At 41.2% G+C, this 55195-nt stretch carries 47 protein-coding genes and 1 pseudogene; 19 read left to right on the top strand and 29 right to left on the bottom strand.

The features are described from left to right. Nucleotides 1-70 precede the first annotated feature (70 nt). From metH to CWC30_RS01845, 3 genes are read right to left on the bottom strand one after another with little or no spacing between them, the layout of a single operon-like run. Nucleotides 71-2701 carry a methionine synthase gene (metH, locus tag CWC30_RS01855; protein WP_138626270.1) on the bottom strand — a complete coding sequence of 877 codons (2631 nt, stop codon included), beginning with the start codon at nucleotides 2699-2701 and terminating at the stop codon, nucleotides 71-73. Between the two features lie 10 nt (nucleotides 2702-2711). Beyond that, nucleotides 2712-3782, bottom strand: coding sequence for a homocysteine S-methyltransferase family protein (locus CWC30_RS01850; protein WP_138626269.1), 1071 nt, complete (start codon nucleotides 3780-3782; stop codon nucleotides 2712-2714). After that, nucleotides 3772-4719, bottom strand: a complete 948-nt coding sequence (locus CWC30_RS01845) for a homoserine O-succinyltransferase (protein WP_028835473.1) — start codon at nucleotides 4717-4719, stop codon at nucleotides 3772-3774. Before CWC30_RS01845 ends, CWC30_RS01850 begins: the two co-directional genes overlap by 11 nt. Before the next feature lie 223 nt (nucleotides 4720-4942). Between CWC30_RS01845 and ettA the strand changes: the two genes are divergently transcribed. From ettA to CWC30_RS01830, 3 genes and pseudogenes are all read left to right on the top strand, one after another. Beyond that, on the top strand, nucleotides 4943-6616 hold the full coding sequence (ettA, locus tag CWC30_RS01840; RefSeq protein WP_138626268.1) for an energy-dependent translational throttle protein EttA: 1674 nt from the start codon (nucleotides 4943-4945) through the stop codon (nucleotides 6614-6616). Nucleotides 6617-6773: 157 nt separating this feature from the next. Further along, a pseudogene (locus tag CWC30_RS18575) lies at nucleotides 6774-6881 on the top strand (PilZ domain-containing protein); the annotation flags it as partial. A 57-nt stretch (nucleotides 6882-6938) separates the two neighbouring features. Continuing rightward, nucleotides 6939-7847 (top strand): histone deacetylase family protein, encoded by a 909-nt coding sequence (locus tag CWC30_RS01830; protein ID WP_138626267.1) that lies wholly within the window; start codon nucleotides 6939-6941, stop codon nucleotides 7845-7847. Here CWC30_RS01830 and CWC30_RS01825 read toward each other — a convergent pair whose 3' ends face one another. Both CWC30_RS01825 and CWC30_RS01820 read right to left on the bottom strand, forming a co-directional pair. After that, nucleotides 7848-8846, bottom strand: coding sequence for an AraC family transcriptional regulator (locus CWC30_RS01825; RefSeq protein ID WP_138626266.1), 999 nt, complete (start codon nucleotides 8844-8846; stop codon nucleotides 7848-7850). Continuing rightward, nucleotides 8830-9738, bottom strand: a complete 909-nt coding sequence (locus CWC30_RS01820; RefSeq protein ID WP_138626265.1) for a GGDEF domain-containing protein — start codon at nucleotides 9736-9738, stop codon at nucleotides 8830-8832. The genes CWC30_RS01825 and CWC30_RS01820 overlap by 17 nt, the downstream gene beginning before the upstream one ends. A gap of 285 nt (nucleotides 9739-10023) precedes the next feature. Between CWC30_RS01820 and CWC30_RS01815 the strand changes: the two genes are divergently transcribed. From CWC30_RS01815 to CWC30_RS01800, 4 genes are all read left to right on the top strand, one after another. Further along, nucleotides 10024-12330: a TonB-dependent receptor plug domain-containing protein gene (locus tag CWC30_RS01815; protein WP_138626264.1), complete on the top strand. Its 2307-nt coding sequence runs from the start codon at nucleotides 10024-10026 to the stop codon at nucleotides 12328-12330. 64 nt (nucleotides 12331-12394) lie between these two features. Next, entirely contained in the window at nucleotides 12395-13369 is a 975-nt protein-coding gene (locus CWC30_RS01810) for a purple acid phosphatase family protein (protein ID WP_138626263.1), read from the top strand. Between the two features lie 11 nt (nucleotides 13370-13380). Beyond that, a complete protein-coding gene (locus tag CWC30_RS01805) occupies nucleotides 13381-15333 on the top strand; it encodes a phytase (protein ID WP_138626262.1) in 1953 nt (650 codons plus the stop codon). 135 nt (nucleotides 15334-15468) lie between these two features. Then, on the top strand, nucleotides 15469-16146 hold the full coding sequence (locus tag CWC30_RS01800) for a hypothetical protein (protein WP_138626261.1): 678 nt from the start codon (nucleotides 15469-15471) through the stop codon (nucleotides 16144-16146). A 95-nt stretch (nucleotides 16147-16241) separates the two neighbouring features. Here CWC30_RS01800 and cyoE read toward each other — a convergent pair whose 3' ends face one another. The 17 genes from cyoE to CWC30_RS01710 form a co-directional block, all read right to left on the bottom strand. Further along, nucleotides 16242-17126 carry a heme o synthase gene (cyoE, locus tag CWC30_RS01795; RefSeq protein WP_008111919.1) on the bottom strand — a complete coding sequence of 295 codons (885 nt, stop codon included), beginning with the start codon at nucleotides 17124-17126 and terminating at the stop codon, nucleotides 16242-16244. 9 nt (nucleotides 17127-17135) lie between these two features. Further along, complete coding sequence (gene cyoD / locus CWC30_RS01790) at nucleotides 17136-17492, bottom strand: cytochrome o ubiquinol oxidase subunit IV (RefSeq protein ID WP_138626260.1); 357 nt, start codon at nucleotides 17490-17492, stop codon at nucleotides 17136-17138. Continuing rightward, nucleotides 17492-18124 (bottom strand): cytochrome o ubiquinol oxidase subunit III, encoded by a 633-nt coding sequence (gene cyoC / locus CWC30_RS01785; RefSeq protein ID WP_008111916.1) that lies wholly within the window; start codon nucleotides 18122-18124, stop codon nucleotides 17492-17494. The genes cyoD and cyoC overlap by 1 nt, the downstream gene beginning before the upstream one ends. Next, nucleotides 18121-20109 carry a cytochrome o ubiquinol oxidase subunit I gene (cyoB, locus tag CWC30_RS01780; RefSeq protein WP_024601893.1) on the bottom strand — a complete coding sequence of 663 codons (1989 nt, stop codon included), beginning with the start codon at nucleotides 20107-20109 and terminating at the stop codon, nucleotides 18121-18123. Before cyoB ends, cyoC begins: the two co-directional genes overlap by 4 nt. 2 nt (nucleotides 20110-20111) lie before the next feature. Beyond that, nucleotides 20112-21065 carry a ubiquinol oxidase subunit II gene (gene cyoA / locus CWC30_RS01775; RefSeq protein WP_138626259.1) on the bottom strand — a complete coding sequence of 318 codons (954 nt, stop codon included), beginning with the start codon at nucleotides 21063-21065 and terminating at the stop codon, nucleotides 20112-20114. A gap of 327 nt (nucleotides 21066-21392) precedes the next feature. Next, nucleotides 21393-21821 (bottom strand): hypothetical protein, encoded by a 429-nt coding sequence (locus CWC30_RS01770; protein ID WP_138626258.1) that lies wholly within the window; start codon nucleotides 21819-21821, stop codon nucleotides 21393-21395. 326 nt (nucleotides 21822-22147) lie between these two features. Beyond that, nucleotides 22148-22360, bottom strand: coding sequence for a (Na+)-NQR maturation NqrM (nqrM, locus tag CWC30_RS01765; RefSeq protein ID WP_010391098.1), 213 nt, complete (start codon nucleotides 22358-22360; stop codon nucleotides 22148-22150). 97 nt (nucleotides 22361-22457) lie between these two features. Next, nucleotides 22458-23483 carry an FAD:protein FMN transferase gene (locus CWC30_RS01760; RefSeq protein ID WP_138626257.1) on the bottom strand — a complete coding sequence of 342 codons (1026 nt, stop codon included), beginning with the start codon at nucleotides 23481-23483 and terminating at the stop codon, nucleotides 22458-22460. A 140-nt stretch (nucleotides 23484-23623) separates the two neighbouring features. After that, nucleotides 23624-24847 carry an NADH:ubiquinone reductase (Na(+)-transporting) subunit F gene (nqrF, locus tag CWC30_RS01755; RefSeq protein ID WP_036979658.1) on the bottom strand — a complete coding sequence of 408 codons (1224 nt, stop codon included), beginning with the start codon at nucleotides 24845-24847 and terminating at the stop codon, nucleotides 23624-23626. Nucleotides 24848-24864: 17 nt separating this feature from the next. Next, nucleotides 24865-25473, bottom strand: a complete 609-nt coding sequence (gene nqrE / locus CWC30_RS01750; protein WP_036979660.1) for an NADH:ubiquinone reductase (Na(+)-transporting) subunit E — start codon at nucleotides 25471-25473, stop codon at nucleotides 24865-24867. Between the two features lie 10 nt (nucleotides 25474-25483). Continuing rightward, the gene (locus CWC30_RS01745) at nucleotides 25484-26116 is read right to left on the bottom strand and encodes an NADH:ubiquinone reductase (Na(+)-transporting) subunit D (RefSeq protein ID WP_036979663.1); all 633 of its coding nucleotides are present in this window, start codon (nucleotides 26114-26116) and stop codon (nucleotides 25484-25486) included. Beyond that, a complete protein-coding gene (locus tag CWC30_RS01740) occupies nucleotides 26116-26865 on the bottom strand; it encodes a Na(+)-translocating NADH-quinone reductase subunit C (protein ID WP_138626256.1) in 750 nt (249 codons plus the stop codon). The genes CWC30_RS01745 and CWC30_RS01740 overlap by 1 nt, the downstream gene beginning before the upstream one ends. Beyond that, on the bottom strand, nucleotides 26858-28063 hold the full coding sequence (locus CWC30_RS01735) for an NADH:ubiquinone reductase (Na(+)-transporting) subunit B (protein WP_036979666.1): 1206 nt from the start codon (nucleotides 28061-28063) through the stop codon (nucleotides 26858-26860). Before CWC30_RS01735 ends, CWC30_RS01740 begins: the two co-directional genes overlap by 8 nt. A gap of 1 nt (nucleotide 28064) precedes the next feature. Beyond that, nucleotides 28065-29408: a Na(+)-translocating NADH-quinone reductase subunit A gene (locus CWC30_RS01730; RefSeq protein WP_036983299.1), complete on the bottom strand. Its 1344-nt coding sequence runs from the start codon at nucleotides 29406-29408 to the stop codon at nucleotides 28065-28067. A gap of 355 nt (nucleotides 29409-29763) precedes the next feature. Further along, a complete protein-coding gene (gene fabV, locus CWC30_RS01725; RefSeq protein ID WP_069440331.1) occupies nucleotides 29764-30957 on the bottom strand; it encodes an enoyl-ACP reductase FabV in 1194 nt (397 codons plus the stop codon). Nucleotides 30958-31065: 108 nt separating this feature from the next. Next, nucleotides 31066-31377, bottom strand: a complete 312-nt coding sequence (locus tag CWC30_RS01715) for a BolA family protein (protein ID WP_096038263.1) — start codon at nucleotides 31375-31377, stop codon at nucleotides 31066-31068. Nucleotides 31378-31445: 68 nt separating this feature from the next. Then, nucleotides 31446-32045: an alpha-ketoglutarate-dependent dioxygenase AlkB family protein gene (locus tag CWC30_RS01710; protein WP_054202026.1), complete on the bottom strand. Its 600-nt coding sequence runs from the start codon at nucleotides 32043-32045 to the stop codon at nucleotides 31446-31448. Between the two features lie 43 nt (nucleotides 32046-32088). On the opposite strand from CWC30_RS01710, the gene CWC30_RS01705 reads away from it, so the two are divergent. From CWC30_RS01705 to CWC30_RS01690, 4 genes are read left to right on the top strand one after another with little or no spacing between them, the layout of a single operon-like run. Continuing rightward, nucleotides 32089-33237 carry a methyltransferase gene (locus CWC30_RS01705; RefSeq protein WP_138626255.1) on the top strand — a complete coding sequence of 383 codons (1149 nt, stop codon included), beginning with the start codon at nucleotides 32089-32091 and terminating at the stop codon, nucleotides 33235-33237. Continuing rightward, nucleotides 33238-33798, top strand: coding sequence for a YajG family lipoprotein (locus CWC30_RS01700; RefSeq protein ID WP_008111881.1), 561 nt, complete (start codon nucleotides 33238-33240; stop codon nucleotides 33796-33798). A 2-nt stretch (nucleotides 33799-33800) separates the two neighbouring features. Further along, on the top strand, nucleotides 33801-34421 hold the full coding sequence (locus CWC30_RS01695; RefSeq protein WP_013464341.1) for a peptidylprolyl isomerase: 621 nt from the start codon (nucleotides 33801-33803) through the stop codon (nucleotides 34419-34421). 53 nt (nucleotides 34422-34474) lie between these two features. Further along, nucleotides 34475-35854, top strand: a complete 1380-nt coding sequence (locus CWC30_RS01690; protein ID WP_138626254.1) for an AmpG family muropeptide MFS transporter — start codon at nucleotides 34475-34477, stop codon at nucleotides 35852-35854. Between the two features lie 68 nt (nucleotides 35855-35922). Here CWC30_RS01690 and CWC30_RS01685 read toward each other — a convergent pair whose 3' ends face one another. Continuing rightward, nucleotides 35923-36162 carry a helix-turn-helix domain-containing protein gene (locus CWC30_RS01685; RefSeq protein ID WP_008111877.1) on the bottom strand — a complete coding sequence of 80 codons (240 nt, stop codon included), beginning with the start codon at nucleotides 36160-36162 and terminating at the stop codon, nucleotides 35923-35925. A gap of 362 nt (nucleotides 36163-36524) precedes the next feature. On the opposite strand from CWC30_RS01685, the gene CWC30_RS01680 reads away from it, so the two are divergent. Then, nucleotides 36525-36713 carry a hypothetical protein gene (locus CWC30_RS01680; protein ID WP_036979680.1) on the top strand — a complete coding sequence of 63 codons (189 nt, stop codon included), beginning with the start codon at nucleotides 36525-36527 and terminating at the stop codon, nucleotides 36711-36713. A gap of 21 nt (nucleotides 36714-36734) precedes the next feature. Here CWC30_RS01680 and erpA read toward each other — a convergent pair whose 3' ends face one another. Continuing rightward, nucleotides 36735-37073 carry an iron-sulfur cluster insertion protein ErpA gene (gene erpA / locus CWC30_RS01675; protein ID WP_002958911.1) on the bottom strand — a complete coding sequence of 113 codons (339 nt, stop codon included), beginning with the start codon at nucleotides 37071-37073 and terminating at the stop codon, nucleotides 36735-36737. 238 nt (nucleotides 37074-37311) lie between these two features. Between erpA and CWC30_RS01670 the strand changes: the two genes are divergently transcribed. The 4 genes from CWC30_RS01670 (at nucleotide 37312) to hemL (ending at nucleotide 41893) form a co-directional block, all read left to right on the top strand. Next, nucleotides 37312-38994, top strand: a complete 1683-nt coding sequence (locus CWC30_RS01670) for a chloride channel protein (RefSeq protein ID WP_138626253.1) — start codon at nucleotides 37312-37314, stop codon at nucleotides 38992-38994. A 16-nt stretch (nucleotides 38995-39010) separates the two neighbouring features. Next, nucleotides 39011-39445, top strand: a complete 435-nt coding sequence (locus CWC30_RS01665) for a CopD family protein (protein ID WP_010391077.1) — start codon at nucleotides 39011-39013, stop codon at nucleotides 39443-39445. Between the two features lie 112 nt (nucleotides 39446-39557). Further along, entirely contained in the window at nucleotides 39558-40574 is a 1017-nt protein-coding gene (locus tag CWC30_RS01660) for an aspartate carbamoyltransferase (protein ID WP_138626252.1), read from the top strand. 38 nt (nucleotides 40575-40612) lie between these two features. After that, nucleotides 40613-41893 carry a glutamate-1-semialdehyde 2,1-aminomutase gene (gene hemL, locus CWC30_RS01655; protein WP_069440337.1) on the top strand — a complete coding sequence of 427 codons (1281 nt, stop codon included), beginning with the start codon at nucleotides 40613-40615 and terminating at the stop codon, nucleotides 41891-41893. Between the two features lie 65 nt (nucleotides 41894-41958). Here the strand turns inward: hemL and mrcB are convergent, their stop codons facing one another. The 3 genes from mrcB to CWC30_RS01640 form a co-directional block, all read right to left on the bottom strand. Beyond that, entirely contained in the window at nucleotides 41959-44292 is a 2334-nt protein-coding gene (gene mrcB / locus CWC30_RS01650) for a penicillin-binding protein 1B (protein WP_138626251.1), read from the bottom strand. A gap of 138 nt (nucleotides 44293-44430) precedes the next feature. Beyond that, complete coding sequence (locus tag CWC30_RS01645) at nucleotides 44431-45660, bottom strand: ammonium transporter AmtB (protein WP_016899363.1); 1230 nt, start codon at nucleotides 45658-45660, stop codon at nucleotides 44431-44433. Nucleotides 45661-45669: 9 nt separating this feature from the next. Beyond that, complete coding sequence (locus tag CWC30_RS01640; RefSeq protein ID WP_010391070.1) at nucleotides 45670-46008, bottom strand: P-II family nitrogen regulator; 339 nt, start codon at nucleotides 46006-46008, stop codon at nucleotides 45670-45672. A gap of 351 nt (nucleotides 46009-46359) precedes the next feature. On the opposite strand from CWC30_RS01640, the gene CWC30_RS01635 reads away from it, so the two are divergent. Continuing rightward, nucleotides 46360-47877, top strand: coding sequence for a S10 family peptidase (locus CWC30_RS01635; protein WP_138626250.1), 1518 nt, complete (start codon nucleotides 46360-46362; stop codon nucleotides 47875-47877). Between the two features lie 230 nt (nucleotides 47878-48107). Here the strand turns inward: CWC30_RS01635 and CWC30_RS01630 are convergent, their stop codons facing one another. Next, nucleotides 48108-49628: a CYTH and CHAD domain-containing protein gene (locus CWC30_RS01630; RefSeq protein WP_138626249.1), complete on the bottom strand. Its 1521-nt coding sequence runs from the start codon at nucleotides 49626-49628 to the stop codon at nucleotides 48108-48110. A 212-nt stretch (nucleotides 49629-49840) separates the two neighbouring features. Between CWC30_RS01630 and CWC30_RS01625 the strand changes: the two genes are divergently transcribed. Further along, nucleotides 49841-50446 (top strand): TIGR04211 family SH3 domain-containing protein, encoded by a 606-nt coding sequence (locus CWC30_RS01625; protein ID WP_013464329.1) that lies wholly within the window; start codon nucleotides 49841-49843, stop codon nucleotides 50444-50446. Nucleotides 50447-50538: 92 nt separating this feature from the next. On the opposite strand, the gene CWC30_RS01620 is transcribed toward CWC30_RS01625, so the two are convergent. Next, complete coding sequence (locus CWC30_RS01620) at nucleotides 50539-51021, bottom strand: winged helix-turn-helix transcriptional regulator (RefSeq protein ID WP_016899359.1); 483 nt, start codon at nucleotides 51019-51021, stop codon at nucleotides 50539-50541. Nucleotides 51022-51190: 169 nt separating this feature from the next. Between CWC30_RS01620 and putA the strand changes: the two genes are divergently transcribed. Then, the gene (gene putA, locus CWC30_RS01615) at nucleotides 51191-54994 is read left to right on the top strand and encodes a bifunctional proline dehydrogenase/L-glutamate gamma-semialdehyde dehydrogenase PutA (RefSeq protein ID WP_138626248.1); all 3804 of its coding nucleotides are present in this window, start codon (nucleotides 51191-51193) and stop codon (nucleotides 54992-54994) included. The last annotated feature ends 201 nt before the right edge of the window (nucleotides 54995-55195 follow it).

Raw genomic sequence — 55195 nt, 5'->3', positions numbered from 1 at the left:
CTTAACTGATCTGCATTACGCCACTTTGGGCTCGTTTTTTTGTATTTACTGATAACTGACAGCTGCTTTTTTATTCCGGCTCATACCCCAAGTTAGGCGATAGCCATCTTTCAGCCTCTGCGAGTGTCATATTAGTTCGCTTGGCGTAATCTTCTACCTGATCCTTTTGCACCGCGGCTACGGCGTAGTATTTTGCCTCTGGGTGTGAGAAATACCAGCCCGAAACAGCAGCACCTGGCCACATGGCGTAGGAGCTGGTGAGCTGCATACCAATGCGCTTTTCGGTATCGAGTAGTTGCCAAATTTTCTTTTTCTCGGTGTGCTCTGGGCACGCTGGGTAACCCGGTGCTGGGCGAATACCTTGGTAGTTTTCGCGAATTAGTTCATCGTTAGACAGGTTTTCATCTGGTGCATATCCCCAATACTCTTTACGCACTTGCTCGTGTAGGTATTCTGCAAAGGCTTCGGCGAGCCTGTCGGCAACTGCTTTAACCATTATTTTATTGTAGTCGTCTTGCTTGGCATCGAACGCATTGGCTAGGTCGTCCTCTTCTAGGCCGCCCGTTACCGCAAACGCACCAAAGTAGTCAGGTGTGCCTTTTGGCGCAATGTAGTCGGCTAAACAGTAATTAGCAAAGTCGGTTTTTTCGGTTTGCTGGCGTAAATGGCACGAGGTAGTTAATAGCTCTTTTCGCGTTTCGTCGGTGTAAATTTCTATATCATCCCCCACGCGGTTTGCAGGGAATAAACCAATGACACCTAAAGGTTGCAAAGCACCTGACTTTTCAAGGTCGTCGAGCATATCGTTAGCGTCTTTAAATAAGCTACGTGCTTGTTCGCCCACTACTTCATCGGTCATTATGCGCGGATATTTACCGGCGATTGACCACGTCATAAAGTACGGGGTCCAGTCTATGTATTTACGTAAAGTCGAAATTGATACATTTTTAAACTCGGTCACACCCAGCTTTTTCGGCACGGGTGGGGTGTAGTTATCCCAATCGAGCTTTGCAGCATTATCGCGGGCGCGCTGTATGGTAACCGGTTTTGAGCGCGGCTTTTTGCGTGCTTGTTGTTCGCGTACTTTGTCGTATTCGGCTTTGGTTTTTTCTAAAAAGGCGGGTTTTAGCTCTTTAGATAATAAGCTCGATACCACACCCACAGCGCGGCTGGCGTTATTTACATACACCACGCCTTTGTCGTACTGCGGCTCTATTTTTACTGCGGTATGCGCTTTTGAGGTGGTTGCGCCGCCAATCATAAGTGGTAATTCAAAACCTCGGCGGGTCATTTCTTTGGCTACGTGTACCATTTCGTCAAGCGATGGGGTAATTAAGCCCGAAAGGCCTATAATATCGGCTTTTTCGTCAATTGCTGTTTGCAGTATTTTTTCGGCAGGTACCATTACGCCTAAGTCGATTACTTCGTAGTTATTACATTGTAGTACTACGCCTACAATGTTTTTACCTATGTCGTGCACGTCGCCTTTTACGGTGGCCATAACAATTTTACCGTTGGTCGCGCCCTCTTCTTTTTCGGCTTCAATGAATGGGTCAAGGTAGGCGACCGCGCGTTTCATTACACGGGCCGACTTAACCACTTGGGGTAAAAACATTTTACCCGCGCCAAATAAATCCCCAACCACGTTCATGCCGTCCATGAGTGGCCCTTCAATCACGTGAATAGGTTTATCTGCGCCAGCACGGCACTCTTCTGTGTCTTCATCTATAAAGGTGGTTATGCCTTTTACTAGGGCATGCTCTAGGCGTTTTTCAACCGACCAAGTGCGCCATTCTAAATCTTCTACCCGCTCAGCTTGTGCCATGCCTGAATATTTAGGCGCAAGTTCAACAAGGCGCTCGCCAGCACCGGGGTCGGTGTTAAGAATTACATCTTCTACGGCTTTGCGAAGTTCATCGGGGATGTCGTCGTAAACCGCAAGCTGCCCTGCGTTTACTATGCCCATATCCATACCCGCTTTTATAGCATGGTATAAAAACACCGAGTGAATCGCTTCACGTACTGGGTTATTACCTCTAAACGAGAACGATACGTTTGACACCCCACCCGACACTTTACAGTGCGGTAAATTTTGCTTAATACGGCGGGTGCCTTCAATAAATTCTACGGCGTAGTTGTCGTGCTCTTCTATGCCGGTGGCAACGGCAAATATGTTGGGGTCGAATATAATGTCTTCTGGCGGGAAGCCAATTTCGTCGACCAAAATACGGTAGCTGCGCTCACAAATTTCAAACTTACGATCGGCGGTATCGGCTTGACCTTCGGTATCAAACGCCATCACAACAGCGGCGGCGCCAAAGCGTTTTATAATTTTAGCTTGGCGAATAAACGGCTCTTCACCCTCTTTAAGTGAAATGGAGTTAACAATGGCCTTGCCTTGAATACACTTTAAGCCTGCTTCTATAACTTCCCACTTTGAGGAGTCGACCATTATAGGTACTTTAGAAATATCAGGCTCTGAGGCAATTAAGTTTAAAAACTTAACCATGGCCGCTTTTGAGTCCAGCATGGCTTCGTCCATGTTGATATCAATAACCTGTGCGCCATTTTCTACTTGTTCGCGGGCCACATTAAGAGCGGTCTCGTAGTCTTCTTCCATGATCAAACGTTTAAACATGGCCGAGCCAGTTACGTTAGTACGCTCGCCGACATTGGTAAATACTGCAATTTGTTGGGTCATTGGCGGCTCCTTAATTTAAGTTACAGGCTTCTAGGCCTGATAAACGCATACGCACTTCAAGCTCTGGTAATTTTCGTGGTGCTGTGCCTTCAAGCCCTTTAGCAAAGGCACGAATGTGCGCAGGCGTAGTGCCACAGCAACCGCCAACAATATTAATAAAGCCCGATTTACCCCAATCTATGATCTCTTTTGCCATGTCGTCTGCTTCTAAGTCGTATTCTCCAAACTCATTGGGTAAGCCCGCGTTAGGGTGAACAGATACAAAGGTTTCGCACACACGTGATAGCTCTTCAACGTATTGGCGCAGTAAATCTGGCCCAAGGGCGCAATTTAAGCCAATTGAAAGCGGCTTAATATGGCGAATAGAGTTATAAAATGCTTCGGTTGTTTGCCCTGAAAGCGTACGGCCTGAGGCATCGGTAATAGTACCTGAAATCATCACTGGCAATGTGCGCCCTGCTTGTTCAAACGCTTCTTCTACTGCGAACGATGCCGCTTTTGCATTAAGCGTGTCGAATATGGTTTCGATTAAAATTATATCTACACCGCCCTCCATAAGCGCAAGGGTCGACTCAACATACGCAGTCACTAACTTATCAAAGGTGATATTACGATAGCCAGGGTCGTTTACATCCGGCGATAACGAACACGTTTTAGACGTTGGCCCTAAAACACCTGCTACATAGCGCGGTTTTTCTGGGGTTTTAGCGCTAAATTCGTCACATACAGCGCGGGCTAACTTAGCTGACTCTAAATTAACTTCACGGCTTATACTCGCCATGTCGTAATCTTCCATCGAAATGGTGGTCGAGTTAAAGGTGTTGGTTTCGATAATATCGGCACCGGCGGCTAAAAAGCTGCGGTGTATATCGGTTATTAACTCTGGCTTGGTTAGGCTTAATAAATCGTTGTTGCCTTTAATAAGCACGTGCCAATCTTTAAAACGTTCACCACGGTAGTCTTGCTCTTCAAGCTTATGCGCTTGGATCATGGTTCCCATTGCACCATCTAAAATTAAAATGCGCTGTTTGAGCGCAGCGCTCAGCTCTTGATGCTTATTGTTTTGAGGATTATTCGGCATAGTTGTTAGTCCTTACGTCTTGGCTAACTAAGTTAATATCATAGGGTGTGGTTTGGTAAACGTAATAATTTAACCAGTTTGAAAACAGCAAAAACGCGTGGCTTTGCCATGTTTTAGACGGTTGCTTGCTGGCATCGTCATCAGGAAAATAGTTTTCGGGCTTTGGCGCATCAGGGCTTTTTTGTAAATCGCGCTCATATTCGGCTTTTAAACTGTCGGCATCGTATTCTGGGTGGCCGGTAATAAACACTTGGCTGCCCGATTTATTTTTAAGTAAATAAGCCCCGACTCGTTCAGAGCCCGCTAATACCACCAGCTCTTCACAGGCGTTTATTTTATTTATATCTATGTGGCCATAGCGTGAGTGCGGCACTAAAAAGGTATCGTCAAAGCCGCGGGTAAGTGCACCATGGGCAAAGTAGCATTGATGGGTAAACACCCCACACAGTTTATTTTCTTTTAAATCGCGCTTTAAATTATAACGGTGATATAAAGCCGCGTGGGCAGCCCAGCACGAAAACAAGGTAGAGGTTACATGCTGCTCGGCCCAATCAATAATCACTTTGAATTCTTCCCAATACGCCACTTCTTCATACTCTAAATGTGCCAAAGGCGCACCGGTAATTAATAGTGCATCGTAATTATTGTTTTTCACTTCTGAAAAGTAACGATAAAAGGTATCTAAGTGTTGCTCTGAGTTGCTACTGCTACGATGCGTGTCAAGGCGCAGTAGCTCTACATTTACTTGCAGCGGAGAATTAGCCAACAAGCGAATAAACTGTACTTCGGTTTCTACTTTATTAGGCATAAGATTAAGAATAGCCAAACGCATAGGGCGTATTTCTTGCGTTTTTGCACGTGTTTTTGGCATTACAAACACGTTTTCATGACGTAAACGTGCAATAGCTGGCAATTCGTCTTCTACTGTAATTGGCATATTTTACTCCTACTCATAAAAACCGAGAATTTATACGCTCTTATTATGAACAGAATGCTAAAAATATCAACCTCTAGATGTATAGATGTCTAAATGAATTTATTCACCCAGTTTGTACAAATTGAATATGTACTTTAAAACAGCCCCATTCGTTGACTGTTTAACCCCTCAACAACTACAATACAGCATTGAAATTTTTATTATTATTTGAAGGCTTTCCTCCATGGTTTTACCTGATAAGTTTATATTCTCGATGAATCGAGTATCTAAAGTTGTGCCACCTAAGCGCACAATTTTAAAAGATATTTCGTTGCACTTTTTCCCTGGTGCTAAAATTGGTGTACTAGGTTTAAATGGTGCTGGTAAATCTACATTACTTCGCATTATGGCCGGTGTTGACCAAGACTTTGAAGGTGAAGCTCGCCCTCAACCTGGTACTAAAATTGGTTACTTACCGCAAGAGCCAGTACTGGATGAAAGCAAAACAGTACGCGAAATAGTTGAAGAAGCTGTTGGCGAAGTAAAGCATGCCCTTAACCGCCTTGACGAAGTGTACAACGAGTACGCAATGGAAGACGCTGACTTTGACGCCCTAGCAAAAGAGCAAGGCGAGCTTGAAGCGATTATTCAAGCGCACGATGGTCACAACATCGATAACGTTTTAGAGCGTGCTGCCGATGCACTTCGTTTACCTGAGTGGGACGCTAAAATTGAGCACTTATCAGGTGGTGAGCGCCGTCGTGTTGCTATTTGTCGTTTGTTACTTGAAAAACCAGATATGCTTATTCTCGATGAGCCAACTAACCACTTAGATGCTGAGTCGGTTGCTTGGCTTGAGCGCTTCTTACATGATTACGAAGGCACTGTTGTGGCGGTAACGCATGACCGTTACTTCCTTGATAATGTGGCTGGCTGGATTTTAGAGCTTGACCGTGGTGAAGGTATTCCGTGGGAAGGTAACTACTCTTCTTGGCTTGAGCAAAAAGATGCCCGCTTACAGCAAGAGCAAAAATCTGAAAAAGCACGTCAAAAATCAATTGCACAAGAACTTGAATGGGTGCGTTCAAACCCTAAAGGTCGTCAAGCTAAGTCAAAAGCGCGTATGGCACAGTTTAGCGAGCTACAGCAGTCTGATTACCAAAAACGTAACGAAACCAACGAATTGTTTATTCCACCTGGCCCACGTTTAGGTGACCAAGTATTAGAAGTAAACAACTTACGTAAAAGCTTTGGCGACCGTGTTTTAATTGATGATTTAAGCTTTAGCATGCCTAAAGGCGCTATTGTGGGTATTATTGGTGCCAATGGCGCGGGTAAATCAACCCTATTTAAAATGCTAAGTGGCGAAGAACAACCAGATAGCGGCAGCATTAGCGTAGGTGAAACTGTAGAGCTTGCAACCGTTGATCAGTTCCGTGGCAACATGGACGAAAGCAAAACTGTATTTGAAGAGATTTCTGACGGCCAAGACGTGCTAAAAATTGGTAACTTTGAGTTCCCAAGCCGTGCTTACGTTAGCCGTTTTAACTTTAAAGGTAACGATCAGCAAAAATTTGTTAAAGACTTATCTGGTGGTGAGCGTAACCGTTTACACCTTGCTAAGCTTTTAAAAGCCGGTGGTAACGTAGTACTACTGGATGAACCAACCAATGACCTTGATGTTGAAACACTTCGCGCCCTTGAGAACGCTATTTTAGAGTTCCCAGGCTGTGTAATGTGTATATCGCATGACCGTTGGTTCCTTGACCGTATTGCAACGCACATTTTAGATTACCGCGACGAAGGCCAAATTAACTTCTTTGATGGTAACTACACTGAGTACGAAGAGTGGCTTAAAAAGACCTTTGGCGCAGAAGCTGCACAGCCTAAGCGTATTAAGTACAAAAAAATTGGCTAACAGCCACCGTTAATAAGTTAAAAGCCCTGCATTTTATGCGGGGCTTTTTTATGCAAGCTATTTTTAGCTTTGAGCAAATTGGCGTGTTAAGCATTACCAGCTATGCTTATTATAAATAACAACTTTATAAGATTATTATGCAAAACCGTCGGCAATTAACATTGATATAAACAGCATTACGCATTTAAAGCGCTTGGTTGAACTAAACCTTGCTGATGAAACATTATTACACCGTGAGCTTGAAACGCTTATTTACCAAACATAAATAGACGCACTGCGTGAAGTTGATTACCATAACCAAAAATAATTAAACGACGCAGATATGAGTTTAAATCCCAATCTACCTTTAGTTTATCATCCTAATTACTCGTTTAGTTTTGATCCCAAACACCGCTTTGTAATGAGTAAATTTGCGCTGCTATACCAGCATGTTAAAACCCTTGGGCTTGCTGGCAGCAATATCATAGAGCCACCACATGGTCGTGTTGAAGAGTTAGAAATAGTGCACTGTGAAAACTATATTCACGATTTATGGCATAACCGCCTAGATGAAAAAGCCATGCGCCGTATAGGCCTACCTTGGTCACAAGCACTAATGAACCGCACATTTACCGCACCATTAGGGACACTGCAAACCGCGCGTTTAGCACTTAAAAATGGGCTTGCGTGTCATTTAGCGGGCGGCACTCACCATGCCCATAGTGATTTTGGTTCGGGTTTTTGCATGGTGAACGATTTAGCTTTTACCGCACAAACGTTAATTCAAAACCGTGAAGTAACCAACGTACTGATTTTTGATTTAGATGTTCACCAAGGTGATGGCACGGCAGCCATGCTGGCTCATCAACCTTATGCGTTTACCTGTTCAATACACTGTGAGAAAAACTTCCCGTTTAGAAAGTCCCCTAGCGATTTAGATATTGGTTTAGCCAATAATATGCAAGACGCTGAATACTTAGGTATTGTTGACGATACCCTGCAATTTTTATTACACGAGCTTAACCCAGATCTGGTTTTATACGATGCTGGCGTTGATATTTGGCAAGAAGATGGCTTAGGTAAACTGGATATTAGTTGGCAAGGAATAGAAAAGCGCGACCACATAGTGCTTAAACGCTGCCTTGCAAATAATACCCCGGTGGCCACTGTAATTGGCGGTGGTTATGACAGAGATCATCAGCGACTAGCACAGCGCCACGGCATTGTTATTGAGCAAGCGGCTAGTTTTTAATTATATTTTTAACTGACTCGGCGTAATGCCGGTCCAACGCTTAAAAGCTCGGCGAAAATTAGGAATATCATAAAATGCTAATCGCATCGCGACTTGTTCATTGCCTTGCTGGCACACCCCCAGTAAATGCAGTGCTTTAAGTTTATTTTGCTCATCTTGTAATTGCGAATAGCTAACACCATGTTGTTTTAACTTACGTTTAAACGTAGCAGGGCTCATAGCAAAGTGCTCAGCACTGTTAGCAAGGCTGTTGTTTTTATTACGGTAAATGCGCTGGCACACAGCCTCAACAAAAGACTGTGATACATTCTTATTTAACTCACTTTGCGCTATGCACTGCTGCCAGCGCAATGGACTCGACTCTGGGTTTGGGCACTTAAGCAGTTGTTTATCAAAATGCCAACGGGTATAGGGTTGTTCAAATCGTACCCGTAAACCTAAATGCTGCTCATACTCTTGAATATGCCGCGGGCGTTTACAAGTAAAATCAAAATAACAGTGCGGGTAGTGATCTCTCACTCTTTTTAGTAAGCTCATTAGCGCAGCGCTGTATATTTCAAAACAATAATTTTTTAATGGCTCGTCCATACCTACATTCGGTTGCAAGTACAGATAGAAATCATTTTGGAAAATATGCTTACGAGTAAAAAATAAGGGGGCAAGCATCGCTTGTATTTTATGTAATTGCTTTAAAGAGGCACCTAGTGTGGGGCCTAAACGCACACTTTGCATTGCTGGGCTAAAGTCATTAACCAATTGATGACCCAGTAAAAAGCCACTATCATTACTCTTCATTAAGGTTTTAAACTGGCTAATTAATGCTAATAGCTGCGACAAACTAAAGCGCTGTGATAGATCATATAAATCTTGCTCAAAAATACCCGTACCACGCAGCAATTTATGCAGCGGTATCCCTCGTCCTTGAGCAAGCTCCACCAGCGCAGTGATCATTCCCTCCGCGCTGAGGTATTTATCGTCTAAGCTAATATACTGCTGCACCTACAAGGGCCTTTTCTTTTTGTAATTGTTGATGTAACAGGCTGGTTTGCTGCACTGGATCTTGCGCTAAATCCATTGCCATGGTGGCGGTTAAAATATGCTGAAACTGTGCGCCTTTGCTTTTTGCGACTTTAAAAGCACAATGGTTAAGCGCCGCTTTCATTTGCGCTAGTAATTCTTTGGCTTGGCTTTGGCTGGTATTCGGCATAAGCACAATAAAACAATCGCCAGCATAGCGACAAAGCACATCATTCAAACGGCAATTCATTACTAGTAAATCACTAATTTCTCTTAGTAACCTATCACCTTCACTAAAACCAAACTGCGCATTAAACTTTGCAAAATCACGAATATCAATAACACCTAAAGTGGCGGATTGCTGCTCTGTTTGGCGTTGCTGCATGAGTGAATGTAAGTAGTTAACTCGGTATAACCCTGTTACCGAACAGACTTTTTCATGCTCTCGCAGATGCGCTTCACGACGACGCAATTGACGATTTAAAACAAATTGCTCTTGATGCCAATAATAAAGCCCAACGCTTGTGAGCAACATGCCAAAAGGAGCTGGTAATGATTCAAACCATGTTAACCAAAGTTGCGATGGTTGCTTGAGCCATTCATCGAGTAAATCCAAAGTAGCTGAGAACATAAACAAACCTAAACCTAACACTAATAAGGTAGTTACTTTGCCTGGCGGGCGTGAAATAAGTAACGCAACTATCCAGCTGAGGGTCATCAACACAATACCGCCTTCACCAACAATATCGAGCCACGCAATTTCTTGCCATTGCTTAAGTTCGCCAAAGTAAGCGCATATTGCTACAGCAATAACTAACAATAAAATGATGGTGTTGGTTAATTTTGCATGGTTGGTAAATGGGTTATATCGCATTAGGGTGGCTTCTTTTGTCTATGTTGGTCTGCATGCTAGCTTAGTCATGCTGTGTTCGTCAGGGTCATATTGGCTCATTGATATGACATTGAGATTAAAATTTATAGGTATTTAACTTAGTAATAACCATTTTTAGTGCGCTGAAGCTGTGTTTAAACAGCTCAAATGTCTGTTTGAAAAGTACTAAGTTGGCGTTTTGTCAGGAATTAACGGTAAAACTGTCACATTAGCGTCATTAACTTTTTTTAGTTTGCTCACCAAACCAAGGACAACCGGAGCAAATCAATGAAACAATTTAAGTTAAATGCTGTTGTAGCGGCATTAGCACTGAGCCAATTTAGTGTTAGCGTGAATGCACAAGAACAAACATCACCAAGGGAACCTGAAGTAAAGGTTTCTGAAGAGCTTGTGGTATACGGCGAGATTGGTTATCGCAACCGCTCGCAAGAACTAGCGCCCACGCTTAAATACTCACAAGAATACTTTCAACGTTTTGAACCACTCACCGCCGGTGATGCACTAAAGCGTGTTCCTAGTGTGACTTTTTTATCTGACGTACTGGAATCTGACGGCGCACGTATGCGCGGCTTAAGCCCTGCTTACACAAAAGTACTTATTAATGGTGAGGAAGTACCGGGCGCTGGCGCTGATCGCTCATTTTTTGTTGACCGTATTCCAGCAGAATTAATCGAGCGTGTAGAAATAATTCGTTCATCAAGTGCCAACCGCTCTGCCGATGCCATAGCAGGCACACTTAACATTGTACTTCGTGATGGCTACAGCTTAGACGGCGGTTACATTCGCGCTGGTGGTTTACGTTATGATGATGGCGAACTAAAAGAAAGCTTTGCGGGCGTTTACGGTACTGAGTTTGCAGGTGGGCGTTTACTCGTAGGTGCCAATTTACAAGGTCGTTATAACCCAAAACAAAAATCAAGCAGACGTTATGGCGATAGCCCTGAAAATAACCCTAATTACGCAACAGACGATTTTGATAACCGTGAAGATCAATCTGATACCCGAGATGGCGATGACACCTCATTAAATGCCAGCTTTGAAAAGGTATTTGATAACGGCGGCAAGTTTGATATTAGTGCTATGTGGGTTGATACCGACCGCACCGAAGACGAGCGTTCTTTTGAGTATGATGAGGCATCTGCAACCTCAGGATCGCTTGTTGAAGGGGGCAACTTGCTCTCAGATAACGCAAACGTCGCTTATATTGATCAAACAAACTACAACATTAACTCAGGTTATGAATTACCGTTATTAGGCGGTACCAGCAAATTTAAAGTAGGCTATGCCAGCTTTGAAGAGTCAGTTTACGAGCAAGAAGTTGAGCTTGATACATCTGAGCTCCCAATGGTTTTTGAGGAAGCAGAAGAAACCGTTGATATTGACGATAAAGAATGGTCATTACAATGGCAACATAGCTTACTGCTAGGTGACTCAAAAGAAGTTCAGTTTGGTGCTTTTGTGCAAGGCAAAGAACGCGACACAGCTATTTTTGTCGCTGAAGATGAAAGTGAGCAAACACGTACTGGCTGGGATCAATTTAGCCAGACGCCAATGTCGTTAGCGCAATTTAACAATGAATTTGAAGCAGTAGACGGAGGCGTTAATACGCTTGAAGAAGACCGCTTTGACTTATTTGCATTAATCAAACACAAAGCTGATGTGTTCTCATGGGAGATGGGTGTGCGCTGGGAGTCAACTGACTCAAGTATTACCGATACCAATGAAGGCATTACAGCCGAAAATGAATATGACTTTTTCTTACCGTCGGCTCACTTTCGTTATAGCATCAGCGATAACGGACGAGTCAGTGCCTCTGTTGCTCGCAGCTTACGTCGCCCTGACTTTGACTACATGACCCCCGCCCTACTTGAAGAAGAGCTCGCTGATAATGACTTTTTAGGTAACCCAAACCTTAAGCCAGAATCTTCTTGGGGTATCGATTTAGGTTACGAATACCGTTTAGGTAAAAGTGGTGTTGTTGGTGTAAACGTATTTTACCGTGACGTAAGCGACCTTATTGAAATTGCCAGTACCGGTGCTGAAGGCTCAGAAGGTGAAGGTACATTTGTATTGCAACCACAAAATACTGGTGATGGCACAGTTCAAGGTGTTGAGTTTGATTTATCAACTCCTCTAAGCGCCTTGAACATGCCTAATACTGGAATCTTCTTAAATTACTCTTGGCTCGACAGTGAAGTTGAAGACAGTTTTGGCAAGCGCAAATTTAACGACCAATCAGATTATGTTTATAACGTAGGCTTTATCCAAGACTTACCAACCCTTCGTGCATCATTTGGTGCAACGTACCGTAATCAAGGTGATGCATACGGACGCTTTATCGGTGAAGAAGTGACAACCTCTTACGGGGCTGATTTAGAGCTTTTCGTTGAAAAACGCTGGGAAGACGTAACACTTCGCCTAGTTGGTTCAAACCTACTTGATGCCAGTAAAGATGAAGTTTTCAACAAGTTTGACTCGCTTGATGATCAAAATAATCGTGACTTTGATGAGTACGAGCTTGAATCTGAAGAAGCAGGTCCTGTGATTCAAGTAATGCTACGTTACGCATTCTAATCACATGTATTGTCATTTTAAGCACGTATTGACAAGCCATCGCGTGCTTTTTTGGAGTTAGAACATGTTTAAATTGTCTTTCATAATGGCCGCGCTACTGTGCTCATCAGCGCTTAGTGCTGGTGAACCCGTTATCTATAAAGATGCGCTATATCAACAACAAAAAATAGCCAAGTTAACTACGTTGCCTAATAGCCTTAACTTTATGGTTATTGGTGATTGGGGACACAACGGCCACTTTTATCAAAAAGAAGTGGCCCATCAGCTAGAAATTGCCATGTACCAAACCGATGCCGATTTTGTTGTCTCAACCGGCGATAACTTTTACCCTAACGGGGTGGCAAGCGTGAACGATCCTCTTTGGCAATCAGCCTTTGAGAATATATACCACGGCCCGCACACATTTGAAGATTGGTATGTTGTGTTAGGTAATCACGATTACTTGGGTAATGCCCAAGCACAAATTGACTACACAGACAAAAGCCAGCGTTGGCAGTTACCTGCAAGGTACTACAGTAAAACATTTGCGCTTGAAAACAATGAGCAAGTGTTAATGGTTTTTTTAGATACCAACCCGATTCAGCCTGAATATAAAACCCGTGAAAAATACCGCTCAACCCAAGGTCAAAGCTATCAAACACAATTGGCATGGCTTGAAACCCAACTAGCTGGCAGTAAAGCAAAATGGAAAATTGTGGTAGGCCATCACCCGCTTTATTCAAGTGGTAAACGCTTTGGCCGCAACCAAGGGCTTCGCGACATTTTAGAACCTATTTTGGAGCGTCATAACGTGCACGTTTATATCGCAGGACATGAGCACGACTTGCAATACAATCAACCAAAAAATAGCAAGGTGGCTCACTTTGTCTCTGGTGGTGGCAGTGAAGCACGGCTTGTAGAACAACGTGAATTTACCCGCTACGCAGAAGCAACACCGGGTTTTTTAAGTATCTCAATCAATGGTGAAAGGCTAACAATGAGCGCGATTACCCACCTTGGTGAAGTACGTTTTAGCACTGAAAAGCACCTAGATAAGTAAAGGATAAAATAATGATTTTTAAACTAAATACAATTTCAGCAGTGCTTAGCAGTGCTGTGCTTGTAACTGCGCTTGGCGGTTGTACAAGTAATGACGATACGCAAAACACGACAGAAATAGCAAAGCCGGCTGTTGAGGCTAAGTTATTTGGCCCACAACAAAATATGCAAGGCTCACAAGCTGCTGCACTTGGTAATAATCAATGGCTAATGGCGAGCGAAAGCCAAGGCTTATTACTTGCCGATAACGAGAAAAGCAGTGTGCTGCTCGCCGGTAACTTTGAGTCAATTTCACTAAAACAATTATCAGCGCAGCAATTTTTACTCGCCAGTCTTGATAAGAGCCAAGATAACGTTGCTATTTTTAAGCTTATAAAAAATGGCCAAACTTGGCAGCTAAATGAACTCACTCGTATTAGTCCGCCTCAAGCTCAGCCCGATGCCGTGTGTTTATTTAAAAACAGCAATACCGAGACTGTATCAGCGTTTGTGCCAGATGTTCGCGGCCTGATCAGCGAAACGGTTATATATGATTTAGCCACTAACCAAGCTAAAAATATCGCAGTACGTGAGTTCTCTGCAGTCACAGAGGCTTCAGGTTGTGCAGTAAATGACGACACAAAAACCCTGTATGTGGGTGAGGCAGAGTTAGGTGTGTGGGCCATTAACGCGGATGCAGAATCTGATGCCAATAAGCAGCCTGTGGCTTTGGTACAACCCTACGGCGAATTAAACAGTGAAATTGGGGCCCTATCGGTATCACAAGACGGTACATTATGGCTCAGTGCCACTGATGGTAATGTGGTTTATGCTTACCAAGCTCAAACAGACAAGCTAAGCCAATGGTCACTGGCAGGTGAGCCCACAATAGAGTCTGTTGCAGCGAGCTTTATCAATGACAGTCAAGCCCAGCTGGTTTTAATTGATGATGAAACAGGCGCTTACATTCAAGCAAACATTAACTACACAGCGCAAACAGCGACTTCACAAAACAATGTCGCGATGACTCACCTTCATGCCAGCGCACAAACAACACCGGTTGCAGCATTTGGTGATGCAGCAGATGATCCGGCTATTTGGATAAATGAGCAAGACGCTAAAAAAAGCTTAATTTTAGGCACTGATAAACGTCGCGGCTTGATGGTTTATGACCTTGCTGGCAACAAAGTACAATCGCTAAATATAGGACGTTTAAATAATGTTGATGTGCGTCAACATCAAGGTATAAACAACGAAACTCACACTTGGATCACAGCCAGTAACCGTACTCTTAATAGCATTAGCGTATTTACTGTCGATAGTGATAACCAAGTAAACCATGTAACAGAAATAGCGACTAACCTACCTGAGATTTACGGTATGTGTATGTATTCCTCTGAGTCTGGCTATTACGTGTTTGTTAATGATAAATCAGGTTTATTTCAGCAGTATAAACTCACCGGTGAGCAAAGTAATTTAAGTGGTGAACTGGTTAGAGAGTTTACTCTACCAAGCCAACCTGAAGGCTGTAGTGCTGATGACAATCTAGGCCAACTATTTGCAGGTGAAGAAGATGCAGGTATTTGGTATATCGGTGCAGAGCCTACCGCTGGTAACAAAGCAGTAAAGCTACAAAGTGTTAATGAGCAACTGGTGGCAGATGTTGAAGGTATGGAAATTTATCATGCTAATGATGCTCGCTATTTAGTAGTATCAAGCCAAGGCGATAATAGCTATGTGCTTTATAAAATCTCAGATGACAAAGAGCCTACTCTAAGCTTTGCAGGTAAGTTTAATGTAATTGCAAACCTAGATAAAGGCATTGATGGCGTAGGTGAAACTGACGGTTTAACCGTTACAGCAACGGCTTTGCCAGGTTACCCCGAAGGCATGCTTATAGTACAAGATGGCTACAATCGCATGCCTCTACAACCACAAAACTTTAAAATTATTGACTGGCGCGAAGTGAAAAAAGCAATTAGATAATAGCTAACCCAAAATGTACTGATACACACTAAAGCTTTAGTGTGTATCACGTTTAAGCTTTACTAAAATATGAATGAAGATAATTATGTATAAATGTATACTACACTTTATATCTATAAATTAATTGAGGTTATTATGCGGCTACCCTACTTCGTATATTTATTTATCAGCATTATATTTTGTACCAGCTCGCTTGTTAATGCCGAAGAGCCACCAGAACTTCCGCCATTGAACCCCAAGTATGAAGCAGAGCATGCTATGGTGTTGGTTAATAAAGGTTCAAGTGTATACGCGATTAACATTCCAAGCTTTGAGCTTCCTTATGATGTGCATGTTATGTACAAGGTAGATGTATCTGATATTCCATTTTTAAATTTAGTACGCGATGCTGAGTTAGTTACAGTAAAACCAAAGCCGTTTAATATTCAACGCTTAATGCGAGGCGAAGAAGTCGCGATTACCGCAGATGTGTATCTTGGAGATTTTAGACAAGGAGGTAGCTTAGTTTATAGTGATAAATTAATAGAGCTTAGCGAGCAGTTATTTACTCGTGAGCTAACTGATTTAAGCCCAGCCTCAAAATGGCAACAGTACGATATGGTTACGCTAAAAAATAACGAGCGTATTTATATTCACCAAATAACTCAGCCACCAAGCTATCATCATATAATGTTTGTTAATTTAAATGGTGCCTGTTTACAAAAGTTTCGCACCTCAACTGAAGTGCCCTCTGCTGATGAGCTCAATTATAAGTTTATAAATTGTGGCACATTGAAACCCATGTTTTATGATGCTGAAAGCTTAAGTAAATAATTTAGCTTTGTTTTAGGGACGAAAAAAGGCTCCTCGCAATGCTCAGAGCCTTTGGTTAACTTTGGGAATTAACTCGGTTCACTGATCAGATAAGATCAGTTTAGCGCCACTAATTGTGGCGCAATTGTTTGATAATCTACCGCCATCGCAATACTCAAAGCGGTAATATTAATAATAGAAAACGCAAACACTTGGCGTGCCCAACGGGTGGTGTCTATGTTGTAGCGATACCCTCTAAGTGCCATGAGTAACCACCAAAAGCTGGTAATACAGGCAACGGCCATAAAGGCAGCACCGGTATAACCACTAATTGGCAATAACATCACCACTAAAGCATATACCGCAATATAAAGCACAATATGGCGCTTAGCTTTATTAACACCTTGCGCTACGGGCAATACTGGAATATTAGCGGCTTGGTAATCTTTAAAGCGAAAAATAGCAATCGCATATGAATGCGGCATTTGCCACAAACTAAACATCACCAGCAATATTAATGCGCCCATATCGAACACACCCGTAACGGCGCAATAGCCAACAACAGGTGGAACTGCGCCCGAGAGACTACCAATAAAGGTGCCGTAAACAGAGTTGCGTTTCATGTAGAGGCTGTAAACCCCTACATAGATGACATAGCCAAAGGCGGCAAAAAATACCGCCGCTTGAGTGGTAAAGGCGATTAATAAGCCAAAGCCAATTAGCCCTAATAACACGCCATGACTTAAAGCGGCTTTTGCAGACATTTCGCCCGTTACAGTCACACGTGAGCGAGTACGTGCCATGGCAACATCAATGTCTCTATCAATAACATTGTTTATGGCACATCCCGATGCAACAACAAGCGATAAACCAACCAAGGTAACCAACATTAACCATGGGTCTATATCACCACGGGCGGCAAGTAAAAAACCACCGGCAACGCTGATCAAATTCCCCATAATAATACCTGGCTTAGTAACAGCTAAATAACGGCGAAACATCTGAAACCTCTAATACATCATCATTGCGTTTGATTCATAAATGATCCAAACAGACAGTCCAACCACCATGACGATGATCAACGCGCTAAACAAGAAGGTAAAGGTATTCGCTTTGCCTTCATCAGTGGTGAAATTAAGGTGTAAAAAGTATTTTAAATGCACCCAAATTTGCACGATTGCAAAAGTAACGATACTCCAAAGCGTGATGACTTTTGAAAAATCGCCCTCCATCACCATCCAAAATGGAATGGCCGTTAGAATCACTGACAAGACAAAACCAATAAGATAGGTTTTAACACTGCCGTGTGACTGATCATGATGTTGGCTTTGCATTTGCGCTAAAGCATGCGTTTCACTATGGCTCATTACATTGCTCCCATTAAATAAACAACAGTAAATACACAAATCCACACAATATCTAAAAAGTGCCAAAATAAGCTTAAGCAACTTAAGCGCGTGACGGTTTGTTTACCTAAACCGCGCTTGATCACTTCTATCATCATTATGCTCATCCAAATAAGGCCTGCAGTTACATGTAAACCATGCAAACCCACTAATGAGAAAAACGATGTTAAAAAAGCACTTTGCTGTGGGCCATTGCCATGAACAATTAAATGATGAAACTCATAAATTTCCATACCAATAAACACCGCGCCTAAACAAAAAGTAACCGCGAGCCAACCAAGCGTCAGCGCCTTTTTTTGCCCTTGAGCGGCAATCATGGCAAAACCAAAAGTAATACTACTTATAAGTAGCGCCGCAGTTTCTACGGCAACAAAATCAAGCTCAAAAATATCTTTGCCCGATACACCACCTGCAGTGTTCATATAAAGCACTGCGTAGGTTGCAAAAAAAGAGGCAAATAAAAGGCAATCGGTCATTAAATAAAGCCAAAAGCCAAAGATTGTATCGCCAGAGGTATCGTGATGCTCATGTGTATGACTTACGCTATGAGGCTCTAAATTTACATGGCCTTGAGTTGCAGATAACGTACTCATGCGCTTACCTCCTTCGTATTACTGGCAATATGCGCGCCTTCAATTTGTAATATTTCATCGTTTTGCACGTAGTAATCTACATCGCTGGTGTAAGCGCGGTTAATAAATAGCGCAATTGCACCAATAAAACCAAGCCCTGCTAGCCACCAAATATGCCAGATCATGGCAAAACAAAACGCCGTTAAACTCGCTGCAATAAGCACACCCGATGCCGTATTTTTTGGCATATGAATTGGGCTATAGCTAGATTTACCTTGATAAGCTAGGCCTTTTTCTTTCATATCAGTCCATGTATCAATATCATCAACATGCGGGATTTCAGCAAAGTTATAGTACTGCGGCGGTGATGACGTTGACCATTCAAGGGTGTGACCGTTCCAAGGATCACCGGTGGTATCATCAAGCGCTTCGCGGTTTTTAAAGCTCACATAAAGCTGAATAACTTGGCAAATAATACCGAACATAATAATCACGGCACCCACTGCAGCAATATAAAGCCAGATATTCCAATCAGGATTATTAGAGTGATTTAAGCGACGTGTCATACCTAAAAAGCCGAGTACATACAATGGCATAAAGGCTACGAAGAAACCGATTAACCAACACCAAAATGATGCTTTACCCCAACGCTCATCGAGCTTAAAGCCCATTGCTTTTGGAAACCAAAAAACAAAGCCAGCTAAGTAGCCAAATACTGCGCCACCAATAATGGTGTTATGAAAATGAGCGATTAAGAATAAGCTGTTATGCAATACATAATCGGCACCAGGGATTGCTAGTAATACCCCCGTCATACCACCAATACTGAAGGTAACCATAAAACCAAGCGTCCACAGTACGGGCACTGTAATGCGCAAACGGCCACGGTAAATAGTAAACAACCAACTAAATAACTTAACCCCAGTAGGCACAGCTATGACCATGGTCATTACTCCAAAAAAGGCATTTACATTGGCACTTGAACCCATAGTAAAGAAGTGGTGTAACCATACAATAAAGCCAAGAATAGAAATGGCACCGCTTGCATACACCATCGATTTATAACCAAATAAACGTTTACCAGTGAAGGTCGACACTATTTCAGAGAAGATACCAAAAGCTGGTAATACTAAAATGTATACCTCTGGGTGGCCCCATGCCCAAAACAGGTTGATATACATCATGGCGTTACCGCCTGCTTCATTAGTGAAGAAGTGGAAATCTAAATAACGGTCTAGCGTTAGCATGGCGAGCACTGCGGTTAAAATTGGAAATGATGCTGCAATTAAGATATTTGCCCACGTACATGCCCAAGTGAAAATTGGCATTTTCATCAGAGTCATACCAGGAGCACGCATTTTAAATACTGTCACTAGAAAGTTAACAGCGGTTAATAGCGTACCGAGCCCCGATATTTGCAAGGCCCAAATATAATAATCGACCCCCACCCCAGGGCTAAAGGTCAACTCCGACAACGGTGGGTAAGCAACCCAGCCTGTTTTAGCAAATTCACCAAATATAAGTGATAAATTTATTAAAATGGCGCCACTAGCGGTAAACCAAAAACTTAAATTATTTAAAAATGGAAAAGCCACATCACGGGCACCAATTTGCAGTGGTACAACAATATTCATTAAACCAATCATAAATGGCATCGCCATAAAGATGATCATAATAACGCCATGAGCGGTGAATATTTGATCGTAATGCTCTGGCGGTAGATAGCCTGGCGCGCCACTGGTAGCAAGCGCTAACTGCGCACGCATCATAATGGCATCAGAAAAACCACGAAACAGCATGATTAGTGCTAATAAAATGTACATAACGCCTAAGCGTTTATGATCAACCGAGGTGATCCAGTCACGCCAAAGCACACCCCATTTTTTATATTTTGTTATTAGCCCAGCTATAATAAGCCCGACAACAGCAATCACCGCCATTGTAACCATGATAATAGGTTCATGAAACGGAATTGCATCTATAGATAATTTACCTAAAAACGACATGATTATTCCTCGCCCTGGCTGTGTGATGATGGCATTGAATGATTACCCATTGCCTGATGCTCATTACTCATCTGCTGATGTTTACCCATCGAGTGATGTTTTTTGTTCATATCGCCATGCGCCTGCATGTATTTCATCACTATGGTATGAAATAAACCGTCATCAACCTTGCCATAATAAGCAACTGGGTTGTTCTCACTTGCTTTTGCAAGCTCAACATAATTGGCATGAGTAAGGTTATTAGCGTTGCTTTTTACTTGTTCAACCCACTGATTGAAGTCAGCTTTTGTTGGCGTTGCGATGGCATTAAATTTCATACCGGTAAAACCTGCGCCACTGTAATTAGCCGAAAAGCCTTTAAATGTGCCTGGCTGATTAGCAATTAAATGCAGCTTAGTTTCCATGCCCGCCATTGAGTAGATTTGACTACCTAACTGAGGGATGAAAAACGAGTTCATGGTGCTTTCTGACGTGATTTTGTATTCAACCGGAACATTGGCTGGAAATACCAATTCATTCACCGTGGCAATACCTTGTTCAGGGTAAATAAATAGCCATTTCCAATTAAGTGACACCACTTCAACAGTAAGATGTTCACCTTTACCTTCTATCGGTTTATAAGGGTCAAGCTCTTGCGTTGACTGCCAGGTGATCACACCTAAAATAACAACAATTACAATAGGAACCGCCCATACAACAGCCTCAATCTTATTAGAGTGAGCCCATTTTGGTGCGTAAATTTCATGGTTTTGTGTGTCTCTGTATTTCCAAGCAAAATATAAAGTCATCACAATAACGGGGATCACAACTAACAACATAAGCACAGTGGCGATGATGATCAGATTTTTCTCATCAATACCTATCTGCCCTTTTGGGTCGAGTACCCCGCCATTACAGCCTGATAAAATCAGCGCCATACTAGCTAAAGCAATATTAAAAAGGTTACGAATTAACAAGGGACTATCCTAAAACCTAAAGAGTTTTTATTAGCTGCCAAAAATATTTAGCAACGATATTTGATAAAAACCCAAGTTAATTAAGATTGAATTACAATAATGCAAAGCGAATGCAAGCATGAAGTATTGACCACTGGCTTAATAATAAACACCTAGCAGAACCAACCCAGCTTTTTAAACACATTAATATAACGCAATAAAAATTAACTTGGGTGAGGTGTGGTTGGCTGAGAGTGTGTAAAAAACACTAAGCTACAATGAAAGTAATCGTTATTTACAGCAAGAATAAATAATTAGATACCACAGGTGTAACCTATACCCATAAAATTAATGGGTAAACAGACAACCTGTAAAGCTAGGTGGAGCACGACAACCATGCGCAGCTTGCACGGGTTGCTGAACTTTAGCCTCGCTAAAAGCAAAGGCTGCTTTACGGAGGATTATTCCAGCACGACGCGCTGGAAACATGTGGAACAATAGCCAACAAAGGCCAATAAGTAACTGACACGATAAGATGGGATGAGCTAAAAATTCGGCAATTGTCAGTAATAATGGCTCTATAAAAAAGCCATCACTGACCAATGCTTCAAGCCTAAAGGCATCCTCAATAGCGCCACTAAGCAACATAACGGCATTAAAAACTAATAATGTTACAGCCACACTCACGCCTCTTTTCGCTTTATTAAAGCGCTCATGCAACACTGACTTACCTAAGGTAAGCAAAGCGCTGGTATGAAACAAAGAAAATGAGTTCAAAAACATTAACCTATTAAAATGACTAATAACAAAATTAGGTATACACCGTGGCAACAAAAACAAGTTGCAGCCGTAAAGCCTTATACAGTGACATGAAATACAGTCTCAACGCATTAGCACTATTTTGCTAAGCTAGATTTGATCCGCATCAATAGAACTTTCAAAACTTACTGAAAGTTCGGGCATGAGTATAACAAAGAGAATTTTCTGTTCAAGATAAAAACACGATTATTTTATTGCCTGAAGATTTATTTATGGCGATATAAATAAAAAACCTCCCGTAGTGAGCTACGAGAGGTTTTTTGTTTAAACAGAAATAAATCTATTTAAAGAATTTGGTTTTCTTTCCATACTTGCTCTTTGGCTAGACGCTTTTTGCGTTTATCGCATGGATCATCGCAATCACATGCTTTATCAATACCTACAGAGCCTAAGCCTCCGCAGCTACTCGCCATCGATTTTCTTTGAACTATCATGCCTATCGCCATCGCAGCGACAATTAAAATAAGTAAGCCAAAGGTTAGAAAAAAAAGTGACATTGCTTAGCCCCTATTGTTCAGCAATAAAATGAGCTCAAATAGCGTATTTGAGCTCCTTACATTATATACCCTCATGCTAAGGATATAAACCTAAAGACTATAAATAAGGCTTAAACGCAGGACTTGAATAAGTGACTAAACCATCAGGCGATTTAGCAATTAAATACACAGGTAAATCATGCTGCTGCGCATAGCGTTGTGCTTTTTCCATACCCATTACCGTTAGAGCAGTCGCTAAACCATCCGCGGTCATTGCACTTGGGTGTAAAACTGTGACAGAGACTAAGTCGTGCTTAATTGGCATCCCTGTCATAGGATCAATAAGATGCGTATAGGTTTCGCCATCCATAGTATAAAAGATTCGATAATCACCTGAAGTGGCAATACCGTTATTACCTGGTGCTAGTACACGGTGTACTTTTCGCTCATCTGGGTTAGCATCAGGTTGTTCAATTGCTATTCGCCATGCTTGATTGTCTGGTTTTGTACCAGCAATACGTAACTCCCCGCCAATCTCAACCATGTAATCTGTAATGCCTTTGCTTTGTAATAGCTCAGCCACTTTATCAATACCATAGCCTTTTGCTGTAGCTGAAAACGACAATTCTAAATCAGCCATCGTTTTTGCTAAGCCTTGCTCGTTAAGGACCAACTTATCTATACCAATGTTATTGATCATATTTGCCAGAGCTTCATCCGTTGGGCGCTTTGTTGGTTTTTTATCAGGACCAAACCCCCATAAATCAATTAGCGGTCCCATAGTCACATCGAGTGTTTTAGTTGAATCACCAATTCGTATAGATTCTGCAATAACCGCTCTAAAATCATCACTAATTGGCATTACTTGATTAGCACCTAAACGGTTAAAGGTGTTTATTTCTGAATCCTCAATATAGGTCGACATAGACTGGTTAATATCAACTAAAACCGCATCTATTTCTGCTTGTACTGCTTGAGGGTCCACTTGATCAGCGTAAAACTTGATGTGGTAAGTTGTCCCCATCGTTTTACCTTCAAGGTAAGCTTCTTCGTTGTGTTGTGAATTGCCACAACCGGTAATAAGTAACGTGGATATGATTAAAAATAAGGCTACCACGCCTTTAACTGTGCTTAATCGATTCATAATAGCCTACTTATAAAGGTTAAATAGAGTATCAACTAAAATCAGCGGTAAAGCCAAACTCAGTCAGTTGATATAAAAAAGCCTCATAACACTTAGTGCTATGAGGCTGGTATTTTAACTAAATTTATTTAGTTTGGGTATTAGCCACCGAAATCATCTAATAAGATGTTTTCGTCTTCTACACCTAAATCTTTAAGCATAGAGATAACTGCCGCATTCATCATTGGAGGACCACACATGTAGAACTCACAATCTTCAGGCGCTTCGTGATCTTTAAGATAGTTCTCAAATAACACGTTATGGATAAAGCCTGTGTAGCCTTCCCAGTTATCTTCTGGTTGCGGATCTGAAAGCGCTGTGTGCCAAACGAAGTTTTCGTTTTGCTCAGCTAGGCCGTCAAAATCTTCAACATAGAACATTTCACGCTTAGAACGCGCACCATACCAGAAACTAATTTTACGCTTAGAGTTTAAACGCTTAAGTTGGTCAAAGATATGTGAACGCATTGGTGCCATACCTGCACCACCACCTACGAATACCATTTCAGCGTCTGTGTCTTTAGCGAAGAACTCACCAAATGGACCAGAAATAGTTACTTTATCGCCTTCTTTAAGTGACCAAATATACGAAGACATTTTACCACATGGTAGGCTCAAGTTTCTTGGCGGCGGCGTAGCGATACGCACGTTAAGCATAATAATGCCTTCTTCTTCTGGGTAGTTAGCCATTGAGTAAGCACGAATTGTTTCTTCGTCTACTTTTGACTCCAGGTCGAAGAAACCAAAATGGTTCCAATCGCCACGATACTCTTCAGGAATATCGAAATCAGCGTATTTAACATGGTGAGCTGGCGCTTCGATTTGGATGTAACCACCCGCACGGAACGGCACTGACTCGCCATCTGGAATTTGTAGCTTAAGTTCTTTGATGAACGTTGCTTTGTTATCGTTAGAGATAACTTCACAATCCCATTTTTTAACACCGAAAATTGACTCTTCAAGTTCAATTTCCATGTCATTTTTAACATTAACCTGACACGCTAAACGACAACCTTCACGTGCCTCACCTTTAGAGATGTGGTCAAGTTCAGTTGGCAGAATATCACCGCCACCTTCTTTAATGTGAACGCGACACTGACCACAAGAGCCACCGCCACCACATGCAGAAGATACGAAAATACCTGATTCAGATAGTGCACCTAAAAGCTTACTACCCGCTGATGTTTTAATGGCTTTATCTGGGTCGCCATTAATACCGATGATGATGTCACCGCTTGCAACTAGTTTAGATTTAGCACCAATGATGATTAAAACTAGTATTACAACGATAGCGATAAAAACACCAACGCCTAAGAAAATATCCATGATTGACCTCGCTATTATTACAGTGAAATACCAGAGAATGACATAAAGCCAAGACCCATCAAGCCAACAGTGATAAAGGTAATACCTAGACCACGTAAACCATCTGGTACGTCTGAATACTTCATTTTCTCACGGATACCTGCAAGTAATGTAATTGCAAGCGCCCAACCCACACCAGCGCCAATACCATAAACAACAGACTCGCCGAAGTTATAGTTACGCTCAACCATGAATGATACCGCACCAAAAATTGCACAGTTAACTGTGATTAGTGGTAGGAAAATACCTAATGCGTTGTACAGCGGTGGGAAGAACTTATCTAATGCCATTTCAAGAATTTGCACCAGTGCAGCAATAACACCAATGAACGTTAAGAAACGTAAAAAGCTAAGATCCGCTTCTGGGTAACCAAGCCACTCTAATGCACCCGGTGCAAGTACCGCATGGTAAACCAAGTTATTAACCGGTACTGAAATACCTAATACAACAATAACCGCTACCCCTAGACCAATTGATGTAGTTACTTTTTTAGACACGGCTAAGAAAGTACACATACCTAGGAAGAAAGCTAACGCTAAGTTTTCAATAAAAACGGCTTTTACAAATAAACTAATATAATGTTCCACTTATCGCCCCTTACGCTTTAGCTTCTACTTGATCTTTCTTATAAGTACGAAGTACCCAAATGAATAAACCAATAATGAAGAATGCACTCGGTGGTAAGATCAATAGACCCATAGGTTGGTACCAACCACCATTTTGTACTAATGGAATAATATCAACACCGAATAGTGTTCCCTTACCGAATAGCTCACGAATGAAACCAACAGTAAGTAATACCACTGAGTAGCCTAAACCATTACCAATACCATCTAAGAATGACATAAGTGGTGGCGACTTCATTGCGTACGCTTCAGCACGACCCATTACAATACAGTTAGTAATGATTAGACCAACGAATACTGATAACTCTTTTGCCGTAGCGTAAGAGAAAGCTTGTAGTACTTGGTCAACCACGATTACTAATGATGCAATAATCGTCATCTGTACGATGATACGTACTGATGATGGGATATGGTTACGAATAGTCGAGATAAAAAGGCTAGAGAATGCAGTTACCAAGGTCAATGCGATTGACATGATTAATGCATTTTTTAAGCTAGACGTTACCGCTAGCGCAGAACAAATACCAAGTACTTGTAATGCGATTGGGTTGTTAGCGAAAACTGGACCGAATAGGACCGCCTTCATTTCTTTAGTATCAGCCATTAGTTCAATGCTCCTTTACGTACTTTCGCAAGGAAAGGGCCAAAGCCATTTTCGCCAGTCCAAAAGTCAACTGCATGGTCAACACCATTAGACGTTAATGTAGCACCTGAAAGACCGTCGATCTTGTGCTCATCACCGGCTGCAGTCCCTTTAACGATTTGGATTGGTAACTCTTTACCTTCCCACGTTGCAGTCCACTGTGGGTTTTGAATTTCACCACCTAAACCAGGTGTTTCGTTATGTTTGTAGAAAATAATGTCTTTAATAGTTTCGCCATCGCTTTCAAGCGAGATAAAACCGTACATTAAACCCCATAAACCATAACCCTGAATAGGAAGGATGATTGCATCAGTAGAGCCATCGTCTTTTTTAGAGATGTAAACAGGCGCACGTTTGGTAATACGTTGAATACCTGCGATGTCCTTAATCCCATTCTCTTTTAAAGATTTACTTAAATCAGCATCGTATTTGCTTTTTTCAAAGTCGAAATCTTCTACCGGCTCAGCAAACTCACCACTTTGCATATCAACAAAGCGAGTTTCGATTTTAGCTTCAAACGTTTCGGCAACGTTATCAATTTTACCAATACCAGCAGCAGCTAAGATATTACTTTGAATATCTTTTGCTTTATTTGCTTTTTGCAGAGGGCGAAGTTGCACAGACGTTAGCGACACAATAACTGCACACACTAAACATAATGAGACAACAACAGCTAGCGTTTTGCCAATTGATTCGTTATTACTAGACATTACGTGCCAACCTCCGCTTGATATTAGCTTGCACTACAAAGTGATCGAATAAAGGTGCAAACAAGTTAGCAAACAAGATTGCTAGCATGATGCCCTCTGGGTATGCAGGGTTTACTACACGGATCATAACTACCATAAAGCCAATAAGCGCACCGTATGCTAATTTACCTTTATCAGTAAATGCAGCAGATACAGGGTCAGTTGCCATAAAGAACATACCGAATGCAAAACCACCTAATACCATATGCCAGTACCAAGGCATAGCAAACATAGCATTGGTTTCAGAACCAATAGTATTTAGTATTGATGAGGTTACTACCATACCTAGGAATACACCTAGCACGATACGCCAAGACGCGATACGTACATAAATTAGGAATAAACCACCAATAAGCACTGCTAGTGTAGACGTTTCGCCCATAGAACCTTGAATGAATCCGTAAAACGCATTCCACCAAAGCTCAATATCAGTCGCGTAATTTAACGTACCAGCAAACGCTTGACCAAGCATAGTCGCGCCAGAGAATGAATCTACGGCAGTCCATACTGTGTCACCTGAAATTTGTGCAGGGTATGCGAAGAATAAAAACGCACGACCAGCAAGCGCAGGGTTTAAGAAGTTACGACCTGTACCACCAAATATTTCTTTTGCGATAACTACACCAAAAGTAATACCTAGCGCAACTTGCCATAAAGGAATCGTTGCAGGCAGGATTAATGCAAATAATACAGAGGTTACGAAGAAACCTTCATTTACTTCATGCTTACGCACAGAAGCAAACAATACTTCCCAAAAACCACCGACAATAAAGGTTGTTGCATAAATAGGTAGGAAGAAACATGCTCCGTAGAACATTTTTGCGCCCCAACCAGCATCAACGGTTAACTCACCGCCTAATAACTGGAATAAACCTACTTGCCAAATGTTAGCTAGTTCAAAACCATTACCAAGCGCGATTGCCGCTTGATGACCAATATTGAACATACCAAAGAACATGGCAGGGAACGTCGCCATCCACACTAAAATCATCATGCGTTTTAGGTCGATGTTATCACGAACGTGAGTTGAACCTTTGTTTACGTAACCTGGCGTGTAAAAAATAGTCGCAGCGGCTTCATACAGCGCGTACCATTTCTCATGCTTACCACCTGGTTCAAAATGCGGTTCGATATCTTCTAAGAAAGTTTTTAAGCCCATTTTAGCCTTCCTTCTCGATCGTAGTTAAGCAATCGCGTAGGGCTGCGCCGTACTCGTATTTGCCAGGACAAACGAAGGTGCATAACGCTAAATCTTCTTCATCTAATTCAAGCGCACCTAATGAAATTGCACTATCTAAATCACGAGACAATAAGTCACGTAATAAAAGCGTTGGCAAAATATCAAGTGGCATAACACGCTCATAGCTTCCAAGTGGAACCATGGCACGTTTTGAACCGCCCGTAGACGTTGTCATTTTAAATAAACGACTCGGTGTAAGGTGAGACAAGAATGTACGCGTTACAGAGAATTTATCACTACCTGGTGCAATCCAGCCAAAAAATTCTTTTTCGCGACCTTCAAGTAAAACAGATACTTGAACATGGTAACGACCTAAGAATGCATGAACACCAGACGACGTAGCACCGGCAAGTACAGAACCAGAAATAACACGGTTATCACCGTCTTCTAATTCGCCTGCCACTAAGTCATCAAGTGAAGCACCTAATTGTGTTTTCACTAAACGAGGATTTTTAACGCGTGGACCTGCGAGAGAAACAACACGGTCTGTGTAAATTTCACCAGTAAGGAAAAGGTGACCATACGCAATAACGTCTTGGTAACCAATGTGCCAAACTTGCTTACTAGCAGATACTGGGTCAAGGTAATGGATATGAGTGCCAACAAGGCCAGCCGGATGCACGCCACCAAACTCATGCACTTCTACTTGAGCAATAGGTGAACTAGGAACTTGACTACCTGCTTGCTTACAAACAAATACTTTGCCATCGGTTAAACGTGACACAACAGCCAAACCTGCTTCAAATGCTTTCGCATTTTCAGCAATAATTACTGCAGGATCTGCAGCAAGTGGATTGGTATCGATAGCTGTCACAAAAATAGAGCTCGGATTTGCATCCAACGCTGCTACTTTACTAAATGGACGAGCACGAAGTGCTACCCATTGACCCGATTGAACTAGTACTTCTTTAGCTTTTTCACGATCTAAGCTGTTAAGCTCAGTTTCCGAGAAAGAACCAAAGGTGATTTGCTCACTGCCGTTTACTTCAATAACAACAGATTGCAGAACACGTTTAGCACCGCGATTAATTTCTTTTACTGTACCAGAAGCTGGTGCAGTAAATAATACGCCTGGGTTCTTTTTATCTTCAAAAAGTACCTGGCCTTTTTTGACTTGGTCATCCACACGAACATGCATGGTTGGACGCATACCGATAAACTCTTCACCTAGCACAGCTACACGTTTGACGGCAGAGCCATCATGAATAACTTGCTGAGGTGCGCCCTCTAAGGGTAAATCCAGACCTTTTTTTATATTGATCATACGCACTTGCACTACATTAACGGAAAGAAACTGAAAAATCGTACCAACCACGCCGCTATTTGTATTATTGCAAGCTATATAAAATGACTCGCTAAAAATACCAAACAAGCAGCGCAGTAAAACTCCTCACATATTGCTTTGATTTTAACATTATTGTGGCTGACTATGCGAGTGTATTTATGAAAATTATACGAGAGAAACGTTTATTTAGTTTTGTAATTAACAATTAATAAAATACAAGCTAGACCAAAGTGGTAAATTAGCCAACAATTAGCAAATATTTTTTTAAATCAAAGCTAAAAAACAAAAAAGCCGCACAAGGCGACTTTTTCAAAAATGCGTTATCAGCGACAAGTTAGTCAATCATATTAGCAATAGGTGCAACAGGATTTACATCTTGTTCATAATCAACCGCGTCAATACCAAAACCAAACAAGCGTAAAAATTCATTATGGTAACCAATATAATCGGTTAACTCATCAATTGAGTTTGTATCTACACTATCCCAAATGGCTTGAACGCGAGATTGAACATCATCTTCCAGCTCTTTGTAGTTTTGGAATAAATGCCCGCCCTCATCAAAACGAGGTGAATCACCATATAAGTTCTCACTAAATAGCGCATGAATTTGCTCAATGGTGCCTTCATACGTGCCATCAGCCTTCATCACTTTAAATAAGGCAGAAATATAAAGTGGCATGATTGGAATTGCAGAGCTTGCTTGAGTAACAACCGCATTAAGCGATGAAACGTAGGCTTCACCATTTAAATCTTGGGTAGCAGCTTTAATAGCAGCAGTGGCACGGTCTAAATCTTCTTTGGCTTTACCAATTGTTGCATGACCGTAAATTGGCCACGTTAGTTCTTTACCAATATAAGTGTAAGCCGTGGTTTTAAAGTTATCTGCGAGTACATCAGCGTTCTTAAGTGCGTCAATCCACATTTCCCAATCTTCGCCACCCATTACTTTAATGGTGTTGTCGATATCGTCTTGGTTTGCCGCTTCAACAGTTACTTCATCAATTTCACGCTTTGACGTATTCAAGTTTTTAGTGGTTACCGCATTACCAATTGGCTTAAGCGTTGAAGAAAACACTTCGCCGGTATTTGGATCAGTACGACGAGGTGACGCTAAGCTGTAAATAATACAGTCAACTTTACCTAATTCAGCTTTAATGGTGTCGATTGCTTTTTGTTTAATTTCGTTAGAAAACGCATCACCATTAATATTTTTTGACCATAAACCTTCAGCTTCAGCGGCTGCTTGAAACGCCGCCGTATTATACCAACCCGCAGAGCCTGTTTTACGCTCAGTGCCTTCTTTTTCAAAGAACACACCTAATGTTTTAGCGCCACCACCAAATGCAGCGGTAATGCGAGACGCTAGGCCATAACCTGTAGACGCACCAATAACTAATACATTTTTAGGTGCATTTTTTAACGCCCCTTGCTGCTTAACATAATTAATTTGTTCTTGTACATGCTCTGCACAGCCTACTGGGTGTGCATTGGTGCAGATAAATCCGCGAATTTTAGGCTTAATGACCATTGATCATCCTATATCTTTTACAATAAAAATTAGCGCTAGTTTAAAGGCTAAAACAAAAAAAACTGATCTGATCAGTTACTCACTGCTCAAACCAATTCACTATACCTGTTATCCAACTTTTGAGCCGCCCATGCAATTAGGTGACTGCGGCGCTTCGCCGTCGTGCTCTGTAAATTCCTCAGGAGTATAAGTGTGCATCGCAAGCGCATGAATATGATTTGCCAGCTCATCTTTTAAAATTTCATTAATTTGACGATGACGCTGCAATAATCGCTTACCAGCAAATTCCTCACTAACTACAATCACTTTAAAGTGTGATTCAGTGCCTGCACTGTGCATATGGCTTTCGTTAATAACATTTAAATGCTTACACGCAATAGCATTTGCTAGCTTGTCACGTATTTGTTGTTGCATTGACATAAAACCACCCTCAAAATTCAGTTATATGGTTACTATAACAACTGCGGCTACACCATGGCTAATGCTATTTAACTGAAACCATTATTAATATAGCGAAACGTTAAACTGATCCGCGGGTGTTTAAGTGTTGTTTGTTTTGGTAGCGCATGCTGGTAATTTTGTTGGCTCTGTCCGCTCATTATTAAACAACTACCACTTTGTAATTTAATGTTAGTAATGCTGTTGCTTACTTTGTGTTTAAGTTTAAATAATCGCTCTGAGCCAAGCGATACACAGGCTATGGTAGGCTCAGGGCCAAGCTCAGCTTCGTCATCACTATGCCAACCCATACAATCGTGGCCATCCCGATAGTAATTAACCAAAATTGAATTAAACGGTTGCTGTAGGTGATTTTCTAAACGTGTTCGCATGGCAAGTAATACGTCTGGCCAAGGCTCTAAATCGAGTTTATGCCCAGAATAACCGTAATCAAGATTTTCTTCGCTGATAAAACATTGTAGCCTAGGTATTGGCCCCGTTTTACCAAACACTGTAATGTTTGGCTGTTGCCAATTTAGGTTTTGCTGCAAATAGTAAAATAAATCGAGGCTTTTTTGCGCACTAAGCACCTTACTTTGATAAGAAAAGCCATTTGGTAACAGTTGGGGGTTGGCGTTTGGCGGTTGCATGTTAGAATTTACCTATCATTTGATTACTGATCATTAAACTATTATGACTACGCAAGCTACGCTCGGCGATAACACCTTTACTCTTGAACGCTTTCCTTTGGATCAAAAAAACCGCAGCTTACAAGCGTGGGATTCAGCAGACGAATACCTCATTGACTATGTTAATGAACACTACCCTGATTGTCGCTCGTTACTGATCTTAAACGACAGCTTTGGTGCACTTAGCTGTTATTTTAGCAAACAACAGTTAACTGTTTGTTCAGTAAACGACTCTTATATTAGCCATCAGGCGGCGGCTCATAACTTAGCGCAAAACAAAATTGCAACAACCGCGTTTAGCCAGCTTGATAGTTTATCGGCTTTACCTGAGCAAGTAGACCTAGTGTTAGTAAAAGTACCACGCACGTTGGCTTTTTTACAGTATCAGTTATCTGAACTAAGCGAAGTGCTCGCGCCAGGTACACCGGTTATTGGTGCTGCAAAAACTAAAGACGTGCATAACTCTACTATTAAAGCATTTGAAAACTTTATTGGTGAGACGAAAACAAGTCTTGCAGTAAAAAAATCACGTTTAATTATTAGCCAAGCCGCTGGCGGTTATAAAGGTGCAGATTTCCCAGTGAGCTGGCCACTCGAAGGCACTGATTTTACAATAAGCAATCATGCCAATGTGTTTTCACGTGATTCACTTGATATAGGTGCGCGCTTCTTTTTTAATTATTTGCCACAAACAAATAAAGCCAAAAATATTATAGATTTAGGCTGTGGTAATGGCGTGGTTGGTTTAATGACATTAGCGCGCTGTCCTAATGCTCATATTAGCTTTGTTGATGAATCATATATGGCGGTTGAATCAGCTCGACTCAACATTGAATTAAACATGGAAGACAAGTTTGAACAATGTACTTTTATAGAGAATGATTGTTTAACTGACTTTGAACGTAAAAGTGCTGATATTGTATTGTGTAATCCGCCATTTCACCAAGCACAAGCGGTTACCGACCACATAGCATGGCAAATGTTCAAGCAAGCAAAAGACACATTAAAAGAAGGTGGCGAGTTGCGTATTATTGGCAATCGTCATTTAGATTATCATGGCAAACTAAACCGTATGTTTGGTAACTGTACTTTATTAGGCTCTAATAAAAAGTTTGTGGTACTCAGCGCAACTAAAAATAGTGGGACGTTATAAATGAAACTCATAAAGATATTATTGAGCTGTTGTACTTTAGTGGTTTTTTCGGGATGTGCCAATCAGCCTAATCAGCTTATTCTCAATCCCGTCTATAAAAGTGGACAAATAAGCTCAATCAATAACAGCTTAAACACCAGCGTGATTGATTTACGTGGTGACAGTGCAACCTTAAAGTTGATTGAATCGAGCAAAACAAAAACCATTGCCAGCACGGGTATTACTGAGTCTGTTAAAAGTGCACTAGACAGTGCGCTTAGTCGCAATGGCGCCAGCATTTCTAATTTAGCGCAATTGCGCTTTGAGTTAGATATTCACGCACTGCAAGCGGTAGTTACAGAAAAGCTAATGAGCCATACCAGTGATGCCAAGATTGAATTTGAAGTGCGGGTGATTCGCCCTACCAGTAATTTCAGTAAGCGCTACAGCGGTAATGCTAATTTATCTGGCCCACTTGGTCATGATAGAGCAAAAATTGAAGGTCAGCTCAATAAGTTGACTGAGCAGTTAATTACCCGCATTGTATCTGACCCTGAATTAATTGCATTTTTAGAAGGTTAATAATGAAGCAACTTTTTTTAATCTGCGTAAGCTTATTATTTAGCGTTAGTAGCTTAGCGGCTCAAGAGGGTCGTTTTGTGCAAAAAGATAATATTTTCCCTCGGGTAGAAATTGTGACATCGTTGGGCAGCATTGTGGTTGAATTAGACCGCTCAAGAGCCCCTATTACGGTCAATAACTTTTTGACTTACGTGTCTGATAAAAGCTATCAAGGCAGCGTGTTTCATCGTGTAGAACGCGATGTAGAAAATGATCGTGACTTTGTAATTCAAGGCGGTGGTTATGATAAAGATTACGATGGCCTACATGAAAACGACCCTATTTTTAATGAAAGCGGTAACGGCTTAACAAACGATATGTATAGCATTGCGATGGCTTATCAAGACCGTGAACCACACTCAGGAACGCGTCAGTTCTTTTTTAATATGGATGATAACGATCATTTAAACCCTGGCCGTGATTGGGGATTTGCCGTGTTTGGCAGTGTGATGGAAGGCTATGAAACACTCGATAAAATCATGGCTGTAAAAACCGGATTTAATGACAAAATTGGCTACAACTTTGTACCCGAAAAACCGGTCGTTATATTAAATATTAAGGTGCTTGAGCAAGTTCCTTTATAACTTTTTTAATAAGAGCAGCCTTAGCTGCTCTTTGTATAAGCCAATGAGCCTCTATGAATAGCACACTTTCTGTTAGCGAATACTTTTCTTATTTTAAAGATAAACGTTTGATTAATGTTTTTATATTTGGAATGAGCAGTGGCTTTCCGTGGGTATTAATTGGCTCAGTAATGTCGGCATGGCTTAAAGATGAAGGTTTGAGCCGCAGCATGATTGGCCTATTTGGCATTGTGTTTGGTGCCTACAGCATCAACTTTTTATGGTCACCTTTAATAGACCGCACTAAACTGCCCTTTTTATATAATTGGCTTGGTCAGCGCCGTAGTTGGATCCTGTTTTGCCAAAGCTTTATTTTGCTTGGCACATTGCTACTTGCAGGACTTGATTTGAAAGCAAACCTAGCGGTTGCCGCCGCACTTTGCTTGTTAATCGCCATAGCCTCTGCAACGCAAGATATTGCAATTGACGCCTTTCGAATAGACACCCTTAGTGAAAATGAATCTCACAAAGCCACCGCGGCGGCTGCAATGGCCACCTCAGGTTGGTGGACTGGCTATGCTTTATTAGGAGCTGTGCCTTTTTACATGGCTGATATGCCAAATATTGACTGGCCACAGGTGTATTATTTTTTATCCGCGATTTTGCTGTTATTAATTAGCTGTGTATTTTGGGCTAAAGAGCCACAATCAAATCGCGAAGCCGTACATGCCGAACTAGAACGTGTTTATCTTGAAAAACTCGCCGCAACTAAACAAACACCACTAACAAAAACGCTTGCATGGCTAGGCGTTACCCTGGTTGATCCGTTTAAAACCTTTTTTGCTAAAAATGGCGTTAAAACCGCGTTGGCGCTGCTGGCGTTTATTTTCTTATTTAAGATTGGTGAAGCATTTTTAGCGCGGATGTCGATTGTATTTTATAAAGAAGTTGGCTTTAGTAATACGCAAATAGCAAATTACTCAAAACTCGGCACGGGGTTAATCACCATTTTATTTGCCTTTTTGGGCAGTATTTTTAACCATAAATATGGCATTGTGAAAGGCTTATTTATTAGTGGCGTAGCCATGGCAGCATCTAACTTAATGTTTTCTTGGATTGCCTTAGCTGGCCCACAAGAGCACTTATATGCAATGGCAATTGTAGTTGATGGCTTTACCCAAGCTTGGTCTTTAGTGGCAATGGTTGCTTTTATATCTATGTTGTGTGACAGAGCGTTTAGCGCTACTCATTACGCACTACTAGCATCTCTGGGTAATTTAGGCCGTACGTTATTATCGAGTTACAGCGGTGTGGTTATTGATGATTGGCTAATGGGGAATTGGTCATTGTTCTTTGTATTAACTGCACTTATGGTTTTACCCTCATTAGTGTTTTTATTTCTAATTAGGCACAAACTATATTCACTAGAGCAAAATTATCATAAAAATACCTAATGCATCCCTGCACTAGTATTGGCTGTAGACGCTAATTTAACTTTACGATTAGAACCAAAAAGAAAGCGTTAGTCAGCTTTAATTAAGCTTAATGCTTCATACGGGTCGACTTCTAATGCATTACAGTAGCGAACAAACTCAATTACATCTAAACGACGTTCCTGATTTTCAATTTTGCCAATAAAAGAATGTGGCGTACCCAAGATTTGCGCTAAGCTGCGCATGGTGTAGCCTTTTTCATGGCGTTTAGTTTTAAGCCACTTTGTTAATTTTGCATTTTCTTCCGAAGATACGGTTTTACCCATCATATACAACTCCTACTCGTTGTTTAAATATACATATAGCTAAGCGCTTAAAATCGCCAACACTGTAAAACTACAACCACTCACTAAAGCGCAGTGTAAACGCTTACAATTCAACCAATAAAAAACGCTCAAATATGTATTAACACTTTATTATTGTGAAAAATGAAACCTTGCCCGTTTCACTCTTGGATACATTATATACCATTCACCGTTGATCTGAATGATTAATTAGTAATTATGCGATTAAAGTTTAACAACAAATATTTACTAAGTCTGAATAAGGTTAAATATTTTATAACTTTTTTGTTTCATTTAAATATAAGCCGTTTATTATTAACTTATTATTTGCTTAAAAAGGCTAAATCATGTTTAGACTACTTTTTTTACTGCCTATTATTTTATGCTTGGGCTGGTACTTTTTTTTGCGCCATTATGCAATTCCAATCAAACAGGGTAAAAAAGGCTTTATCTATATTTTAGTCTTCTCTGCGTTTGTGCTTGGCTTTTTTGTGTTAATGATGCAAATAACAGAATACAGCCCAACTGAGTTATGATTTTTTTGGATAACGATATTTTTATACGCTAAAACTAGCACCACAACCACATGTAGTGGTCGCATTAGGATTAGAGACAAAAAAGCGTGCCCCTTCTAATCCCTCGGTGTAATCAACTTCGCCATCAACTAAATATTGGATACTCATAGGGTCAATGACTAAGGTAACCCCGTTTTTAACAATTTCTAAATCGCCAGGATTCGCTTTTTCATCAAAAGTAAAACCGTATTGAAAACCTGAACAACCACCGCCTGTGACATAAACACGCAGTTTTAGATCTGGGTTTTCTTCTTCGTCGATTAACTGTTTAACACGCACAGCGGCTGCGTCGCTAAACTTAATGGGTAATTCTTCAGACATTTTATAACCCTCAATACCTTTATACTAATGCACCAGATTATCTAATACCTGAGTGTTTTAATCAAGTATAGTAAGCTCGCGTTTATAAGCTTTAATTAAAACAATGCGCGTTTAATCTGTTCAGTGAATCAATATACTATAAATTTAATTTAAATTAATCGGTTGTTAAAAATCTCAAGGACTTCCCTAGACTATTTTGATAAACTTGACGCCTAAAAATGCTACGGGGAAATAAAGCATGTGGCTTGAGCGACTGAGACGTCGATTAGCAAAACCAAAAACATCCGTACAATTATGCTTATTGGGCGTAAGTGCCGGACTAATTGCTGCATTTTTCATTATACTGTTTCGCCTAACCATTTTATTTTTTCAAAGTTTATTTTTAGAAACCCCTGACGACTTTACTACTCTCCCTACCCTAGAACGGGTATTAATGCCTTTAGTTGCAGCGTTATTAATAGCTACATTTGCGGCTTTCACTGGCTTTAAACATTACCGCTTGGGTATCCCCTTTGTAATACACAGAATAAAACGTCATTACGGGCAAATGCCACTTTATAATACGGTTAACCAGTTTGTAGGCGGCGCGCTTGCACTGATCAGCGGTTTTTCTGTTGGCCGCGAAGGCCCCTCAGTTCACATGGGAGCAGCGGGGGCAAGCATATTAGCAAATAAACTACACTTACCCCACAACGCTATGCGTACCCTCAGTGGTTGTGGCGTTGCCGCGGGCATTGCTGCGTCGTTCAATACCCCCCTGGCTGCGGTTATTTTTGTAATGGAAGTGGTGCTCAGAGAATACAAAGTGCATATTTTTGTGCCGATTATGCTCGCAGCCGTTACCGGCGCATTAGCAACACAGTTTGTATTTGGTGAAGGCTCAGAACTTGCGCTAATAAGCATTGCGCCTTTAAGTGGTTGGCATTACCCCTATTTAGTTTTGTGCGGCATGGGGTTGGGCGCGGTGGCTTATGCTTTTAATCAAAACTTAATGCTGATTATTAAAACCTTTAAACCACTTAGTATGTTTCCACGTTTAATAATTGCAGGGTGTATTGCCAGTTTAATTGCTTACGCAGTTCCACAAGCAATGGGCTCGGGTATGAGTGCGATAACTATTGCGGTTGAGTCACCAGAAAACATGCAACTACTCACCACTATTTTAATTGCTAAGTTATTAGCCACCTTGTTTGCTATTGGCTTAGGTATTCCTGGTGGGTTAATTGGTCCGGTTATTGGACTTGGCGTTTTAACCGGTACTTTAATGGCATTTTTTGCTCAATTTATTAGCCCCGGCACCGATATAGCCGGCACTTACGGGGTGCTGGGCATGGCAGGATTATTAGCGGCCACACTACACTCCCCCTTAGCGGCACTGACCACCGTAATGGAGCTGACCTCGTCACCGGAAATTATTGTGCCAGCGATGATCGTCATTACTACCGCCTACGTTACAGCTTTACAGGTATTTGGTAACCGCTCAATATTTTTACAGCAATTAGACTTTCAAGGGCTTCCCTATCATGTCTCTCCCGCCACTGAAGCCTTACAAAAAGTAGGAGTGATGGATGACATGGATGAAGACTTTAAACTGCTCTACTCCGACGATAAAGAGCAAATAAAAAACAGTCTAGATGCCATGGACAGCCAAACACCATTAATTGTATTTGATGAAGAAAATGGTTATCGCCTAGCTGAATATGACTTAAGTTTAATGTCTGATCAGGCGGTCAATATAAAATACATTAGCTTACAAGGTATCAGCAGCCAAGCTACTCTTGCAGATGCCTTTGAAATTTTAAATGATAAACGCAGTGGTGCACTTTATGTATATAACTTATTAGATAATCAACAAATTATGGGATTACTAAGGTGGGATCAAATCCATCATATTCTAACCATACGTAACAGTTTACTTTAACAATAATGAGAACAGTATGAGCGCATTATTAATTTACAAAACCTTGCACGTATTTTTTATGATTGCTTGGTTTGCCGGTATTTTTTACCTACCTCGACTTTTTGTTTATCACGCTATGAGTGAAGAAAAATCGTGTAACTCAATGCTAAAAGTAATGGAACGTCGGCTACTTTATTTTGTTACCCCCTTTGCTGTGCTTACCGCAGTGTTTGGCGTATTAACTATTGTTGAATACGGCCGCGAATGGTTTCGTTACAGTATGTGGCTGCATTACAAACTAGTGCTGGTAATCATTTTATATATTTATCATGGCTACTGTTTCAAATTATTAGCTGATTTTAAACACGATAGAAATACAAAAAGCGATCGGTTTTACCGAATTTTCAACGAGCTACCTGTTTTAGCGTTACTCGTTATAGTTGCTTTAGCCATAATTAAGCCAAGCTTTTAAATACAGGATTATAAATTACACTGCCAAGTCGCAAACTAAGTTTGTATAATACGCGCGATTGCGTGCTCCTTTATGGATTATCGCGCCTTTTTGAATAACTAGGAATAACCCCATGTTCAGTTTCCAAGGTGAAAATATACTCTCTGTTAATCAACTCGACCGAGACTGTATTGAACGCATATTTGCTGTGGCAAAAAAAATGGAGCCATATGCTAAAAAACAAAAGCGGACCAACGTGCTTGAAGGCGCTATTTTAGCAAATCTATTTTTTGAACCCAGCACTCGTACTCGTGTTAGTTTTGGCACTGCGTTTAACTTACTCGGTGGACTGGTTCGTGAAACCACCGGCATGCAAAGCTCTGCGCTTGCTAAGGGCGAATCACTTTATGATACCGCACGCGTTATTTCAGCGTATGCTGATGCGGTTGCTATGCGCCATCCTGACTCAGGCTCGGTAGCTGAATTTGCAACAGGTTGCAGCGTACCAGTAATAAACGGTGGTGACGGACCCAATGAGCACCCTACCCAAGCATTGCTTGATTTATTAACTATTGAGCGTGAACTTAACCGCTTCGATCAAAATATCGATGGTATGCACATTGCGCTAGTCGGCGATTTAAAATATGGCCGTACTGTTCACTCGCTATCAAAGTTATTATGCCATTACAAAGACATTAAGTTTTCGATGGTTGCCCCTAATGGCTTACAAATGCCTGACTCAATTTTATCTGCGGTTGAAAATGCCGGTCATAAAATTGAACTGGTAGATAAAATGGAAGGTAACTTAGCAGCCGATATCGTTTATCAAACACGAATCCAAGAAGAGCGTTTTCCATCACAAGAAGAAGCTAATAAGTATCGTGGTGGATTTAGAATTAGCCAGTCTATTTATAATACTCATTGCAAACCTAATTCAGTATTAATGCACCCGCTTCCTCGCGATAGCCGTTTAGAGGCAAACGAGCTTGATAACGACTTGAATGCTAACGACAATCTAGCAATATTCCGCCAAGTACAAAATGGCGTTCTTATTCGTATGGCACTGTTTGCTTTAACCCTCGGCGTAGAAAACAAAGTCGAGCAGTATGAAGTAGACGTTCCTTGGTTTAGCCGCAAACGCGATAGCTAAGCTTTTAATTTTAAAGTGATAAAACAATAGGATTTTTCATGACAATTAGCCAAGACTTATTTAAACGAGCTCAAGACTCTATTCCTGGTGGCGTAAATTCACCAGTGCGTGCATTTAATGGTGTAGGTGGTACTCCGCTGTTTATTACTAAAGCACAGGGCGCGTTTACATTTGATGCTGATGGCAACCGTTACATCGATTATGTAGGCTCTTGGGGTCCAATGATTATGGGCCACAATCACCCTGAAATAAAACAAGCAGTGCATGACGCGGTAGAAAATGGTTTAAGCTACGGTGCACCTACTGAAGCTGAAATTTTAATGGCTGAAAAAGTAAAAGAGCTAGTCCCATCTATCGAAAAAGTACGTATGGTAAGCTCAGGTACAGAAGCAACAATGAGCGCAATTCGCTTAGCCCGTGGCTTTACTGGTCGTGACAAAATCTTAAAATTTGAAGGGTGTTACCACGGCCATGCAGATTCACTGCTAGTAAAAGCCGGCTCTGGCGCATTAACTATGGGTGTACCTAACTCTCCAGGCATTCCTGAAGATTTAGCTAAGCACACACTCACCGTTTCGTTTAACAATATTGAAGAAGTAAAAGCGATTTTTGCCAAGTACGCCGATGAAATCGCGTGTATTATTGTTGAACCAGTTGCCGGTAACATGAACTGTATTCCACCAGTACCCGGCTTTTTAGAAGGTCTGCGTGAAGTATGTGATCAGTACCAATCTGTGCTTATTTTTGACGAAGTAATGACAGGTTTTCGTGTCGCCCTTGGTGGCGCTCAAGCGTATTACAACATCAAGCCAGACCTAACCTGTTTAGGTAAAGTAATTGGTGGTGGCATGCCAGTTGGCGCATTTGGTGGTAAAACAGAAATAATGGATTACATAGCCCCTGTAGGCCCTGTTTATCAAGCGGGTACACTTTCAGGTAACCCAATTGCGATGGCAGCAGGCTTAAAATCACTTGAACTACTAAGCGCTCCTGGCGTTCACGAAAAACTAGAAGCCATTAGTAAAGCGATTTGTGAAGGCTTTGAAGCCGCAGCTAAAAAAGCAGGTATTGCCTTAACGACTAACTACGCTGGCGGCATGTATGGTTTTTTCTTCACCGATGCAGAAAAAGTAACTACTTACCAACAAGCTACTGAATGTGATTTAGAGCGCTTTAAAAAGTTCTTCCACTTAATGCTTGAAGAAGGGGTTTATTTAGCGCCTTCAGCGTTTGAAGCTGGTTTTGTGTGTGCTGCGCACACAGAGCAAGAAGTTCAAGCAACGATTGAAGCGGCAGAGCGCGCTTTTGCCAAACTATAACGTTTAGCTCATAAGATCGCTTACCCATAAAAAAAGCCCTTTCGGGCTTTTTTTGTTTTTACTATTTAACGAATACATTCTGGTCTTGGTTTAAACTCACTGGCTCTAAGCGGTAGCTGAATCACTTTGCCACAGCCCGGTGGTGCTTGCTTCCCAGTTTGCTCGTTTACAAATGCCCACCTAATTGAAGGCGGACGGGTATCGGCAATTGCTTGCGGGTTTAGCGGTTTTAAATAACGAATATAGGTCTCAAGCGCGCCAACACTGCCGGTTAAGCCGGTGCTTTTATTATCGTCACGGCCTATCCATGCAACCGTCACTGTATTTTGATCAAATCCAGCAAACCAGCTGTCGCGTAATTCATTACTGGTGCCTGTTTTACCTGCCAACTGGATTGACGGAAAATGTAAGTTTAAGCGCTTAGCGGTGCCATCTTTAGTTACTCGCTTCATAGCATATTTGGTCATGTACATGGCATCTTTATCAAAGCGTTGCTCGTTAATTACTTTGTGCTTATAAAGTACTTTACCAACAGAGTCGGTTAACGCAGAAATAGACGTCAGCTCTCTGTATTCACCGTCTGCTGCAATCGTGGTATAAAGCTGTGCCACTTCAAAGCTCGACATTTCAATAGCCCCTAATAGCAGCGATGGGTATTCATTAATATAGCCTTTAGCTCCTAAGCCCCTGAGCGTGTTAGCCACTTTATCGACGCCTACATCAAGCCCTAAGTTAACTGCCGGTATATTAATACTGTGGCTAAATGCTTTATAAAGAGGCATGGCACCACGGTATTGATGATCAAAGTTTTCTGGCTGCCATACTTTTCCCTCTTCGTTGGTGACTTGAACAGGTGAATCATCAAGTAACGTCGCTAAGTTATAATGAGGAAGCTGCAGTGCACTTAAATACACTGCCGGTTTAACTAATGAGCCAATATTGCGCTTGGTATCAAGCACCCGGTTAAACCCTGAGTAACGCACATCGCGTCCAGAGACTAACGCTGATACACCGGCTTTTTCAACATTAACGGAGATCATTGCCGCTTCTAATTCTTTGGTATTTGGACGCCTTTCCAAATAAGGTAAACTGGCCTGAATCGACTCTTCCATTGCGGTTTGTTTTTGCAAGTCGAAGTAGGTAAATACGCGCACCCCTGCATCTAACACTTCTTGATCAGGTAGCAGCTGTTTCAGCTCGCGATTAACCAACTCTAAGTAACCTGGGTAAGACTTTTGCAAGCTGGCTTTCATTGGTGCAATATCAATTGCGCGCTTTAACGAGGCTCTATACTCTTTAGTAGAAATAAGTTTGTTATCGACCATTAAACGCAGCACTAGGTCACGACGCTCCATCGCACGTTCTTTGTAACGTCTAGGATTGTAATAAGATGGGCCTTTAACCATAGCCACCAGCAAGGCAATTTGGTCGTACTCGAGTTCATCAACAGGTTTGGCAAAGTAAAACTCGGCGGCCAGCCCCATTCCATGTACCCCTTGGTTGTATGACTGACCTAAGTACACTTCGTTTAAATAGGCTTCGAGAATCTGATCTTTTGAGTAACGGTAATCAAGAATAAGCGCAATAAAGGCTTCATTAATTTTACGCACTAACGAACGCTCACGGGTAAGGTAAATATTTTTAGCCAGCTGCTGGGTTAATGTGCTCCCCCCTTGCACGGTGCGCCCTGCGCGAATATTGGTATACAAAGCGCGTAAAATTGAAAATACCGATACACCGTGATGATCATAAAAATCGCGGTCTTCAACTACTAATAAGGTATTTTTAAGCATGTCAGGAAATTTATCTAATGGTACAAACTCTCTATCTTGTTTTGAGTCATTACCAATACGGGCTATTTGTACAGGCTCTAATCTGGCAGTGTTTAAGCGACGGCCAAACTTATCTTTAATACTGGCTACCTTCTCTCCAGAGAAACGCAACTCAATAACATGAGCGCTCTCTAAACCATCATAAAATTCAAAGTCACGACGAAAAATCTTAATACTATTGGCTGTTTTAATATACTGCCCAGTCCGACTTAAGCGATTAACTGGCGTGTAGTTTAAGCGCTTAAGCTCCCATAAAACCTCTTGCTCTGATAAAAACTGGCCTGGAAAAAAAGTCATTGAGCGGGCATATACTTGTGCCGGAAGTTGCCATTTATTGCCTTCAAACTGGCGAGTTATTTTTGCATCAAGGTAAATAAAATAAAGTGCAATGGCGATAAAAGTCGCCAGACTCAGTTTCCAAAAAATAGAAAACAACGTTTTAAAAAGTGGCCGTTTTGCGGTGCTTGAAGTTTTTTTAGTCGCACTTTTTCGCGCCGATGATTTAGATGACTTAGTAGCGCGCTTAGTCGAGGGTTTACTGGTCGATGTTTTCTTTTTTTCAGCCATTTAAGTGTAATATATTCCGAAGGTTAATTTAACGCGAGGAGCTTATCACATTACCTTAGCACCTGAAAAATTAACCTCCCCTGAAATCAAAAAAGCCCTAACAGAGTAGGGCTTTGATTGAACACACAATACTTTTAATTAATTACTTCTAACTGATACAAACTCTGGATAAGCATCAATACCACAATCGTGTTGATCCATACCGTTTAACTCTTCTTCTTCGGTAACACGAATACCCATAGTTTGCTTGAGGATTGCCCATACAATGAATGAAGCAATAAACACAAAACCAATAATACATAGTAGGCCAATCAACTGATTAACAATGCTGGCCTCAGCATTAGTAACAGGTACTAGCACGATACCTAGGATGCCACACACACCATGAACAGAAATAGCACCCACGGGATCATCTATCTTAGCTTTGTCCAGTGCGACAATACTAAGTATCACTAATGAGCCACCTAGTAAGCCAAATAAACACGCCATTAGTGGTGATGGTGATAATGGGTCTGCAGTAATAACCACTAAGCCTGCAAGTGCACCATTAAGTACCATGGTTAAATCGGCTTTGCCCCATAAAAGTTTACATAAGAACAAGGCTGAAATTGCCCCCATAGCTGCAGCAGCATTGGTATTAAGTAATATTTGACCTACCGCAGTTGCGTTTTCTTTATCTGAAATTAATAACTGTGATCCACCGTTAAAGCCAAACCAACCCATCCATAAAATAAATGTACCCAATGTAGCAAGTGGTAAGTTTGAACCTGGAATTGGGTAAATTTCACCATTTTTACCATATTTACCTTTACGTGCTCCCAGTAGAATTACACCCGCAAGCGCTGCAGCTGCACCGGTTGCATGGACAATGGCAGAGCCTGCAAAATCAACAAAGCCTAATTCAGATAAGAAGCCGCCACCCCATGTCCAGTAACCTTCAATTGGGTAAATTAATCCTGTTAGTACTACAGTAAACACTAAGAAAGCCCATAACTTCATACGCTCCGCTACGGCGCCAGATACAATAGACATGGCCGTTGCAACAAACACTACTTGGAAGAAAAAGTCAGATTCTAGTGAATGATTAGCATCTGCCGCTTGGCTACCTATTAGCCCACCAAACGAAGGAATAACGCCGCCTTCAACATTATCTACGTACATAATGTTGTAGCCTATCAACAAAAACATAGTACACGCGATAGAATAAAGCGCGATATTTTTAGTTAGAATTTCTGTGGTATTTTTAGAGCGCACTAAACCCGCTTCTAACATTGCAAAACCGGCTGCCATCCACATGACTAAGATGCCAGACATTAAAAAGTAAAACGTATCGAGCGAAAACTTCAGCTCTATAATTGTATTTTCCATGTTGCCCCCTTAAATTGCATCATCATCAAGCTCGCCAGTACGAATACGGACGATTTGGTCTAGGTCGTAAACAAAAATTTTGCCGTCACCAATTTTGCCCGTTCCAGCGACTTTGGTAATGGTTTCTACAACGCGTTGGCAATTTTCACTACGAGTAGCAATTTCAAGTTTAATTTTAGGTATAAAGTCAACCTGATATTCAGCACCACGGTATAACTCAGTATGCCCTCTTTGACGTCCAAATCCCTTAACGTCAACCACTGTCATTCCTTCGATGCCTAAATCAGCGAGTGCTTCACGCACATCATCTAGTTTGAATGGCTTTATTATTGCACTGATCATTTTCACAAAGGCCCCCTTAGGACGCTAGCTTGTTATTGTATTTCCTCTATACAATCCAACCTTTGTGCCATTTTTAAATTAATAATAAAAACATAAACTTAAAAAAATAAATAATATATAAAACAAAAAAGCGCACCATTTAGGTGCGCTTTTTTTATGCAAAATGCAGGATTGGTGCGATATCAATGAAATACAAAGAAGGCGTTTAAAAAAAGTCTAACTATTAAACAAAGTTTATTCTTAACAGAGGTGGTTACTCGCTAACTCAACGATTATTATCGGCAGCTAGTCTCAATACTTTTGTTTTTTACTCAAATATCGCTATAACTGCAGTACATAAAATAAAAAGGGTCACTTATGAAATTTAGTCGAATTCTATTTTTACCCATTGCCGCTATTGCGCTCACCCTAAGTAGCGCCTCGTTTGCCGATAATCAACGTCGTATTGATATTGACAGTAAAGTGGTTACCCAGCACAAAGCAAAAATAAATAATGAACGATTTTCTTACACAGTAGCAACTGGCACACAACCGGTATGGGATGACAAGGGAGACGCCATCGCAACCCTTCAATACACTTACTACACGCGCGATAAGGTCGATGATAGAACAAAGCGCCCATTACTTATTTCATTTAATGGTGGCCCAGGCTCAGCGTCAGTTTGGATGCATTTAGCATACACCGGCCCACGCGTTTTAAAAATTGACGACGAAGGCTACCCTATTCAACCTTACGGTGTTAAAGATAACCCTTATTCGGTTTTAGACGTAGCCGACATCGTTTACGTAAACCCTGTAAACACGGGTTATTCGCGTGTTGTTGAAGATAAAGATAGTAACCTTCTACCAAAGGATAAACAAAAAGAGTTATTTTTTGGTGTGAATGCCGATATAAAATACCTAGCAGAATGGCTTAATACTTTTGTATCTCGAAATGAACGCTGGCGCTCTCCAAAATTTTTAATTGGTGAAAGCTATGGTACAACGCGTGTATCAGGCTTAGCGCATGAGCTACAAAATAGTCAGTGGATGTACATTAACGGTGTTGTACTCGTTTCACCTACCGATATTGGCATTAAGCGCGATGGCCCTGTAAAAGCCGCTAATCGCCTACCTTACTTTGCAGCTACAGCGTGGTATCACAAAGCACTAAACGCCGATTTACAAGCAAAAGACTTAGACGAGCTATTACCAGAAGTTGAACAATTTACTGTTGATGAGCTTATTCCAGCGCTTGCAAAAGGCGGGTTTATTGCCCCAGATGAAAAACGTCGTATTATTAAAAAAATGGCCGAATATTCAGGTCTATCTGAAACATTTGTTAGCCAAAATAACTTAGACATCCCGACACAATTTTTTTGGAAAGAGCTATTACGTGAACGCGGAAAAATGGTTGGTCGTCTGGATTCTCGTTATTTAGGAATTGATAAACGCGATGCCGGTGAATCACCAGATTACTGGGCAGAGCTTACATCGTGGCTGCACTCTTTTACCCCTGCAATTAACTACTACCTGCGTGAAGAGCTTAATTACAAAACCGATATCAAATATAACTTATTTGGTAACGTTCACCCATGGGATAGAAGCGGAAACAATACAGGTGAAAACTTGCGTTTAGCTATGGCTCAAAATCCGTATTTAAATGTGATGGTTCAAGCTGGCTATTTTGATGGCGCAACAAACTACTTTGATGCTAAATACACAATGTGGCAACTAGATCCAAGTGGCAAAATGCAAAATAGATTAAGCTTTAAAGGCTACCGTAGTGGTCATATGATGTACCTACGTCATGCAGATTTAGAAAGCTCTAACAACGATTTACGCGAGTTTATAAAACAGTCTATACCTAAAGACGGTCAATCCGCTAAATACTAATGATTATGCGCTTATAACAATTAAAAAAGTGACCACTCAGGTCACTTTTTTTGTATATAACTGAGGTCATTAGCTATGCGTGCAATTACCGGTGCGAATGACGGTTGGCTTTGCTGTGTACTGCTTTGTCGTGAGTATTTCAGCTAGATTTTACACATTTGTAACAAAACACAAAAGCGATAGAATAATGCACTTTTGCAACAAGTTAAGCGTGCAAAAGTGCTTAGCCATCAAAGCCAATACGGTTCTGTATCAAATGAAGCGTGTCGACTTTGCTCCATGGCACTGACTAAAAAGTCAGACTTTTGTTCCAACCATAGTTGTATTTTTGCTAGTTGAGCATCTTCTTGCCCGCCACACAGCTGTTTTAAATAATCAAGCGTGCTTAGCTCATACATGCCATGAGAAATATCGAGCCAAGGAAGCCTAAATTCTAATCGTTCATCTTTATTAAACAGTGCACCTAAACAGTTACCACTGAGTAAGCTATTTTCTAACTGAGTACGAAAATTTAAATAATCATTGCCCGCTAAACTTTGCTCTTTAGGCAATAAGCGGTGTAAATTTTTCCAATCTTTATCAAATAAACGATGAGCAATATCAATAACGGGCTGCTCAGCGTTTTGTAGCTCTGCTTGGCTCCAGTCTTTACGCCACTGCTTATTTATCAGCCACGTTGTTAAGCTCAGCAATAAACGGTTGTAACGCGCACTATGAAAAAGCGCAAAAATATCATCAATACTCGGTTGTAACTCTTTTAAATCGTTAATAACTTGAGCTAAGGCGGGCGCACTGTTTATTTTTTTATAAAAAGCATGGCGCTTAGAAGTGTAAGTTTTTAACTGAATGGCATTTTCAACCCATGCTAATTCACTCAATAACCACTTTAACTCCGTTCTGAGGTGCTCGGTGCTGTCTTTACTGACAATATCATCAAATAACCAAAAGTTATGACGAATTAAACTAATACCGTCGGTCACACGTTTTAATGTTTTTAAACTTGGCTTATCAAAATAGCATTGCTCATGTTTTTGCACAAAGCGAATACCAAAGCCCATGGCTTCAATAAGTGCTTGCTCTTGAGTGGCTTGCTTAGTAAGTTTAACAAAACCGATAGATTTATTCGGTTGTAACGGTGTGTTATCCGCTAGGCGGTAGCCTCTTGCTGCTTTTGAATAAAGCCCCAAGCGCACACTGTTTTGGCTTATTAATTTATCTGCTAAAGCAAATAGCTCGTCTCGGCTACCTTCGACGAGCTCTATTTCAAGCTCGCTAATAATCTCCACTTTACCCGAGGCGGCCACTTCACCTTTATCTAATACCACTTCAATTTTGGCACCATTTTGCGTTTCAATTAACCACGTACGGCGGATAAAATTAGTACTAAATATAGGGTAGAGGTTTTGTGATATAACATCAATTTGCATGCCGTGTGGCCAAATTGATGAATCAAACGCCATTAAATTAGGTCGATTTGTTTCTATGGGAAGGTTATATTCTGGACGTTGATGTAATCCCCCCACCACGTCTCCTGCAAGCTTAATTGTTTGCTCACAGCGCTCGTCTGTACAACGCGTTCTAAAACCAATATCGAGTGCTCTCAGCTCTCTGCTTGGCGTATCATAATAAGCATTTTGCAAACTTTTAGAAGGCTTGTTTGTGACTGTTTTTGCAAATTGAGTAATTAACGAGGGGATCAGTGGAATGACGTCATCTGATACCAAAAACTTCAGTTCTATCTCAGTATCCATTAGGCTTGCGGATTACCCTTAAAATTAATAAGTGCTCAAAATAAACAAAGCAGACCTATATTGCAAATTTTTTAATCATAAACACGCAAGCAAAATACTTTGGTTACAATATCTATCTTGCTATTAAACTATTAAATCCATACTATCTATATACTTATGCGAAATAAAAATCACGTTCACAACGGACACTGCTAGATTAACAAGGTAGATAAATGCTAAAACACTGTTTATTATGGCTGCTTTTAACAGCCGCCCCGTTTATGAGCCAAGCAGAAGAAGCTCAATCAACGCCGCCTACTAATGCTAAAACAGCTTATATAATCGATAACTTGTATACTTTTATGCGTTCAGGCGCCAGTAAAGACTACCGCTTACTCGGTTCTATAGATGCAGGCACGCAACTGACTTTATTATCTGATGAACAAAACGGTTTTATAAAAGTTAAAGATGATAAAGACCGTGAAGGCTGGGTAGAGGCTAAGTTCATCAGCGAATCAGCTGGTTTAAAGCAGCAGTATCAAGCGCTTAACAGCGAAATTAGCGCTATGCAAAATAAATTACGCCAAGCGCAAGTAGAATTACCTGAACTACAAGAACAAAACTCACAGCTAACCGAACAAAATGCTCAGCTGTTAGCACAAATAAGTCAATTACAAGACTCGCTTGCTCAAGAACAACAATTAAAGCAAGCAACCAGTGCTAAAGAAAAGCGTCAGCTACTCACTTATGGCGGTGCTATTGCATTTTTAGGTTTGTTCTTAGGAATTATTTTAACCATCGTGTTATCGCGCAGAAAACGCTATGAAGGTTGGGCGTAAGCTTAACTTAATACAGCAGGCATAAAAAAAGCATCATATGATGCTTTTTTTATGCCTGCAATTTTTTATACCTGCGATAATGTACTCAAAGGTTACATATCTAAACGCAGTCCAGGATCCTGTTTTATTTTTTCTATTACCATGTAAGTGTGGTGTGTGCCCACTCCCGGAATATCAACCAAATCACCTAATACTTCTCTGTATTCGTCCATATTAGAGACACGAATTTTTAATAAATAGTCGTAACCACCCGCCACCATATCACATTCAACAACCTGCTTAATTTTAAGAATGTGTTCGCGAAACACTTTAAATACCGCTGTATTTGAGGTGACTAACGATACCTGCACATGCGCCACTAAGCTTTGATTGAGCTTTTCCTCGCTTAACTTTGCAAAATATCCCTCAATGTAGCCTTCTTGCTCCAGACGTTTAACTCTATCTAAACAAGGACTAGGACTTAAATTCACTTGTTTTGCGAGGTTAACATTTGAAATTCTACCATTGCGCTGCAAAACGTCTAAAATTGATATATCGATACGATCAAGCAGGCGTAATCTATTCGGATTAGTCATATCAGTATTTTATATGGATAAGTTAATAATATGCCCTGTAAATTATCGTAAAACGGCAAAATTAACCAGCATATTCTGCTGGATTTTAATTAGAATGCACGCTTTACACCAACAACATTTAGCGGTAATTAACAATTATCCTAAGTCTTAACACTCCTGAGGGTTGCTTATGTTATTCAATGGCGATTTAACAACGACTTGTCCGATCAGACAAAAGATCCGTGACTTCTACCGTATAGATGAAAATGCGGTTATTGATCACATTTTACCACTTGCAGAAGTCGGTGTTAAAGCACGAAGCCGTGCATGGGAAAGAGCTCGCCAAATAGTTTTAAACATTCGTAAAGACCAAGACGGTCAAAGCGGTGTTGATGCGCTATTAAATGAATTTTCACTATCGAGTGAAGAGGGTGTGGTATTAATGTGTTTAGCCGAAGCGCTGCTTCGTGTTCCTGATAAAGCAACTCAAGAAACATTAATACGTGATAAATTAGCAAACGGCGATTGGAGCTCTCACTTAGGTAGTAGTGACTCTTTATTCGTTAATGCCTCGTCTTGGGGATTATTAGTAACCGGTAAAATGGTTAACTATAACGATAAGACTAAAGAGCAACAGTTTGGCATACTCAAAAAAACCATTGGTCGTTTAGGCGAGCCAGTTATACGTAAGTCTGTTAACTTTGCTATGAAGATAATGGGCAAACAGTTCGTAATGGGTCGTACCATTAACGAAGCGATTGAGCGTGCTGCTGAAAAAGAACAAAAAGGCTATGTATATTCTTACGATATGCTAGGCGAAGGTGCTCGCACAATGAAAGACGCCAAGCGTTACTTTGATAGCTACATGAATGCGATTCATGCTATCGGTAAAGCCGCAAATGGCCGTGGTCCAATAAAAAGCCCAGGTATTTCTGTAAAGTTATCGGCTATTCACCCTAGATATGAGTTCACTCATAGAGAGCGTGTAATGGAAGAAATCGTTCCAAAACTAAAAGAACTAGCCCTTGCCGCTAAAAAATACGATATCGGCTTTACTGTTGATGCTGAAGAAGCTGACCGTTTAGATATTTCTCTTGATGTTATTGAGGCAGTATTTAGCGATGACGATTTAGGCGATTGGCAAGGTTTTGGTTTAGCGGTTCAGGCTTATCAAAAACGCGCTATTTTTGTTATTGAATGGCTAACCGACCTAGCAACCCGTGTGGGTCGAAAAATGATGGTGCGTTTAGTAAAAGGCGCATACTGGGATACAGAAATCAAAACCACACAACAAGATGGTTTAGATTACTTCCCGGTGTTTACCCGTAAAGCAACCACGGATGTATCATATAAAGCGTGTGCGATTAAAATGCTTGAAGCACGTGATGTACTTTACCCGCAATTTGCAACACACAACGCCTACACCGCAGCGACTATTTTAGAAGTGGCCAAAGGTGATAACCAAGGTTTTGAATTCCAACGTCTTCACGGTATGGGTGAATCTTTATTTGACCAAATCGTTGATGAAGAAAAAATTCAGTGCCGCGTATACGCACCGGTCGGCCAACACGAAGACCTACTTGCTTACCTTGTGCGTCGTTTACTAGAAAACGGCGCTAACTCGTCATTTGTAAATGCCATTGTAGATACCACACAACCGGTTGAAGCATTATTGCCAGATCCTGTTGAAACACTGCAAGGTTTACGTAATAAATACAACACACAGATAAAAATGCCAATTGATTTATACGGTGAAGAACGTGCCAATTCAAAAGGTATGGACTTAACTGATATTAACGTGATCACCCCGTTTAAAGAAAATTTAGACACTTGGTTTGAAGAACATTTAATTGATGAAAGCCAAGTACCACAGGGCGCGCTGGCAGTTAAAAACCCTGCAAACCATAAAGAAATTATTGGCCATATAAAATTACAAAATAGCGATGAAATGAAAGTGTTGCTAGCCAACGCTGAAACCGCATTTGAATCATGGTCACAAACACCGGTAAGAGAGCGCGCCAATTTATTACGTCGCGTTGCTGATATTTTAGAGCGCCATCACGATGAGCTTGTTGCTATCTGTATTAAAGAAGCAGGTAAAGTAGCACAAGATGGTATTGATGAAGTACGTGAAGCAGTTGATTTTTGTCGTTACTACGCAGCCCGTGCTGAAGAGCTTGCGCAAGATGAGCGCTTTGAAGCCCGTGGAGTCATTTTATGTATTAGCCCATGGAACTTCCCGCTCGCTATTTTCTTGGGTCAAGTTGCAGCGGCCATTGTTACTGGTAACACGGTTATTGCAAAACCAGCAGAGCAAACCAGCTTAATCGCACTACGTGCTATTGAATTAATGCTATCAGTTGGTTTACCTGAGCACGTTGTACAACCTGTCATTGCTCGCGGTAGCGAAGTAGGTAAAACCATTGTTCCTGATGAGCGTATTCAAGCTGTTATGTTTACAGGTTCAACTGAAACGGGCACGCTTATCTCGCAAACATTAGCGGCACGTAACGATATTCAGGTGCCTTTAATTGCAGAGACTGGCGGCCAAAACTGTATGATTGTTGACTCAACAGCGCTTCCTGAGCAAGTTGTTGATGATGTTATCAGTTCTGGTTTCCAAAGTGCGGGTCAACGTTGTTCAGCATTACGCGTACTCTTTATTCAAGAAGACGTAGCTGATGGCATTATCGATATGCTTAAAGGCGCACTTGCTGAGTTGCATATTGGCGACCCATCATTACTCTCTACAGACGTAGGCCCAGTAATAGATGAAAAAGCGCTTAAAACACTCAACGACCATGTTGAATACCTCAAGGGTAATGCAACACTTCACTATGAGTGTAAAATTCCTGATAACAGCGAAAATGGCGCATTTTTCTTTGCACCACGTTTATACGAAATTAAAGACTTATCGGTATTGAAACGTGAAGTATTTGGCCCGTGTGTGCATGTTATCCGCTTTAAATCGAGTGAGCTTGATAGTGTTGTCGACCAAATCAACAACACGGGTTACGGCTTAACAATGGGTATTCATTCTCGCATTGAAGAACGTTGTGAACATTTAGCGAAAATGTCGCGTGCAGGTAACGTATACATCAACCGTAATATGATTGGTGCCATTGTTGGCGTGCAACCGTTTGGTGGCCGTGGACTCTCTGGTACTGGCCCTAAAGCCGGTGGACCAAACTACCTACAACGCCTAATAAAAGAAAAAGCATCACCAGATAACGTACAAATGACTAACCTAACGCCAGATGAGCTTGATTTACACCACTACAGTGGCGCAAATGAGCAAGTAGAAAAGCTGATGGTTAACTCTATGCGCGATGAAAAAATCTGGCGTGCAACGCCACTGAATGATCGTGTTTCTGCGGTACGTCAGTTATTAGCGAAAGTAGCGACGGTTGAAATTATTGACGACCTCGCGGACGATTTAGCGTTAACACTTGCCGATGCTCGCGCTCAGTTAAACCGCTTAGAAAAGCACATGCGTAAATATACAACATTGCCAGGGCCAACAGGTGAGTCGAATACACTTCACCTTGAAGCTCGGGGTTGTGTGGTTTGTTACGCAGATAAAAGCACCTCATTTAACTTTTGGGCACTGTCTATTATTACCGCACTAGCGGCTGGTAATACGGTAATTACTGTTGCATCTGAAATATTTTACGACGAAGCGGTTGCCTTTAGAGATAAGTTTATTGCAACCGGCGTTGCTGAAGGTGTTTTCCAAGTAGCTAAACCAAACCAGTTACAAGCTATATTGGCACACCCTCACCTAGCGGGTGCGGTAGTTGCTGCACGTTCTTCTCGCTTAGGCTACTTCAGCCAACAGCTTGCACAACGTAAAGGCGCAATACTGCCAGTGATCAGCTCAGAGTATTACGACACGCTAATTAAGCGCTTAATTACTGAAAAAACAATCAGTATCGATACAACGGCATCAGGCGGTAACACCTCGTTGATGACGCTTGTTGAAGATGATGAATAGAAAATAGTCATCATTTAATTAAAAAGGCATCAATTTGATGCCTTTTTTTATTTCTAAATGTGAATTTATTTGTTACTTTCTCTAATCATATTTGTTAATTAACCTGAGCTGCACATAAGAAATGGAACTAAATGCCCTTGCGGTGATCAGATCTTTCGACCAAGAAACATAAGATTACCGAGGCAAGGGCATGAATAACTT

It is taken from the genome of Pseudoalteromonas sp. S4741, from assembly GCF_005886135.1.
In the GTDB taxonomy this organism is placed as follows: Bacteria; Pseudomonadota; Gammaproteobacteria; order Enterobacterales; family Alteromonadaceae; genus Pseudoalteromonas; species Pseudoalteromonas tetraodonis.
Note: the sequence above shows the minus strand (reverse complement) of the source record. Positions and strands in the feature narration are given on the sequence as shown.

What these genes read in the sequence shown, in the direction of transcription:
- metH (WP_138626270.1), bottom strand. Translation starts at nt 2,701, where the DNA reads ATGACCCAACAAATTGCAGTATTTACCAATGTCGGCGAGCGTACTAAC.
- CWC30_RS01850 (WP_138626269.1), bottom strand. Translation starts at nt 3,782, where the DNA reads ATGCCGAATAATCCTCAAAACAATAAGCATCAAGAGCTGAGCGCTGCG.
- CWC30_RS01845 (WP_028835473.1), bottom strand. Translation starts at nt 4,719, where the DNA reads ATGCCAATTACAGTAGAAGACGAATTGCCAGCTATTGCACGTTTACGT.
- ettA (WP_138626268.1), top strand. Translation starts at nt 4,943, where the DNA reads ATGGTTTTACCTGATAAGTTTATATTCTCGATGAATCGAGTATCTAAA.
- CWC30_RS01830 (WP_138626267.1), top strand. Translation starts at nt 6,939, where the DNA reads ATGAGTTTAAATCCCAATCTACCTTTAGTTTATCATCCTAATTACTCG.
- CWC30_RS01820 (WP_138626265.1), bottom strand. Translation starts at nt 9,738, where the DNA reads ATGCGATATAACCCATTTACCAACCATGCAAAATTAACCAACACCATC.
- CWC30_RS01815 (WP_138626264.1), top strand. Translation starts at nt 10,024, where the DNA reads ATGAAACAATTTAAGTTAAATGCTGTTGTAGCGGCATTAGCACTGAGC.
- CWC30_RS01810 (WP_138626263.1), top strand. Translation starts at nt 12,395, where the DNA reads ATGTTTAAATTGTCTTTCATAATGGCCGCGCTACTGTGCTCATCAGCG.
- CWC30_RS01805 (WP_138626262.1), top strand. Translation starts at nt 13,381, where the DNA reads ATGATTTTTAAACTAAATACAATTTCAGCAGTGCTTAGCAGTGCTGTG.
- CWC30_RS01800 (WP_138626261.1), top strand. Translation starts at nt 15,469, where the DNA reads ATGCGGCTACCCTACTTCGTATATTTATTTATCAGCATTATATTTTGT.
- cyoE (WP_008111919.1), bottom strand. Translation starts at nt 17,126, where the DNA reads ATGTTTCGCCGTTATTTAGCTGTTACTAAGCCAGGTATTATTATGGGG.
- cyoD (WP_138626260.1), bottom strand. Translation starts at nt 17,492, where the DNA reads ATGAGCCATAGTGAAACGCATGCTTTAGCGCAAATGCAAAGCCAACAT.
- cyoC (WP_008111916.1), bottom strand. Translation starts at nt 18,124, where the DNA reads ATGAGTACGTTATCTGCAACTCAAGGCCATGTAAATTTAGAGCCTCAT.
- cyoB (WP_024601893.1), bottom strand. Translation starts at nt 20,109, where the DNA reads ATGTCGTTTTTAGGTAAATTATCTATAGATGCAATTCCGTTTCATGAA.
- nqrM (WP_010391098.1), bottom strand. Translation starts at nt 22,360, where the DNA reads ATGTCACTTTTTTTTCTAACCTTTGGCTTACTTATTTTAATTGTCGCT.
- CWC30_RS01760 (WP_138626257.1), bottom strand. Translation starts at nt 23,483, where the DNA reads ATGAATCGATTAAGCACAGTTAAAGGCGTGGTAGCCTTATTTTTAATC.
- nqrF (WP_036979658.1), bottom strand. Translation starts at nt 24,847, where the DNA reads ATGGATATTTTCTTAGGCGTTGGTGTTTTTATCGCTATCGTTGTAATA.
- CWC30_RS01745 (WP_036979663.1), bottom strand. Translation starts at nt 26,116, where the DNA reads ATGGCTGATACTAAAGAAATGAAGGCGGTCCTATTCGGTCCAGTTTTC.
- CWC30_RS01740 (WP_138626256.1), bottom strand. Translation starts at nt 26,865, where the DNA reads ATGTCTAGTAATAACGAATCAATTGGCAAAACGCTAGCTGTTGTTGTC.
- CWC30_RS01735 (WP_036979666.1), bottom strand. Translation starts at nt 28,063, where the DNA reads ATGGGCTTAAAAACTTTCTTAGAAGATATCGAACCGCATTTTGAACCA.
- CWC30_RS01730 (WP_036983299.1), bottom strand. Translation starts at nt 29,408, where the DNA reads ATGATCAATATAAAAAAAGGTCTGGATTTACCCTTAGAGGGCGCACCT.
- fabV (WP_069440331.1), bottom strand. Translation starts at nt 30,957, where the DNA reads ATGGTCATTAAGCCTAAAATTCGCGGATTTATCTGCACCAATGCACAC.
- CWC30_RS01715 (WP_096038263.1), bottom strand. Translation starts at nt 31,377, where the DNA reads ATGTCAATGCAACAACAAATACGTGACAAGCTAGCAAATGCTATTGCG.
- CWC30_RS01710 (WP_054202026.1), bottom strand. Translation starts at nt 32,045, where the DNA reads ATGCAACCGCCAAACGCCAACCCCCAACTGTTACCAAATGGCTTTTCT.
- CWC30_RS01705 (WP_138626255.1), top strand. Translation starts at nt 32,089, where the DNA reads ATGACTACGCAAGCTACGCTCGGCGATAACACCTTTACTCTTGAACGC.
- CWC30_RS01700 (WP_008111881.1), top strand. Translation starts at nt 33,238, where the DNA reads ATGAAACTCATAAAGATATTATTGAGCTGTTGTACTTTAGTGGTTTTT.
- CWC30_RS01695 (WP_013464341.1), top strand. Translation starts at nt 33,801, where the DNA reads ATGAAGCAACTTTTTTTAATCTGCGTAAGCTTATTATTTAGCGTTAGT.
- CWC30_RS01690 (WP_138626254.1), top strand. Translation starts at nt 34,475, where the DNA reads ATGAATAGCACACTTTCTGTTAGCGAATACTTTTCTTATTTTAAAGAT.
- CWC30_RS01685 (WP_008111877.1), bottom strand. Translation starts at nt 36,162, where the DNA reads ATGATGGGTAAAACCGTATCTTCGGAAGAAAATGCAAAATTAACAAAG.
- CWC30_RS01680 (WP_036979680.1), top strand. Translation starts at nt 36,525, where the DNA reads ATGTTTAGACTACTTTTTTTACTGCCTATTATTTTATGCTTGGGCTGG.
- erpA (WP_002958911.1), bottom strand. Translation starts at nt 37,073, where the DNA reads ATGTCTGAAGAATTACCCATTAAGTTTAGCGACGCAGCCGCTGTGCGT.
- CWC30_RS01670 (WP_138626253.1), top strand. Translation starts at nt 37,312, where the DNA reads ATGTGGCTTGAGCGACTGAGACGTCGATTAGCAAAACCAAAAACATCC.
- CWC30_RS01665 (WP_010391077.1), top strand. Translation starts at nt 39,011, where the DNA reads ATGAGCGCATTATTAATTTACAAAACCTTGCACGTATTTTTTATGATT.
- CWC30_RS01660 (WP_138626252.1), top strand. Translation starts at nt 39,558, where the DNA reads ATGTTCAGTTTCCAAGGTGAAAATATACTCTCTGTTAATCAACTCGAC.
- hemL (WP_069440337.1), top strand. Translation starts at nt 40,613, where the DNA reads ATGACAATTAGCCAAGACTTATTTAAACGAGCTCAAGACTCTATTCCT.
- mrcB (WP_138626251.1), bottom strand. Translation starts at nt 44,292, where the DNA reads ATGGCTGAAAAAAAGAAAACATCGACCAGTAAACCCTCGACTAAGCGC.
- CWC30_RS01645 (WP_016899363.1), bottom strand. Translation starts at nt 45,660, where the DNA reads ATGGAAAATACAATTATAGAGCTGAAGTTTTCGCTCGATACGTTTTAC.
- CWC30_RS01635 (WP_138626250.1), top strand. Translation starts at nt 46,360, where the DNA reads ATGAAATTTAGTCGAATTCTATTTTTACCCATTGCCGCTATTGCGCTC.
- CWC30_RS01630 (WP_138626249.1), bottom strand. Translation starts at nt 49,628, where the DNA reads ATGGATACTGAGATAGAACTGAAGTTTTTGGTATCAGATGACGTCATT.
- CWC30_RS01625 (WP_013464329.1), top strand. Translation starts at nt 49,841, where the DNA reads ATGCTAAAACACTGTTTATTATGGCTGCTTTTAACAGCCGCCCCGTTT.
- CWC30_RS01620 (WP_016899359.1), bottom strand. Translation starts at nt 51,021, where the DNA reads ATGACTAATCCGAATAGATTACGCCTGCTTGATCGTATCGATATATCA.
- putA (WP_138626248.1), top strand. Translation starts at nt 51,191, where the DNA reads ATGTTATTCAATGGCGATTTAACAACGACTTGTCCGATCAGACAAAAG.